Source organism: Arthrobacter antibioticus (assembly GCF_030063205.1).
GTDB lineage: Bacteria > Actinomycetota > Actinomycetes > Actinomycetales > Micrococcaceae > Specibacter.
On record NZ_JASISQ010000008.1, the window covers coordinates 1 to 57,671 of the forward strand.

General features: G+C 58.4%; 49 protein-coding genes, 1 pseudogene and 2 riboswitches (1 of these 52 running past the window's edge). Of the genes and pseudogenes, 28 read left to right on the forward strand and 22 right to left on the reverse strand.

Translation table 11 applies throughout. The features are described 5' to 3' along the window. Window positions 1-147 precede the first annotated feature (147 nt). Window positions 148-378, reverse strand: coding sequence for a DUF3073 domain-containing protein (locus tag QMG40_RS14670; RefSeq protein WP_283531855.1), 231 nt, complete (start codon window positions 376-378; stop codon window positions 148-150). Window positions 379-703: 325 nt separating this feature from the next. Between QMG40_RS14670 and QMG40_RS14675 the strand changes: the two genes are divergently transcribed. Further along, window positions 704-2,830, forward strand: a complete 2,127-nt coding sequence (locus QMG40_RS14675) for a hypothetical protein (protein ID WP_283531856.1) — start codon at window positions 704-706, stop codon at window positions 2,828-2,830. A 101-nt stretch (window positions 2,831-2,931) separates the two neighbouring features. Here the strand turns inward: QMG40_RS14675 and clpB are convergent, their stop codons facing one another. Together clpB and QMG40_RS14685 are read right to left on the reverse strand one after the other, a co-directional pair. Continuing rightward, a complete protein-coding gene (gene clpB, locus QMG40_RS14680; RefSeq protein ID WP_283531857.1) occupies window positions 2,932-5,547 on the reverse strand; it encodes an ATP-dependent chaperone ClpB in 2,616 nt (871 codons plus the stop codon). 322 nt (window positions 5,548-5,869) lie between these two features. Beyond that, entirely contained in the window at window positions 5,870-6,559 is a 690-nt protein-coding gene (locus QMG40_RS14685) for a ubiquinone/menaquinone biosynthesis methyltransferase (protein ID WP_283531858.1), read from the reverse strand. Between the two features lie 121 nt (window positions 6,560-6,680). Here QMG40_RS14685 and QMG40_RS14690 point away from each other — a divergent pair, with 121 nt between their 5' ends. The 6 genes from QMG40_RS14690 (at window position 6,681) to QMG40_RS14715 (ending at window position 12,132) form a co-directional block, all read left to right on the forward strand. Beyond that, window positions 6,681-7,568 (forward strand): DUF4031 domain-containing protein, encoded by an 888-nt coding sequence (locus QMG40_RS14690; RefSeq protein ID WP_283531859.1) that lies wholly within the window; start codon window positions 6,681-6,683, stop codon window positions 7,566-7,568. Between the two features lies 1 nt (window position 7,569). Then, a complete protein-coding gene (locus tag QMG40_RS14695) occupies window positions 7,570-7,998 on the forward strand; it encodes an ASCH domain-containing protein (protein ID WP_283531860.1) in 429 nt (142 codons plus the stop codon). 71 nt (window positions 7,999-8,069) lie between these two features. Further along, window positions 8,070-8,729, forward strand: a complete 660-nt coding sequence (locus QMG40_RS14700; RefSeq protein WP_283531861.1) for a pentapeptide repeat-containing protein — start codon at window positions 8,070-8,072, stop codon at window positions 8,727-8,729. Window positions 8,730-8,957: 228 nt separating this feature from the next. Beyond that, window positions 8,958-9,941, forward strand: a complete 984-nt coding sequence (locus QMG40_RS14705; protein WP_283531862.1) for an aldo/keto reductase — start codon at window positions 8,958-8,960, stop codon at window positions 9,939-9,941. A gap of 232 nt (window positions 9,942-10,173) precedes the next feature. Beyond that, window positions 10,174-10,467, forward strand: coding sequence for a hypothetical protein (locus QMG40_RS14710; RefSeq protein ID WP_283531863.1), 294 nt, complete (start codon window positions 10,174-10,176; stop codon window positions 10,465-10,467). A gap of 39 nt (window positions 10,468-10,506) precedes the next feature. Beyond that, window positions 10,507-12,132: a sialidase family protein gene (locus QMG40_RS14715; RefSeq protein ID WP_283531864.1), complete on the forward strand. Its 1,626-nt coding sequence runs from the start codon at window positions 10,507-10,509 to the stop codon at window positions 12,130-12,132. A 97-nt stretch (window positions 12,133-12,229) separates the two neighbouring features. Here the strand turns inward: QMG40_RS14715 and QMG40_RS14720 are convergent, their stop codons facing one another. Both QMG40_RS14720 and QMG40_RS14725 read right to left on the reverse strand, forming a co-directional pair. Beyond that, the gene (locus QMG40_RS14720) at window positions 12,230-12,751 is read right to left on the reverse strand and encodes a PspA/IM30 family protein (protein WP_283531865.1); all 522 of its coding nucleotides are present in this window, start codon (window positions 12,749-12,751) and stop codon (window positions 12,230-12,232) included. A gap of 9 nt (window positions 12,752-12,760) precedes the next feature. Continuing rightward, the gene (locus tag QMG40_RS14725) at window positions 12,761-13,336 is read right to left on the reverse strand and encodes a hypothetical protein (protein ID WP_283531866.1); all 576 of its coding nucleotides are present in this window, start codon (window positions 13,334-13,336) and stop codon (window positions 12,761-12,763) included. A gap of 169 nt (window positions 13,337-13,505) precedes the next feature. Between QMG40_RS14725 and QMG40_RS14730 the strand changes: the two genes are divergently transcribed. The 3 genes from QMG40_RS14730 (at window position 13,506) to QMG40_RS14740 (ending at window position 14,825) form a co-directional block, all read left to right on the forward strand. Further along, window positions 13,506-13,907 carry a YccF domain-containing protein gene (locus QMG40_RS14730; protein WP_283531867.1) on the forward strand — a complete coding sequence of 134 codons (402 nt, stop codon included), beginning with the start codon at window positions 13,506-13,508 and terminating at the stop codon, window positions 13,905-13,907. A gap of 82 nt (window positions 13,908-13,989) precedes the next feature. Then, window positions 13,990-14,223, forward strand: coding sequence for a hypothetical protein (locus tag QMG40_RS14735; RefSeq protein WP_283531869.1), 234 nt, complete (start codon window positions 13,990-13,992; stop codon window positions 14,221-14,223). After that, window positions 14,223-14,825 carry a HutD/Ves family protein gene (locus QMG40_RS14740; protein ID WP_283531870.1) on the forward strand — a complete coding sequence of 201 codons (603 nt, stop codon included), beginning with the start codon at window positions 14,223-14,225 and terminating at the stop codon, window positions 14,823-14,825. Before QMG40_RS14735 ends, QMG40_RS14740 begins: the two co-directional genes overlap by 1 nt. Window positions 14,826-14,966: 141 nt before the next feature. Here the strand turns inward: QMG40_RS14740 and QMG40_RS14745 are convergent, their stop codons facing one another. Next, window positions 14,967-16,661, reverse strand: a complete 1,695-nt coding sequence (locus QMG40_RS14745) for a DEAD/DEAH box helicase (RefSeq protein ID WP_283531871.1) — start codon at window positions 16,659-16,661, stop codon at window positions 14,967-14,969. 366 nt (window positions 16,662-17,027) lie between these two features. On the opposite strand from QMG40_RS14745, the gene trmB reads away from it, so the two are divergent. The 7 genes from trmB (at window position 17,028) to QMG40_RS14780 (ending at window position 29,911) form a co-directional block, all read left to right on the forward strand. Then, the gene (gene trmB / locus QMG40_RS14750) at window positions 17,028-17,939 is read left to right on the forward strand and encodes a tRNA (guanosine(46)-N7)-methyltransferase TrmB (RefSeq protein WP_283531872.1); all 912 of its coding nucleotides are present in this window, start codon (window positions 17,028-17,030) and stop codon (window positions 17,937-17,939) included. A gap of 185 nt (window positions 17,940-18,124) precedes the next feature. Next, a complete protein-coding gene (locus QMG40_RS14755; protein WP_283531873.1) occupies window positions 18,125-21,838 on the forward strand; it encodes a nitrate reductase subunit alpha in 3,714 nt (1,237 codons plus the stop codon). Further along, on the forward strand, window positions 21,838-23,559 hold the full coding sequence (gene narH / locus QMG40_RS14760; RefSeq protein ID WP_283531874.1) for a nitrate reductase subunit beta: 1,722 nt from the start codon (window positions 21,838-21,840) through the stop codon (window positions 23,557-23,559). The genes QMG40_RS14755 and narH overlap by 1 nt, the downstream gene beginning before the upstream one ends. Continuing rightward, window positions 23,556-24,176 carry a nitrate reductase molybdenum cofactor assembly chaperone gene (gene narJ, locus QMG40_RS14765; protein ID WP_283531875.1) on the forward strand — a complete coding sequence of 207 codons (621 nt, stop codon included), beginning with the start codon at window positions 23,556-23,558 and terminating at the stop codon, window positions 24,174-24,176. Before narH ends, narJ begins: the two co-directional genes overlap by 4 nt. Before the next feature lie 3 nt (window positions 24,177-24,179). Beyond that, window positions 24,180-24,926, forward strand: coding sequence for a respiratory nitrate reductase subunit gamma (gene narI / locus QMG40_RS14770; protein WP_283531876.1), 747 nt, complete (start codon window positions 24,180-24,182; stop codon window positions 24,924-24,926). Between the two features lie 82 nt (window positions 24,927-25,008). Next, the gene (locus QMG40_RS14775) at window positions 25,009-26,250 is read left to right on the forward strand and encodes an MFS transporter (RefSeq protein WP_283531877.1); all 1,242 of its coding nucleotides are present in this window, start codon (window positions 25,009-25,011) and stop codon (window positions 26,248-26,250) included. 208 nt (window positions 26,251-26,458) lie between these two features. After that, a complete protein-coding gene (locus QMG40_RS14780; protein WP_283531878.1) occupies window positions 26,459-29,911 on the forward strand; it encodes a DEAD/DEAH box helicase in 3,453 nt (1,150 codons plus the stop codon). Window positions 29,912-29,989: 78 nt separating this feature from the next. On the opposite strand, the gene QMG40_RS14785 is transcribed toward QMG40_RS14780, so the two are convergent. The 4 genes from QMG40_RS14785 to dnaK all read right to left on the reverse strand — a co-directional run bounded on the left by QMG40_RS14785 (window position 29,990) and on the right by dnaK (window position 34,206). Continuing rightward, a complete protein-coding gene (locus QMG40_RS14785; RefSeq protein ID WP_283531879.1) occupies window positions 29,990-30,430 on the reverse strand; it encodes a heat shock protein transcriptional repressor HspR in 441 nt (146 codons plus the stop codon). 110 nt (window positions 30,431-30,540) lie between these two features. Continuing rightward, complete coding sequence (locus QMG40_RS14790) at window positions 30,541-31,548, reverse strand: DnaJ C-terminal domain-containing protein (RefSeq protein ID WP_283531880.1); 1,008 nt, start codon at window positions 31,546-31,548, stop codon at window positions 30,541-30,543. A gap of 214 nt (window positions 31,549-31,762) precedes the next feature. After that, window positions 31,763-32,326, reverse strand: coding sequence for a nucleotide exchange factor GrpE (locus tag QMG40_RS14795; RefSeq protein WP_283531881.1), 564 nt, complete (start codon window positions 32,324-32,326; stop codon window positions 31,763-31,765). Between the two features lie 2 nt (window positions 32,327-32,328). Further along, window positions 32,329-34,206, reverse strand: coding sequence for a molecular chaperone DnaK (gene dnaK, locus QMG40_RS14800; protein WP_283531882.1), 1,878 nt, complete (start codon window positions 34,204-34,206; stop codon window positions 32,329-32,331). A 268-nt stretch (window positions 34,207-34,474) separates the two neighbouring features. Between dnaK and QMG40_RS14805 the strand changes: the two genes are divergently transcribed. From QMG40_RS14805 to pabB, 4 genes are all read left to right on the forward strand, one after another. Next, window positions 34,475-34,882 (forward strand): ArsR/SmtB family transcription factor, encoded by a 408-nt coding sequence (locus QMG40_RS14805; protein WP_283531883.1) that lies wholly within the window; start codon window positions 34,475-34,477, stop codon window positions 34,880-34,882. A 77-nt stretch (window positions 34,883-34,959) separates the two neighbouring features. After that, complete coding sequence (locus QMG40_RS14810; protein ID WP_283531884.1) at window positions 34,960-35,580, forward strand: LysE family transporter; 621 nt, start codon at window positions 34,960-34,962, stop codon at window positions 35,578-35,580. A 55-nt stretch (window positions 35,581-35,635) separates the two neighbouring features. Next, entirely contained in the window at window positions 35,636-36,121 is a 486-nt protein-coding gene (locus QMG40_RS14815) for a low molecular weight protein-tyrosine-phosphatase (protein ID WP_283531885.1), read from the forward strand. After that, a complete protein-coding gene (gene pabB, locus QMG40_RS14820; protein ID WP_283531886.1) occupies window positions 36,114-38,261 on the forward strand; it encodes an aminodeoxychorismate synthase component I in 2,148 nt (715 codons plus the stop codon). The genes QMG40_RS14815 and pabB overlap by 8 nt, the downstream gene beginning before the upstream one ends. A gap of 62 nt (window positions 38,262-38,323) precedes the next feature. On the opposite strand, the gene cls is transcribed toward pabB, so the two are convergent. Then, window positions 38,324-39,802, reverse strand: a complete 1,479-nt coding sequence (gene cls, locus QMG40_RS14825) for a cardiolipin synthase (RefSeq protein ID WP_283531887.1) — start codon at window positions 39,800-39,802, stop codon at window positions 38,324-38,326. 164 nt (window positions 39,803-39,966) lie between these two features. On the opposite strand from cls, the gene QMG40_RS14830 reads away from it, so the two are divergent. Together QMG40_RS14830 and QMG40_RS14835 are read left to right on the forward strand one after the other, a co-directional pair. Then, the gene (locus QMG40_RS14830) at window positions 39,967-40,578 is read left to right on the forward strand and encodes an HdeD family acid-resistance protein (protein WP_283531888.1); all 612 of its coding nucleotides are present in this window, start codon (window positions 39,967-39,969) and stop codon (window positions 40,576-40,578) included. Between the two features lie 9 nt (window positions 40,579-40,587). Beyond that, window positions 40,588-41,478: an aminodeoxychorismate lyase gene (locus tag QMG40_RS14835; protein WP_283531889.1), complete on the forward strand. Its 891-nt coding sequence runs from the start codon at window positions 40,588-40,590 to the stop codon at window positions 41,476-41,478. Here QMG40_RS14835 and QMG40_RS14840 read toward each other — a convergent pair. Beyond that, the gene (locus tag QMG40_RS14840) at window positions 41,475-42,110 is read right to left on the reverse strand and encodes a Pr6Pr family membrane protein (protein WP_283531890.1); all 636 of its coding nucleotides are present in this window, start codon (window positions 42,108-42,110) and stop codon (window positions 41,475-41,477) included. The two genes, QMG40_RS14835 and QMG40_RS14840, sit on opposite strands and share 4 nt — an antisense overlap. 112 nt (window positions 42,111-42,222) lie before the next feature. After that, window positions 42,223-42,343, forward strand: a riboswitch (SAM riboswitch). A gap of 92 nt (window positions 42,344-42,435) precedes the next feature. Here QMG40_RS14840 and QMG40_RS14845 point away from each other — a divergent pair. From QMG40_RS14845 to QMG40_RS14855, 3 genes are all read left to right on the forward strand, one after another. After that, a complete protein-coding gene (locus QMG40_RS14845) occupies window positions 42,436-42,696 on the forward strand; it encodes a DUF1737 domain-containing protein (protein ID WP_283531891.1) in 261 nt (86 codons plus the stop codon). Then, the gene (locus QMG40_RS14850; protein ID WP_283531892.1) at window positions 42,693-43,085 is read left to right on the forward strand and encodes a rhodanese-like domain-containing protein; all 393 of its coding nucleotides are present in this window, start codon (window positions 42,693-42,695) and stop codon (window positions 43,083-43,085) included. The genes QMG40_RS14845 and QMG40_RS14850 overlap by 4 nt, the downstream gene beginning before the upstream one ends. A gap of 62 nt (window positions 43,086-43,147) precedes the next feature. Beyond that, window positions 43,148-44,359 (forward strand): O-succinylhomoserine sulfhydrylase, encoded by a 1,212-nt coding sequence (locus tag QMG40_RS14855; protein ID WP_283531893.1) that lies wholly within the window; start codon window positions 43,148-43,150, stop codon window positions 44,357-44,359. 42 nt (window positions 44,360-44,401) lie between these two features. Here the strand turns inward: QMG40_RS14855 and QMG40_RS14860 are convergent, their stop codons facing one another. The 4 genes from QMG40_RS14860 to QMG40_RS14875 all read right to left on the reverse strand — a co-directional run bounded on the left by QMG40_RS14860 (window position 44,402) and on the right by QMG40_RS14875 (window position 49,198). Beyond that, a complete protein-coding gene (locus QMG40_RS14860) occupies window positions 44,402-45,934 on the reverse strand; it encodes a UDP-N-acetylglucosamine 1-carboxyvinyltransferase (protein WP_283531894.1) in 1,533 nt (510 codons plus the stop codon). A 242-nt stretch (window positions 45,935-46,176) separates the two neighbouring features. Further along, window positions 46,177-46,974 (reverse strand): energy-coupling factor transporter transmembrane component T family protein, encoded by a 798-nt coding sequence (locus tag QMG40_RS14865; protein ID WP_283531895.1) that lies wholly within the window; start codon window positions 46,972-46,974, stop codon window positions 46,177-46,179. Continuing rightward, a complete protein-coding gene (locus QMG40_RS14870) occupies window positions 46,971-48,545 on the reverse strand; it encodes an ABC transporter ATP-binding protein (RefSeq protein WP_283531896.1) in 1,575 nt (524 codons plus the stop codon). The genes QMG40_RS14865 and QMG40_RS14870 overlap by 4 nt, the downstream gene beginning before the upstream one ends. Window positions 48,546-48,547: 2 nt before the next feature. Next, window positions 48,548-49,198 (reverse strand): ECF transporter S component, encoded by a 651-nt coding sequence (locus tag QMG40_RS14875; protein ID WP_283531897.1) that lies wholly within the window; start codon window positions 49,196-49,198, stop codon window positions 48,548-48,550. 46 nt (window positions 49,199-49,244) lie between these two features. Further along, window positions 49,245-49,362: riboswitch (TPP riboswitch) on the reverse strand. A 208-nt stretch (window positions 49,363-49,570) separates the two neighbouring features. On the opposite strand from QMG40_RS14875, the gene QMG40_RS14880 reads away from it, so the two are divergent. Then, the gene (locus QMG40_RS14880) at window positions 49,571-49,831 is read left to right on the forward strand and encodes a DUF4235 domain-containing protein (protein WP_283531898.1); all 261 of its coding nucleotides are present in this window, start codon (window positions 49,571-49,573) and stop codon (window positions 49,829-49,831) included. Between the two features lie 86 nt (window positions 49,832-49,917). Here the strand turns inward: QMG40_RS14880 and mnhG are convergent, their stop codons facing one another. The 6 genes and pseudogenes from mnhG to QMG40_RS14910 all read right to left on the reverse strand — a co-directional run bounded on the left by mnhG (window position 49,918) and on the right by QMG40_RS14910 (window position 56,386). Then, entirely contained in the window at window positions 49,918-50,280 is a 363-nt protein-coding gene (mnhG, locus tag QMG40_RS14885; protein WP_283531899.1) for a monovalent cation/H(+) antiporter subunit G, read from the reverse strand. Beyond that, entirely contained in the window at window positions 50,277-50,552 is a 276-nt protein-coding gene (locus tag QMG40_RS14890) for a monovalent cation/H+ antiporter complex subunit F (protein WP_283531900.1), read from the reverse strand. The genes mnhG and QMG40_RS14890 overlap by 4 nt, the downstream gene beginning before the upstream one ends. Window positions 50,553-50,677: 125 nt before the next feature. After that, window positions 50,678-51,223 (reverse strand): annotated as a pseudogene (locus QMG40_RS14895) (Na+/H+ antiporter subunit E); the annotation flags it as partial. Then, a complete protein-coding gene (locus QMG40_RS14900; RefSeq protein WP_283531901.1) occupies window positions 51,220-52,848 on the reverse strand; it encodes a Na+/H+ antiporter subunit D in 1,629 nt (542 codons plus the stop codon). The pseudogene QMG40_RS14895 and the gene QMG40_RS14900, both read right to left, overlap by 4 nt. Then, window positions 52,845-53,411, reverse strand: a complete 567-nt coding sequence (locus QMG40_RS14905) for a Na(+)/H(+) antiporter subunit C (protein WP_283531902.1) — start codon at window positions 53,409-53,411, stop codon at window positions 52,845-52,847. Before QMG40_RS14905 ends, QMG40_RS14900 begins: the two co-directional genes overlap by 4 nt. Beyond that, the gene (locus QMG40_RS14910; RefSeq protein ID WP_283531903.1) at window positions 53,408-56,386 is read right to left on the reverse strand and encodes a Na+/H+ antiporter subunit A; all 2,979 of its coding nucleotides are present in this window, start codon (window positions 56,384-56,386) and stop codon (window positions 53,408-53,410) included. The genes QMG40_RS14905 and QMG40_RS14910 overlap by 4 nt, the downstream gene beginning before the upstream one ends. Window positions 56,387-56,607: 221 nt before the next feature. On the opposite strand from QMG40_RS14910, the gene QMG40_RS14915 reads away from it, so the two are divergent. Further along, a protein-coding gene (locus QMG40_RS14915; RefSeq protein ID WP_283531904.1) for an MFS transporter crosses the window boundary here: on the forward strand, window positions 56,608-57,671 show its 5' portion. It continues 268 nt past the right edge of the window; only the first 1,064 of its 1,332 coding nucleotides appear in the window; it begins with the start codon at window positions 56,608-56,610; its stop codon lies off the right edge, out of view.

Sequence of the window (57,671 nt, forward strand, 5' to 3'; positions counted from 1 at the left end):
ACCCGGCGCCGGGTGGCTTTATCCGCAAACGGCGGCTTTTTCAGTAAGTGGACGAATTTCCTTGAGCGCAACAAAATCCCCACACGTCGCTTCAGCTTTTCTGCTGAGCGTCGTGCAGGGTTTGTTACGTTTGGTGTCTAAGCGTCCCTAGCCAATGCGGCGGGTGTCCACTTCGTCGTCGTCCTCAAACTGATCCGCATATTTATCTTCATATGCCGAATAATCCGGCTCTGCAGGAATCTCAACGTGATGGCTCGGGGCTCGCCGAGTAGTCGCACCGAGCTCTTTTTGCAGAGCAGAATAATCAGTGTTCGGGGAGTAGTACTTAATGTCCCGAGCCTGCTTGGTTGCCTTCGCCTTTTGACGGCCGCGCCCCATGGCGTGACCCCCTTTTTACACTTGGACCAGAGGTGGTCGCTCGGGCTAAGAGCGAGGCTCCGGAATATTCGGTCAATTTGTCGTATTCCTAGATTACATTAGTTCTGCGACGGTAGTGTCCCACCATGGGGTGTTCTGCCCATAGCCAAACCGTGGGATTGGGCCGGTTGGAACGCTTTATTCGGTAGAGTCACGTGCAAGTAGAGTATTTATTCCATGAGGGCGGCGTGCCGACGGCATCCACAAAGTGTCTGTAAACACTTTCCCTCACCACACGCACAACGTTTGCCCAAAGCAAAATGCGCAGCACGGAAGGTTAGTCCCCATGAACGAGAGCAGCAACGCCAACGATCAGGGCGCCCAGAACAGCCCTCCACCGGAGCCGCTTGAGCCAACCACGGCTCCAGAGCCAGCAGCACCAGCTCAGGAAAACCTCGAGCCTGTCATTTCAGGCTCGGACTACACCTTTGACGAGCCACAGCTTGGGGCCGCGGAAATCAGCGAGGAGGTCGCCGAAAGCGTTGACCTGCAGGCTGCTGCCGCTGAGGCAGCGAAGGTAGAACACGAAGCCGAATTGGCCGCCCAGGGAGTGTCCTCAACCCTCGCCACTGACATTCCCGCGCCTACATTCAAATCCCCTGAGTCCACCCCGGAGCAACCGATCGATTGGGACGATGCGCCTACTGTTATGCGCACGGATTTCTCTAAGCCTCCTGTTGCGAGCAATCCCTGGACCCAGGGGGAGGCCGCACAGGGGGAGGCCGCACAGGGAGAGACCGCCCAGGCAGAGGCCGCCGTAGGACAGGTCGCTGACGTGGAGCCAGTTCAGCAAATGGCTACCCCCACCGAATCGGTGACACCCCCGAGGCAGGTTCCCGCAACGCCTCCAGCGCCCCCGACCATGCCACCTGCTTCCCCTCCCCGAGAGCAGCCGCAGAACGAGCAGCCCACGCAAGAGTTTGCTGCGCAGCCACAGAACCAGTCCGACGACGGCGCCCCTGCAGTTTCCGCTACTGAGGCTATTGAGGCTACTGAGGCTGCCGCGCTCACAGAGCAGGCAGCAACCGCAGACTCTGTCGGTGGAGGTGCCCCTGACGTGGCGTCTGAAGCATCCCCCGATGCATCAGGGCCCCTTGAAACTGCAGCTCCTGAAACTGCACCCCCTGCAGCTGCACCGCACTTTGGTCCTGGCGTGGCTGACGGTCACGGCTGGCGTCGTCCCGAAACCCAATGGCAGCAATCGGCTACGCCTTGGCAGCCGAAGGCCGGAGGCTGGCAATCCCCTGCCCAGCTGGCCCGCGGTGAAGCCGATGCTGCCGCCGCGGCTGCACTGGCAAGCTCGCAACAATCTGAAAATTCCGGCGCCCCTACCTCCGCAACCGGCGAAGTTCCCACTGCGGATCCAGGCTTCTCTGAGGCCACGCTGCCCCTCGAACAGCAGCAGTATCAGGCTGGGCACAGTGCACCGGCTCCGTTTGGCCAGCAGCCTGCTCCTGGCGGCCAGGCACCCTTTGGCGCAACAGGTCAGCAGGGAGCGCCCACCCAACCGGCCACACAGCAGTACGGTGCAGGTCAATACGGCGCAGGTCAGTACGGCGCACAGCAGTACGGCGCAGCCGGTGTTCCGCCGGCACCGGGAACAGGCACCCCTCCATACCAAGGCGGACCGCAAGGCCCCGGCTATCCAGGTAATCAAGGCCCCGGGTACCCCGGCGGCCCACAAGGACCAGGCTACGCCGGTGGGCCACAGGGGCCAGGGTATCCTGGCGGTCCCCAGGGCCCCGGCAGCCCCAATGGAAGTGGCTCTGGCGGAAGTGGCCCTGGTGGAAACGGTGGTGGCAAGAAGAAGCTCTTCATTATCCTCGGTATTGCCGTACTTGGTTTAGGTCTGATCATCTTCTTCGTGTGGCTTCTCCTTGGTTTGATCCTTGGAAATATCAACAAAGCAGACCCCAGCCCGGTCGCCGCTTCGCAGTCGCAGCAGCAGAGTCCAGCCACTGAGCCCAGTGACAATGCCACTGCGGCTGCGAGCGCCTCACCCACCGAAGATGCAACGTCAACTGACGGAGCTGCGGATCCTGACACGGGCCTAATGTTCCCCGCTCTATCACCGTTGGAATGGCTGGAGGGGGATTGTTTGCGAGATTTTAAGAATGCTTCCACACCGGCCGACGTTGTACTTTGCAGCACACCTCACAACGCCCAGCTCGCAGGCACTTTCAACTATGAAATCTCGGACGACTTCCCTGGGGCAGAAGCGCTTAAAGCTAAAGCTGCTGACGTGTGCAACGGCGTTGAGTTAACGTCAGCGGCCGCTAAAATCACGACCCTGAAACAAACCACCGCTTATCCTTCGGAGTCCACCTGGACTGAACGCGATGATCGTCGGGTCGACTGCATGGTTCATGACACGCGGGACGGCAATCCGCTGGAAACCTCGCTGACAAAATAGCAAGAAGTAGGCCAGCACCGAGAAATACGAGAGGGGTGGGAAACGGATTACCCGTTTCCCACCCCTCTCACCAGTTAGCCGGCCAGGATTCCCTGGGTTCTCTATTTCCGGCTGACAGTCAGTCCGGAGGTAGCACCTGAAATCGGGTCCAGTTCATCGAAGTCGGCCGAGGTATCCACCAAAACTGTGTCGCCGTCGGTAATGGCACCAGCCAAAATTTCCTTGGCCAGCCTGTCACCGATCTGTCGTTGCACCAACCTGCGCAGGGGCCGCGCACCGTAGGCAGGATCGTAACCCGTCAGAGCCAGCCATGCCTTCGCAGCCTCAGTCACCTCAAGGCTCAGGCGCCGCTGGTACAGCCGGGCTGCCAGAGACTGCACCTGCAGGTCAACAATTCGCGACAGTTCATCCACGGTGAGCGCATCAAACATGACGATCTCATCGAGCCGGTTCAGGAACTCAGGTTTGAATGAGGACTCCACAATGGACATGACTGCCTTGTGCTTTTCATCCTCTGACAGTGACTGGTCAACTAAGAACTGGGAGCCCAAATTCGAGGTCAGGACAATGATGACGTTGCGGAAATCAACTGTTCTACCCTGACCGTCGGTGAGCCGACCGTCGTCGAACACCTGCAGAAGGATGTCAAAGACTTCCGGGTGCGCCTTTTCAACTTCGTCCAAGAGCACAACGGAGTATGGCCGGCGGCGTACGGCCTCAGTCAGCTGCCCACCCTCGTCGTAACCCACGTAACCGGGGGGCGCACCAACCAGCCTCGAGACGGAGTGCTTCTCAGAGTATTCGCTCATATCGATGCGGATCATGGCGCGTTCGTCGTCGAAGAGGAAGTCAGCCAACGCCTTGGCCAGCTCAGTTTTACCAACACCCGTGGGTCCAAGGAACAGGAACGAGCCCGTGGGCCTGTCCGGATCGCTGATGCCGGCGCGTGCCCGGCGGACGGCGTCAGAGACAGCGGTGACAGCTGAGGCTTGGCCGATTAGTCGGGATCCCAAAACCTGCTCCATTTGCAGCAGCTTTTGGCTTTCACCCTGCAACATCCGTCCGGCCGGAATCCCTGTCCAGGCCGAAATGACTTCTGCTATATCATCAGCGGTGACTTCCTCTGCCACCATGAGTTCTGCCTTATCAGCGGACTCCTCCTCAGCCGCAGCAGCCTCTAATTCGTGCTGTAAAGCCGGGATTTCCCCGTACAGGACCCGAGACGCCTGCTCAAGATCGCCGTCGCGCTGTGCCTTGTCCGCAATGGAGCGCAGCTCATCAAGTTTGGCCTTCAGATCACCCACACGGTTCAGGCCGGCCTTCTCGGCTTCCCACCGGGCGTTCAATCCGGAAAGCTCTTCCTTTTTGTCAGCCATATCCGCGCGGAGGGCATCAAGGCGTTCCATGGATGCCGCATCAGTTTCCCCGCTGAGGGCCAGTTCCTCCATTGTCAGGCGGTCGACGGCGCGGCGCAGCTGGTCGATCTCCTCCGGCGCGGAGTCAATCTCCATGCGCAGCCGGGAAGCCGCCTCATCCATCAAGTCAATGGCCTTGTCAGGCAGGTGGCGGCCGCTGATGTAGCGGTTGGACAGTGTTGCGGCCGCGACCAGGGCAGAGTCTGCGATGGCCACTTTGTGGTGCGCTTCATAACGCTCCTTCAGCCCACGCAAAATACCGATGGTGTCATCAACACTGGGTTCACCAACGTAGACCTGCTGGAACCTGCGCTCCAAAGCCGGATCCTTCTCAATGTTTTCCCGGTACTCATCGAGGGTTGTGGCACCGATCAGGCGCAACTCACCGCGCGCCAGCATGGGTTTGAGCATATTGCCCGCATCCATGGAACCTTCCGAGGCACCAGCACCCACAACCGTGTGGATTTCATCGATGAACGTCACGATCTGCCCATCGGAGGCCTTGATCTCCTCAAGGACAGCTTTGAGGCGCTCCTCAAATTCGCCACGGTATTTGGCCCCGGCCACCATGGCTGAGAGGTCAAGACTGATCAACGACTTACCGCGCAGCGATTCGGGCACATCCCCTGCAACCATCCGCTGGGCCAGACCTTCAACAACGGCTGTTTTGCCAACGCCAGGCTCCCCGATCAACACCGGGTTATTCTTGGTGCGACGGCTCAGTACCTGGATGACCCGGCGAATCTCGGCATCGCGGCCAATCACCGGATCAAGCTTGCCGGAGCGGGCAATGGCTGTCATGTCAACACCAAATTTTTCCAGTGCTTCAAACGTGTTCTCGGGATCGGGGGTGGTGACCTTGCCATCGCCACGCACTGACGGAAGCGCCGCATCCAGCGCGGCTCTAGTGGCACCACTCTGGCGCAGGGCACTTCCTGTTGCTCCGGCGTCGTCCGCTAGACCCAAAAGCAGGTGCTCGGTGGAGACATAGTTATCTCCCATGCGCTCGGCGGTCTGCTGCGCGGCCTGCACCACCAACAGGGTGTTTCGGCTCAATTGTGCCTGGGCTACCGAGGTCCCGGACGACGACGGGAGGTTGCGAATGGCTGTACTGGCACCAACACTGACCTCATCCGGGTCCACTCCTGCGCCCTTCAAAAGGGCCACAGCAACGCTTTGGCGCTGATCCATGAGGGCCTTGAGCAGGTGGGCGGGCTCCACCGCAGGATTCCCGGCGGTGGAGGCGTTCATGGCGGCGGCGGAAAGAGCCTCCTGGCTCTTAGTGGTGAATTTGGCGTCCAAGAGAAGTCCTTTCATCGGCTGGGGGAGGGCGTAAAAACCCATCCCGATAAAGTTGAGTCTACTACGCTCAACTTTGAAATTGGGCGCCTTATTCCAAAGATTTTTTAGACCTCGAAAAATCCTGCGCCAAAAACGGCTCTTTAAGCACGGCTGTTGGCGGAATTATCCATCAACGCCAGGCATCAACCCATGCGGACGTCCCGGCAATCCCCGCCTGCCGGTAGCGTTCCTTTTGTCCGGGTTTTCAATGTGTGCGTTGAGGGAGAATTCCCTGAAGGGTTTCCCCTCCGTCCCACCCATCGAATAAAACATGGAAGTTTCCTCAGGTTGGCTTACGCGCCACCCAAATCATGTTGGTGCCCATGAACCTGGGCTTCACCTGGACGTGCTCAAACCCGGCCTGCTGGAACTTTTGCTCCAACGCCTTAGGGGTCAGGAAGCCCAGGGTGGAATCGACCAGGTACTGGTATGCCTCACGGTCGCGGCCAATGATTGCCCCCAACGTTGGGATGACTATGCGCATGCCAAGACGGATGAATGGGGAAAGCATGCCGCTGGGAGGGGACGATTCAAGAGCTGCCACTACTCCGCCAGGCTTGAGTACGCGGAACTGCTCGTTCAACACCGTATCCAGATCGCTGACATTGCGCAGGAGGTATCCGTGACTCACGCCGTCGAACGTATTGTCCTTGAAGGGCAGTTCATGGGCATCGGCAAACTGCCACTGGATATTTGCGTTGCCCGCTTGCTGGCGGGCCACCTCCAGCATGGACTCGGAAAAATCAGCTCCAATGATGGTAGCCGCAGGGTGCACCGCTGCGATGGCCTTGGCAATGACGCCTGTCCCCGTGGCCAGATCAAGGTAGCTGCGTCCGGGCGCGGAGGTGGCAATGGCGGCAACGTCCCTGCACCAGCGCCTATGTGAATTCAGCGTCATGAGCCGGTTCATTAGGTCATAGCGCCGGGCGATGGCGTTGAAAGTAGCCTGAACTGAAGAATCTTCTTTTCGCATTGCCATTGACCTTCATTTGATGTGTTGGACCCAAACGATTCTATGCGGGCGCAGCTCTGCGGCACATTCGCAGGGCAGTCCACTTGGAGCCAGGGCAGGAGCGAGCACCTAAGCTAAAAGCATGATCTTCATCGATCCGCCCTACTGGCCAGCGCACGGAACCGTGTTCTCGCATTTGATCTCCAACACCTCACTTGATGAGTTGCACGCCTTTGCGGCAGCCAATGGAGTCACCAGACGCGCTTTTGACCTTGATCACTACGACGTCGCGAAGCGCCGTTACGAGGGTCTGGTCGCAGCAGGAGCAATTCCGGTATCAGGCAAGGAGTTGGCCCGCACACTGATGGACTCTGGGTTGCGAATCAAAGCAAAATACCGAGTCAAATCTGTTGCCTCGGTATTGGGGTTGCGCTGGAACGCCCTCCTGCCGGGCCAGCCACACCTTGGCTCCGATTTACTCACCCGCTGGAACGAGCCGCACAGGCACTACCACTCGGGAACGCACCTACTGGCGGTACTGGAAGCACTAGAGCTGCTCACTGAGCGCTGCGTCCCCCGCACCGTGGAACTAGCCGCCTGGTTTCATGACGCCGTCTACAACGGCACCGCCACGGACGAAGAAGAGTCGGCCAAATTAGCGCAACTGTACTTAAAAGATGTAGTGACCCCCGCGGAAGTAGCAGAAGTTGCTCGGCTTGTTCGCCTCACAGCTACCCATGCCCCCGAGCCTGGCGATAGCTCCGGGCACTTGCTTTGCGACGCCGACCTAGCCATCCTTGGCGGTACGCCGGAACTCTATTCCCACTATATTGCTGGCATTCGACGCGACTATTCACACGTTACGGACTGCAATTTTACCAACGGAAGAGCTACCGTAGTACGTCAATTACTAGCCCTGAGACCGCTATTCCATACGCGCAAAGGCCAGGCGCTGTGGGCGGCGCAGGCACAGCACAACCTCAGTCGGGAACTAAAACAGTTGAACCAAATAAATGCCGTGGGCTCATAGTATGACTGACTGCAGCTCCCTGCCGATTGTTGAGTCCGCCTTCCCGGGACTGCTACGCGAACAACTGCTCGCAGCAATCTTGGACGGCTCAAAAACTTCCACTACCCCCACACTCATCGAAGATGAGGTTGAAAACGAAGAATTACCCCGCATTGGCCAGCGGGAGCTGGTGATTAATTCGGCCGGAAAAGGTGTTGCCGTCATAGAAACTACCGAGGTGCGCCAAGCCAAGCTGGCCAACGTTGATCTCCAGCACGTCATCGATGAGGGCGAGGACTACACCACCGTGGCACAGTGGCGGGCCGGACATGAAGAGTTTTGGCACTCCCCGGATATGCGCAAGGCCATGGGAGACCCAAAGTTTACGGTGGATGATGACACCATATTGGTGTTGCAGCGCTTTCGGGTCATCGCCAAACTCGAGTCCTAGCACCGGCGGCTTCCGTTCCCGCTGGTGGCTATCAGATTTTTTCGCTCACCGCGGCCGGGTACCCTGTGTGCATGGCTTCGAAGAATGAACCCCGCGCACCCCGCCTCTCTCCCCTAGAGCTGCATGACCTTGTAGTAAATGACGATGCTTTCTTTGGTCCCGGTGAGACGTATGACGGGCAACGTTTTGAGCAGACCTCCTTTGATGAAGCCGATCTGAGCTCAACGGACTTTCTGGACTGTGAGCTCAATAGACCAACTTTGAATAACACCGAGCTTCGTGGTGTGCGGTTCCGTGGCACGGTCGTCAATGACAGCTTCGCCCCGATCATGAAGGGCGCCCGAACCAGCTGGCGGGATACCGAAATCACTGCCCCACGGTGGGGCTCTGCAGAACTGTATGACAGCAGTTGGCAGTCGGTACGGATCGACGGAGGGAAGATCGACTTTTTGAACCTGCGCACCGCTAAGATCACCGACCTTCAGATCAGCGATGCCATCATTGGCGAACTCGACCTTGGCGGGGCAACAGTCACCCGCATGTCACTGAAGAACTGCCGGATTGGCACCCTCGACCTCCAGCAGGCCAAGCTCAAAGACCTCGATCTGCGCAGCACGGATTTTCGGATTCTCAACGGCATCGGTTCCATGTCCGGGGTTGTCATTGACGATTACCAACTAAGCCTGCTTGCCCCTTTCATGGCAGCGCACCTTGGCGTCACCACTGCCTAGCCCCTGGGCCATTGAGAAACCCGTGCCCAGAGATGATCGGGGCAGCGCTTAGTCCCTCACGCTTAGGTTCAGCAAAATCAACAAAGGCGAGCGCTATTTCCCCTCACCTAGCAATTTGCCAGCCATGGACCCTTGCCCCACAACCCAAAGTACGGCAGCATTTTGCTTGGCAGCCCCCACGCCGGACAATTCGGGTGGGCAGAGAGCCAAGTGAGGGCGCGAAGCAGTATGCAAACAGTGAAATTAGGCGGCCAAGGACTTGTTGTATCCGTTGAGGGACTAGGCGCCATGGGCATGAGTGCGTTTTACGGTGCCCGCGATGACGCCGAATCAACGGCCACGCTCAACCGCGCCATTGATTTGGGCATCAGCTTGATTGACACGGCGGAGGTTTACGGGCCGTTCCTCAATGAGCAACTCATAGGCCAGGCCATTGGGCACCGCCGAGGCGAGTATGCCTTGGCCACGAAGTTTGGCAGCGAAGTTAACGATGATGGTTCCCGGCGGCCCGTCAATGGCAGCCCCGCCTATGCCCGCAGGGCGCTGGAGAGGTCCTTGCTTCACCTTGGCACGGACTACGTGGACCTTTACTATCTGCATCGCGTGGACCCCAACACCCCGATCGAAGAAACTGTGGGAGCCATGGCCGAGTTCGTTGCCGAAGGCAAGGTGCGGTTTCTTGGCCTTTCAGAGGCGGCCCCGGCGACACTTCGGCGCGCACACGCCACCCATCCAATAACCGCGCTACAAACCGAGTACTCCATGTTTGAGCGCGAGCCGGAGAGCAACGGAGTCTTAGCGACAGCCCGCGAACTCGGCATCGGCTTCGTGGCGTACTCCCCGCTGGGCAGAGGTCTTTTGACAGGCGGGATCACCAGTGAAGACGATCTCGCCGCGAACGACTGGCGTCGAGGCATGCCCCGCTTCACCCGTGAGAATATGGCAACGAACTTGTCCATGGTTGAGCAGATCACCGCAATTGCCGCAGCCAAGGAGGTCACGGCCGCACAGCTGGCACTGGCATGGGTCATAGCCCAAAACACTGTTCCCATACCTGGCACCAAACAACGCAAGTATTTGGAGGAGAACGCGGCAGCGCCGGACATTGTGCTCACCACCGAAGATCTTGCCGCTATTGAAGCAGCCGTGCCTGCCGGCAGCGCGGCAGGCACCCGATACGATGAAGCCGGCCTAAAGTCCGTCTACAAGTAGTCCGGACAGCATGGACCGTGAACTGGAGGCAGTTCGGTGTAGTCATTCAGCCAACACAGCGGCACACAATACCCATGAACTCCCCGTGGCATCAGGGCTGGATATAATTCAAAGCTGGTCAGTTGGAAACCATGACGTTAGAGAGCCCAGGATTCCCCGCCAACCCGCCCATCCTGCTCTCGCTCGGGCATATCCAGGTCACCGAGCAATACGTCATAACTCCGGCCGGAACGTGGCCCTTGGCCGAAGTGACGTCACATCCGTTGATCAAACCAGGGTCACCACTTTCACCCCTACTTGGGCTATTGTCATGGTGTTTTTATTCATTTGGTTTTTCCTCATTAGCCTGCTTTTTCTCCTCGCCCGCGATACTCGCATGGAGGGTTTCATCGCCGTGAATATTCAGGCCGGTAAATACTCCTACACGGAGCAGCTTCCCGTGGGCAATGAGGTTCAAAGGATCGATGTGTTCAACAGGGTGCATTTCTTGCAAACCCAGATCGGTCGGGCCCGCTCAGTCGGTTAGCCCCACGCATCTGGGTTCCATCACGGCTAAGCTCATCATGTGACCACTCGTCCTACCTCCTCTGAGTTTGTTCTTGCCCGTCGCGGTGTTTCCGGGCACCGCCAGTACCGCATCCCGGCCCTCGCGGTATCCACTCACGGCACACTCCTGGCCGCCTACGACGGCCGGCCCAATTTGGATGACCTCCCCAACCCAATCGATCTGCTGATCCGCCGCAGCACCGATAATGGAACCTCGTGGGGTCCGCAACAAACAATCCGCACAGGCACCGGTTTGGACGGTTACGGGGATCCAAGTCTGCTTGTTGACACCGAAACCGGGCGCATTTTTTGCTTCCACGCGGCAGGGACCCACGCTGGTTTCTTTGAGGCAGTTGAAGGACTAGAGGATAAGGATGCCATCCAGCACGCGGACCTGAGCTTCTCAGACGACGACGGTCTCACGTGGCAGCACCGCAGCCTCACAACCATGCTCAAACGCCCGGGTATAACCGGTCTTTTTGCTGCTGCGGGCGCTGGCATTCAAATTCACACCGGCCCGTTCACGGGGCGTCTTGTGCAGCAGTTCGTGCTACTTCACCAGGGCAACATTAAGGCCGCCAGCGCCTATAGCGACGATCATGGCGAGACTTGGACTCTCGGCGAATTCATTTCTGGAGCCAATGAAAACAAGGTTGTTTGTTTGGCTGACGGATCACTGCTGATGCACTCCCGCGCCACACCGCACAGGCTCACTGCCCTTTCCACAGACGGCGGTCACAGCTATACAACCGCGCAACCGCACCGTGAATTGCCCGACCCCAGCGACAACGGTTCGGTGGCACGCTTCGACGGCTTACCCAATGTGGCAGCGTGGGCCACACCTGAGACTGAGAACTGGCTCATCGCCACCCACAATCATGACCCCCTGCTGCGCCGCAATACGCTCCTGAAGCTATCTGTGGACAACGGCGCAACCTGGCCGTACGCCGTCGTACTGTGTGCAGGCAGTTCACAGTATTCCACCGCTGCCCGCCTGCCCGACGGCCGGATTGGTGTGTTGTATGAGCGCCAGGGGTACCAGGAAATCGTTTTTGTTGCCTTCGATCCGCAAGAGCTCCTCACCTCCCCTGTCGGCTCACTGAAGCACGACGTCGGCACCTCCTATGCCGGAAGCGTTGGGCTGAGCGTTGTGCTGCGTTCCATCACGCCGGGACGCCCAGTGGTTTGGAACAGTGTTGGCGAGACTTTTGTATTGGCTGCGACTGAAGGTGATTGGGACCCGGCCGCTTGGAAGGAAGTCGGTCAGGGCTATTCTGATGAGGCTCCTCAGGTACTTTCAAACCGCGAATCACAGGATGGAAACTACGGTGCCATCATTCCTGGCTACAAGGCTGGAGACGTTCTGGCGTTTGCCGGGAGGGTGGAGAATTCTGCGCAAACCAATGTTCCGGTGGTGTCGGTGCTTCGTGAGAACGGCTCTACCGAGGTTGTTGCCTGCCCTGAACCGTTGCCAGCCGGGACGGCTCGTAGTTTCAATGCCACATACGAGGTGACTCAGGCCGACATTAACGCCGGCTGCCTCACCGTTGCATTCGTCATGGGTGTGCGGGACTGCGGCCAGGGTCTTGAGGCCAAACGATCCTTCACCTTCGACGTTGCCACTGGCGATATTTCCGAAAGCTGACGCTCGCGTCTTTGACTCCTGCGCACCGTGAGTTGTCATGGTGCCGCCACTTCGACGGTGGCGGCACGGGCACAACTGACCATGCGCAGAGCTCAAACTACGGGCGCTCCGCCTGCCCTCGCTCTGGCTTTTTGAATTCCTCGAGCGCTTGGGCGATGGCGTGATCGGCGTGCGCCGCAGATTGCGTGGCCTTGAGCGTTTCAACTGTGACGTTGAAGCCGCTGACGCGGGCTTGGAGCTGAGCTAGGGCGCCAATCAGCATGGTTTCCTGTTCGGCCAGGGCGTTGCGCTGGTTGACGATGTCCGCCAGCTGCCCGCCCATAATCAGGTGGCGGCCCATGGCAGTTTGGGCAGCTAGCTCATCCCCGTCAAGGCGAGATTTTTCCGCTTGCCGCACCAGTCTGTCAAGGGCCTGTTCTAGATCCGCGGCCTGGATGTCCAACCGCTGCCTACTCACCGAAACATCGGCAACTCCACGGCGCATCTTTTGCACGGCGTTCCTTTGCTTAAACTGGGCATCCCTCAAGGTGAGCGGGTCACGGCTGGAGGCTCCGCCGTCGTACTTCACCGAGAGATTTGGGCGAGAAAAAATGCCCACAATCCGCGCAAAAAAACTCATCGTTCTCAGTTAGTCTTCGCCAAGGTCCGTGTATGTTTTAGACCAATTTTTAAGCATCGAAGCCTCAATTTCAAGCGTCCGGGTGAGGTCTTTGAGGTCAACTTCGGCAGTTGGCGCGCCAGCACTGGCGAGAGCGTTGCGGACTCCCCTGGCGGTCTGGGTGATCTGCTCCACTTGCACGCTGAGTGTCTTAGCATAGAGGGCCTGAACAGCGGGTTCGGGTTCCCGTTGTGCCACAATTAACTGGTGTTCCATGACGGCGGCTGTTTGCTGCAAGGTCTTGAATATGGACTCAAGATTTCCGGTATATTGACCGGTGGACTGGGCCACACCCAACGACCTGTGCGTCGCTTCAAGGGATTCTTGCAGGGCCACACGCTGCTTGAGGATCTCCGCAACGGGGCCGGTACTGGAGCTGGCCCGAACTTTCAGGGCGCTACGCTTTGCCGACTCGATCCTGGGCTTAGAAAGTTTCGCTAAGCCAATGGCGCCCCGGGAAACTAATATCCCCAAGGTGACGGCGACGCCCAAAAAAATGGCAACGATCACCAAGAGAAGAATCAAAAAGACTGTGCCTAAGTCCATGGAATGGTAGGTTTCCTTGCCAGATTGAGGAACTGAGCCGTTGCAGATCAGCGTAACACCGCAAGGCTATCCCAGAGATTCACTCCTACAAGAGAGGTGTTATGCCGGGCGGCTCCTTCGTTTCAGTTCGAAAGCGCCCTTTGTCGGTGCCAGCGGGCAGAATGGGGTGATGAAGACAATTTTGAATGTTATTTGGTTGGTGTTCGGCGGCTTTTGGTTGGCGCTGAGCTACTTTTTTGCCGGAATTTTGTGCTGCATTCTCATCATCACCATCCCCTGGGGTATAGCCTCATTCCGCATTGCCGGGTACGCCCTGTGGCCTTTTGGCCGAACCGTTGTTGATAAGCCCGGCGGCACGGGCCTGGCCAGTACGCTGGGCAACGTCATTTGGATTTTGGTGGCGGGAATCTGGATAGTGATTGCACACGTCAGCACTGCAGTTGCCATGGCAATCACCATCATCGGTATCCCCTTGGCTATTGCCAATCTGAAGATGATCCCTGTTTCTTTGATGCCGTTAGGCAAGGAGATAGTGCCCACCAACCGGCCATTTGTGGCCAGTTACCGCTAGAACGGTCAGCCCCTGAACCATCCACGCCAAAGAGGAGGTGTCCACGAATCTGGTGAAGACGTTTGCCGCGTAAGCTTGTCTCATGCGCAATAAGACCGATTGGTTGGACGTCATCGTCAACTTCGCCAGTTTCGCGGCCATGATTTTAGTGCTGAGTTTTGCTAGATTCGGCCTGCCTGTAAAGATTGTGCTCGCCTTCGCTGTTTCCCTGGCCATCACAGGTGGTTGGTCTTATTACAAACGAAAGCTCCGCCGTCGTCCATCTGACCCGAAGCGGCTGCATGTTTACAGCGTGAAGAATGCGGACGAAAAATAATGCAAATCATCCGCTACTCCGCACTCGAAGCAACGCCTTGGCACAATGGCGGTGGGCTAAGCCGGCAAATTGCTGCCGGCCCGGCAGGATCAGAGCCGTGGCAATGGCGTGTGAGTCTGGCAGAGGTTTCCAAAGCCGGCCCCTTCTCGGAACTACCAGGGGTGGATCGCATCATCACGGTGGTAGAGGGCGAACTGATCGCACTGACAATAGATGGTGTGGAGCAGGCACTTGAAAAGTACCGTCCGTTCCGTTTTTCAGGCGATTCGCAGACCTGCGCAGCCCTACCAACAGGTGCTCTCAAGGACTTGAATCTCATGACCCGACGTGGCGCTTTCAAGGGCTACGCCGCCATCATCGAACTGTCCAAGAAGCGTCCACACCCGGTCTTTGCCGACCAGTTTGCCGTGCTGCTTCAGGGCTCGGCCAGCGTTACGCCAGCGCCCTCGACTGTTGCCCCGGACCATCCGCAGGCATCTTCGCCAGTGCCAGCCGCTGAGGCGCTTGGCAAGTTCGATACGGTGGTAGGTTCCGAGGATGCCCCGGAGGTTTCCGGCCGCGGCTTCCTTGCTGTGCTCAGCATCGACCCGGTCGGCACCTGAATAGAGATCCAGCTCCAAACGAAGTGGGACCGCCATCCGGCAGTCCATCAGATACCAGTCCATCAGATACCAGAGGGTTGCACACTGGCATTAGTTAAAAAGAATCGGGCCCGCAGGAAGCGGGCCCGATCCTTTTGGTATCTAGCGGCTGCGACGCTGGTTCGAAGCCGGTGCAGAAGCGCGGCGGGGTCCGCCGGATCGAGAGGAGCCACCACCGTTGGCGTTGTAGCTGCCACCGGAAGTACCTCCGGTGTTGGATGACCAAGCAACACTGGAGCTGCTTCGTGCACCCTCGCGGGCGCCTTCACGTGAACCACTTGAATGAGGTGCGCGCTTGCCGCGGGCGCCCTCACCATCGCGTGCCGGACGGCCAGCACCAGCTGGGCGGCCCTCGCCGGAACGTGCCGGACGCCCAGCGCCAGCTGGGCGTGAAACCTGACCATCGCGACGCTCTGAACGGTTACCCTGTCCCGCAGGAGCCGAACGCTCGCCACCTTCTGATGAGACGCGGCCACGTCCACCACGGCCACCCCGGCCACCGGCTGTGGGAGCGGCACCGGAACGAACTGAGCGCTTGCGCTGAGCATTGGCTCCGGTTGATGAACCGCCACCCTGTGCCGGCGCCTTTGCGGCAAGCAGTGCCGCGCGGGTGCGTGGATCAATCTTGTCAGCTACGTTGCCCACCAATGTAGCAATGACCGGTGAGCTGGTGGTGACGCGCTCAAAGTTCACGTCAACGCCTGCTGCACGCATGAGCTTCTTGACGTCGCTCTGCTGCTCCGGCAAGGTCAAGGTAACAACAACGCCGTCGGACCCGGCACGCGCCGTACGTCCTGAGCGGTGCAGGTATGCCTTGTGCTCTGTGGGCGGATCAACGTGGATGACCAATTCGATGTCATCGACGTGGACGCCGCGGGCAGCAACGTCGGTGGCAACCAGCACGCGGACGCCGCCGGTGGAGAATTCGGCCAGGTTCCTATCGCGTGCGTTCTGTGAGAGGTTGCCGTGCAGATCAACGGCGGGGATACCGGCGTCGGTCAAGGTTTTGGCCAGCTTGCGGGCGTGGTGCTTGGTGCGCATGAAAAGAATGCGGCGACCGGCGCCCGATGCCAGCTCAACGATGACCTGCTTCTTCACCGTCTGGTCACCAACAACGAGTACGTGGTGTTCCATGGTGGAGACAGCAGCCTTGGCCTCGTCTACCGAGTGGGTGAGCTGGTTGGAGAGGTAACGCTGGACGATCTTGTCCACGCCGTTATCCAACGTTGCGGAGAACAGCATGCGCTGGCCCTGCGTGGGAGTGGTGTCCAGCAAGCGCTTAACAACGGGCAAGAAGCCAAGGTCGGCCATGTGGTCGGCCTCGTCCAAAACGGTGATCTCAACATTTTCCAGCGACACGATGCGCTGCTTCATGAGGTCCTCTAGACGGCCGGGGCAGGCAATGACAATGTCAACGCCTGCGCGCAAAGCCTTTTCCTGACGAGCCTGTGAAACGCCACCGTAAATGACCGTGGTATTCAAGCCCATGGACTTGGCCAGCGGCTCAATGGTGTTGTTCAGCTGTGTGGCCAGTTCGCGGGTTGGTGCCAAAACCAGGCCAATGGGACGGCCCGGCTTGCGGAAGTAAGGGGCTTCGCGCTCAGCCAAACGGGCAACGAGCGGGATGGCGAAGGCAATGGTCTTGCCGGAGCCGGTGCGGCCGCGCCCCAACACGTCCCGTCCTGCCAAAGTATCTGGCAAGGTCTTGACCTGAATGGGGAATGCTTCCTCAATGCCCTGAGCGGCGAGTGAAGCAACGATTTCCTTGGGCGCACCAAGGGCAGCAAAAGTTGTCATGTAAAGAGAGAATCTTTCGTAAGGCGGTTCAACGTCCCACGAGCAGTTTTGACCGCGGGTTCGCCGATTCAATGCCAGAGCGTGTCAACCGCGATTTGCCTGAAGCAAAATCAGTGCGGGACAAGTTGAATGCGTTCATCGACGCAGAATGCACTAGACGCGCATTAAGTAATGTCAGTCTAGCAGCGGTACGACGCCGGAGCTCCCCTTAGTGCCCCAACTCACGTTCGAGTACGTGTTGAACCCCTGCGCACCGTCAGTGGCGTACGTGCCGCACAAGTGGCTGTGGCGCACGCTCCCCACGCCAACCATGCGCAGGCGTGAAAGTCGCGCTACTGCCCGTGGTCACCGGTACGCTTAAGAGTGATGAGCGAAAACCCAGTCCCCGAACCCTCCGCACGCGTTAACACCTCCACCGGGCAGCCGGCCCCCCGCACCGAAGACGGCTCGGCACGCCCTGTCACCCCGGGAAGCCAGGCCGCAGAAGGTACCTACCGCGCCCAACCGGTGTCATTTGTGCGCCGCGGAACACGTCTGCAGGGTCGCCGCCAGCAGGCGTGGGACGATCACTCAGACACTCTGGCAGTGGATGTTCCGCGCCACATTTCAGACACCTCGGTGCACCCCGAGTACGTTTTTAGCGCAGCCGAAGAGTTTGGCCGCACCGCGCCGCTCGTTGTTGAAATTGGCTCAGGTCTGGGCGATGCCGTGGTCTACGCCGCAAAAGAAAATCCCGACATGGACTTTCTGGCCGTGGAGGTTTACACACCAGGACTGGCCCAGACCATCCAAAAAATCGTTGCCAACAAGCTGACCAATGTGCGGGTCGTCCAGGCTAACGCCCCTGAAGTTCTCAGTACTATGCTGCCGGCTGGATCTGTCAGCCAGGTGTGGGTATTTTTCCCGGACCCCTGGCACAAGACCAAGCACAATAAACGTCGGATGGTGAAGGACACTTTCGCCCCATTGGTTGCCCGCGTACTCAGCCCTGGCGGCACATGGCGCTTGGCCACCGACTGGTCAACGTATGCCGAGCAAATGCGCGAGGTGGGCACTGACTCGAAGGAATTCACCAACCCGCACGACGGCGAGCGCAAGTCCGCCGAGAGCCCCCTCACCCAGGCGCGGCTCAGCGGCGTGGACTGCGAGCAAAGCAACGAACCGGATGACATTGGCGGTTGGGCGCCGCGCTTTGACGGTCGAGTTCTGACGAGTTTTGAAAACAAGGCCCACAAAGCGGGGCGTGTGATTTTCGATCTGGCCTTTCGACGGAACTAGCACGCTTGGAGCCAACACATGGGCGGAGGTAAACGTCCTACTTTCGTCATCTAGGCGCTTTGCCATGACACAAAAGTCAGCACAAAATCCTAAAGTCGCATAATTTGGGCAAGAATTAGATCAGCCTTGTGTTGACTAATCAAATGGCTATAGAAATCGGCCCAACCGCACCCTAGGGTGGGGTCATGACTGCTGAACCTTTAGTCGCTGGGGTCGATGGACCGGCGTCGGACGCCATGTTGAAATTGGGCCGCTTCTTCACCAAGTGGGACCAGACCGACGATTCCCGCGTGGTCTTCCGCGAGGGCGGACGCGCCGGTGACATCTTCTACCGTGACCGGTGGAGCCACGACAAAGTGGTGCGCTCCACGCACGGGGTGAACTGCACAGGATCGTGCTCGTGGAAGGTGTACGTCAAAGACGGCATCATCACGTGGGAATCCCAGCAGACCGACTACCCCAGCGTGGGCCCGGACAGTCCCGAATACGAGCCCCGCGGCTGCCCCCGCGGCGCCGCCTTCTCTTGGTACACCTACTCTCCCACCCGCGTGCGCTTCCCCTACGCCCGTGGCGTGCTGGTGGAAATGTACCGCGAAGCCAAATCCCGGCTGAAGGACCCCGTCCTGGCGTTCGCCGCGGTCGCCGGAGACCCCGAAAAGCGCAAACGCTACCAAAATGCTCGCGGCAAGGGCGGCCTGGTCCGCACCTCCTGGGCTGAGGCCCTGGAAATCGCCGCCGCAGCACACGTGAACACCATTAAAACGTACGGCCCCGACCGCTGCTCAGGGTTCTCCCCCATCCCGGCCATGTCCATGGTCAGCCACACCATCGGAACCCGCTTTGTCCAGCTCGTGGGCGGGGTCATGACCTCCTTCTACGACTGGTACGCGGATCTTCCCGTGGCCAGCCCGCAGGTCTTTGGCGACCAGACGGACGTCCCCGAATCCGGCGACTGGTGGGACGCCACCTACCTGATGATGTGGGGCTCCAACGTCCCCGTCACCCGCACCCCGGATGCCCACTGGATGACCGAGGTCCGGTACCGCGGCACGAAGGTCATCGCCATCAGCCCCGACTACGCGGACAACACCAAATTCGCCGACGAATGGCTTCCTGCACAGGCCGGCACCGACGCCGCGCTGGCCATGGGCATGGGGCACGTGACGCTGAAGGAATTCTTCGTTGACCGTCAGGTCCCCTTCTTCCAGGGATACGTGCGCCAGTTCACCGATCTGCCGTTCCTGGTGCGTTTGGTGAAGAACGACGACGGGACGTACTGTCCCGGGAAATTTCTCACCGCCGCCTTCGTCCCCGGCAACGAGAACGAAGAAGATGCAGCCTTCAAAACGATGCTCTTTGACAAGGTCACCGGCACGGCCATCATTCCCAATGGAACGCTGGGCCACAGGTACTCCAAGACTGGTGAGGGCAAATGGAACCTTGACCTAACAGGCATTGAACCGGCCTTGAGCTTGGATGAAATTTCCACCGAATCCGCAGAAATTCTGCTGCCATGCTTTGAGGATCCGGGCGGGGCAGGCTCTGTGTTGCGGCGCGGCGTTCCTACCACTCGAGTGGGTGAACACCTGGTCACCACGGTGTATGACCTGATGCTCGCCCAGTACGGCGTAGGCCGTGACGGTCTCCCCGGAGACTGGGCCAAAGACTACAACGACACCAGCACTCCTTACACCCCTGCGTGGCAGGAGGAGATCACCTCTGTTCCCGCACAGGCCTGCATCCGGATTGCCCGCGAGTTTGCTCGCAATGCCGAGCAGTCCAAGGGCCGCTCCATGATCATCATGGGCGCCGGTATCTGCCAGTGGTTCCATGGCGACACCACCTACCGCGCCATTTTGGCTCTCGTCATGTTGACAGGCTGCATGGGCCGCAACGGCGGTGGCTGGGCGCACTATGTGGGCCAGGAAAAGACGCGTCCACTCACCGGTTGGGTCTCTCTTGCTAACGCCCTTGACTGGTCGCGCCCGCCGCGGACCATGATTGGCACCGGCTACTGGTACATGCACACTGACCAGTGGCGTCAGGACGGGTACTCGGCGGATGCGCTGAAGTCGCCGCTATCCACCGGCAGCCTTGACGGCATGCATACCGCCGATGCCTTGGCGCAGTCCGCCCGGCTGGGCTGGATGCCCTTCTACCCGTTCTTTGATAAGAACCCGTTGGACATCGCCGATCGGGCCATTGCGGGGGTTGCCGCCGGCGAAGCCCCGGATGAAAAGACGTGGGTGGCGCAGGAACTCAAGAACCGTCATCTGGACCTGGCCATCGAGGACATCGATGCCCCGGAGAACTGGCCGCGGACCTTAATCCTGTGGCGCTCAAACCTGTTTGGCTCCTCTGCCAAGGGCAACGAGTACTTCCTGCGCAATTTATTAGGCACGCACAACAATGTGATGGGCCAAGACAGTGAGTCCTCACTGAAACCGAAAACCGTCAAATGGCATGAAAAGGGCCCGGAAGGAAAGCTTGACTTCTTAATGTCAGCGGACTTCCGCATGACCAGCACCACCTTGCTCTCCGACGTGGTATTCCCCGCGGCCACCTGGTATGAGAAGCACGATCTCTCTTCCACTGACATGCACCCGTTTGTGCACGCCTTCACCCCGGCCATCGATCCGCCGTGGGAAACCAAGACTGACTTTGAGATGTTCCACCTCCTCGCCGAGGAATTCTCCCGCCAGGCAGCCAAACATTTGGGCACCCGCAAGGACCTGGTGACGGTGCCGATGATCCACGACACCGTGGGCCAGATCGCCCAGCCCGGCGGAGTGGTTCGCGACTGGCGCGAAGACGGCATCGACGGCGTACCGGGGCAAAACATGCCGAACTTCACCATTGTTGAGCGGGACTACACAGCCATCGCACACAAGCTCTCCGCCGTCGGGCCGCTAGCTGACAAGCTGGGTTTCACCGTCAAGGACGTCAACTACAAGCTGGATAAAGCCCTCGACCATCTGGCCAAACAAAACGGTGTCATGATGGGCGGATTCGCGCACGGGCGCCCCGCGATCGACACGGACGCGAAAATGGCAGAAGCCATCCTGACATTCTCCGGTACCTGCAACGGTCAGCTGGCCGTCAGCGGCTTCAAGGAGTTGGAGAAGCGCACCGGCGTCAAGCTGGCGGACCTGGCCGAAGGGTCCGAGGAAAAGATTATTTCCTTCGCCATGACCCAGGCCGGGCCGGTCCCTGTCATTACTTCCCCGGAGTGGTCGGGTTCGGAAACTGGTGGGCGGCGCTATTCACCGTTCACGCAGAACATCGAGCGGCTCAAACCGTTCCACACGCTGACCGGGCGCATGCATTTCTTCCTGGACCACGACTGGATCATCGACATTGGCGAGGCCTTGCCGATCTACCGTCCGCCGCTGGATATGCAGCGCCTGTTTGGTGAACCGAAGTTTGGTCCCAATGGGGAGAAGGAGGTGGTGGTGCGCTACCTGACCCCGCACTCCAAGTGGTCCATCCACTCCGAATATCAGGACAACCTGCTGATGCTCTCGCTCTCCCGCGGTGGTCCCACCGTGTGGATGAGCCCGCAGGACGCCAAATCCATCAAGGTCAAGGACAACGACTGGGTGGAGGCCGTGAACATGAACGGTGTGTTCGTTGCCCGAGCCGTGGTCAGCCACCGCATGCCAGAGGGTGTGGTGTACGTCTATCACGCGCAAGAGCGCACCATCGATGTACCCAAGTCCGAGGCCACCGGCCGCCGCGGCGGTATCCACAACTCCCTGACTCGCCTGCTCGTTAAGCCGTCACACCTGATCGGCGCCTACGGGCAGCTGACCTACGCCTTCAACTATCTTGGCCCCACCGGAAACCAGCGTGACAACGTTTCCACTATCCGCCGTCGTTCCCAGGAGGTGCAGTACTAATGCGTGTAATGGCTCAAATGGGCATGGTCATGAATCTGGACAAGTGCATTGGCTGTCACACGTGTTCTGTCACGTGCAAGCAGGCATGGACCAACCGGGCTGGGGTGGAATACGTCTGGTTCAACAATGTTGAGACCCGCCCTGGGCAGGGTTACCCGCGCCGCTACGAGGATCAGGAAAAGTGGAAGGGCGGCTGGGAACTGAACAAGCGCGGCCGCCTCAAGCTCAAGGCCGGCGGACGTGTGAAGAAGCTGTTTGGGCTCTTCGCCAACCCCATCCAGCCCGAGCTCAAGGACTACTACGAGCCCTGGACCTACGATTACAAGACCCTTGTTGACGCTCCCCTGGGTGATGACTTCCCGGTGGCCAGGCCCAAGTCCCTGATCACCGGCAAGGATACGAAGATCACCTGGAGCGCCAATTGGGACGACGACCTGGGCGGCACCGAAGAAATGGGTCACCTCGACCCGATCGTGGAGAAGGTGCGCCGCGAGTCCGAGGACAAGATCAAGTTTGAGTTTGAGCAAACGTTCATGTTCTACCTGCCCCGCATCTGTGAACACTGCCTGAACCCGTCCTGCATGGCCTCCTGCCCTTCCGGCGCTATTTACAAGCGGGTGGAGGACGGCATTGTTCTGGTTGACCAGGACCAATGCCGCGGCTGGCGCCAGTGCATGACGGGTTGCCCGTACAAGAAAATTTACTTCAACCACAAGACCGGCAAGGCCGAGAAGTGTACGTTCTGCTACCCGCGGATCGAGGTGGGCCTGCCCACCGTGTGCTCGGAAACCTGTGTTGGCCGGCTGCGTTATTTGGGGCTTTTTCTGTACGACGCCGACGCCGTCACCGCAGCTGCCTCCGTCACCGACCCAAAGCACCTGTACCAGGCACAGATGGATGTGCTGCTGGACCCCAACGATCCTGCGGTCATCAAAGCTGCCCGCGAACAGGGCATCGCCGAAGACTGGATCGATGCGGCCCAGAAGTCGCCCGTCTATGCGCTGACAAAGGTGTACAAGCTGGCGCTTCCGCTGCACCCGGAATACCGCACCATGCCCATGGTTTGGTACATCCCGCCGCTGTCCCCGGTGGTTGACCTTCTGCGCGAGCAGGGGCACGACGCCGAGAACCAGGACGTTCTCTTCGGTGCCATTGACGCTTTGCGCATCCCGGTGGAATACCTGGCCGAGCTGTTTACGGCCGGAGATACCGAGCTGGTCACCGAGGTACTGCGCAAGCTGGCAGCCATGCGCTCCTACATGCGCGGTATCTCCTTGGGTAACGATCCCGATGAGTCCATTCCCGCCTCCGTGGGCATGGATGGGGAAACCATGTATGAGATGTACCGGCTCATGGCCATCGCCAAATACGAGGAACGCTATGTGATTCCCAAGGCGCACGCCGAGCAGGCCCATGACCTGGAGGAGATGGGCTGCTCCCTGGACTTCGACGGCGGACCCGGCATGGGCGCCATGGGAGACTCCCCGTTCGGGGAAGCCAGCGGACGGCCCACCCCCGTCGCCGTGGAAACCTTCAACGCCCTGCGGGACCGGCAGACTTCTGACTCGGTGGCCGGGGCTGATACCTTGCGCGGCCGGGTGAACCTGCTCAACTGGGACGGCAACGGCGCACCCGCCGGACTGTTCCCGCAACACCATCCCACGGAGCCGCCACGGGAGATTGACCGCGAAGATGCCCTCGAAGGCGGTGGGGGGGCATGAGCCGCAAAGATCAGGTAACATTTCTGGCCGCAGCCTGGTGCCTGTCCTACCCGGATGAGCAACTCCTTGAACGCATTCCGCTGATGAGGGCAGCCCTCGGTGAGTTTCCCGGCGCAACCAAGCCATTCGACGTCGTACTTTCCACATTGGAAAGCAAAGACTTAATGGCTTCGCAAACCCAATATGTCAAGGAGTTTGACCTTGGCAAGCGGCATGCGCTGCACCTCTCCTACTGGACCGATGGCGATACGCGTCGCCGCGGCGAGGTGCTGGGAGCGTTTAAGAAGGTGTATCGCGGATCGGACACCTTAGTGGATACCCGAGGCGAACTTCCCGATTATTTGCCCATGGTGCTGGAGTATGCGGCCACCGTAGACATGGGCGCGGGCAAGGATCTCCTGCAGCAGTACCGGCCCAGCCTTGAGCTGATTAAATTTGGTCTGCTTCGGGACGATCTGCCGCATACCCACATTGTGCAGGCCATTTGCAACACGCTTCCGGGAGCTTCTCCGGCGGACGAACAAGCCGTGATGCGCATGGCAGGCTACGGACCGCCCACTGAATCCGTGGGCCTTGACCCTTACGACCCGCGACTGCTGCCCATGAAAGGCGCTTGAGCAATGGACATATTTTTGTGGGGCGTGCTGCCGTACCTCATGGTGGTCATCCTGGTGGGCGGCTCCATCTGGCGGTACAAATATGACCAGTTTGGGTGGACAACCCGTTCCTCCCAACTTTATGAATCCAGGCTGCTGCGCATTGGCTCACCGGTCTTCCACTTTGGTTTGCTGGCCGTCATTGCCGGGCACTTCTTTGGTCTTGTCATCCCCAAATCGTGGACAGAAGCTGTGGGCATGAGCGAGAATATTTACCATTTCAACGCCCTTTTTGTGGGTACTGTTGCCGGGGTTGGCACGCTGGGCGGAATCATTCTCTTGATCTACCGTCGCCGCAAAACCGGGCCGGTCTTTATGGCAACCACCAAAAATGACAAGTTGATGTATGTGGTGCTGGTGGCCGCCATCGTGTTTGGCTTGTGGACAACGTTGGCCAGCGTTTTTTGGCCCGATCACGACTTGACCTACCGGGACACGGTGTCACCGTGGTTCCGTTCACTGTTTATCTTCAGCCCCGACGTTGCCGCCATGGCTGCTGCGCCGACGGCCTTCCACATACACACACTGGTAGGAATGGCATTGTTTGTCATCTGGCCGTTCACCCGTTTGGTGCACGCCTTCACAGCCCCCTTGCACTACCTGTTCCGGCCCTACATTGTGTACCGCTCACGGGACAAGGGCCCCACCGTGGCCAACCAGCATGGTTGGTCCGATGTGGGCACGCACGACCGGGACACCAAACACCGTTAATTACTGCTTTTTGAACCGCCACTAGTTGCACGGCTACTAGTTGCATCAGCCATTGCCTGCACCAGCCACTACAGGAGAAATCATGGCACGAGAAACCACAACAAGCGCGCCTGCGCTTGAAGCAGTCAAGGGCCAGGCCCTGAACCTTATTTTGGCCACAGCCGCCTCGGTGGTGGGCTTCTGGGCGTGGAACGTCATAGCCACGTTGAGCACACACTATGCAAAGAACATGGAACTCTCTGCCGGGACCATGGGTATTTTGGTGGCTATGCCCATCTTTGTGGGTTCCTTGGGGCGCATTGTGGTGGGCGCCATGACTGACAAGTACGGCGGACGGGCACTGTTCACCTTTGTTTTGCTGGCCACCATCCCCACAGTTCTGCTCGTCGCTTGGGGCGGGGCAATAAACTCCTTCCCGATGGTACTCGCCGCCGGTTTTTTGCTGGGCGTAGCCGGCACGGTCTTTGCTGTCGGCATCCCCTTTGTCAGCGCGTGGTACCCGCCGGCCAGGCGCGGATTTGCCACGGGAGTTTTTGGGGCCGGAATGGGCGGCACGGCCCTTGCCGCCTTCTTGAACCCGCGCCTTGTTAAGTCCATAGGCTACGTTCCCACCCACCTATTGATTGCCGTTCTCTTGGCTGTCATGGCAGGCCTTGTCTGGTTTTTCATGAAGAACTCCCCCGACTGGGTGCCCAGTAAGGAACCAGTACTACCTAAACTCTTGGACGCCTCAAAACTGGCTGTCACCTGGAAACTGTGCTTCTTGTACGCCGTGGTCTTTGGCGGGTTCGTTTCCTTCGCCACGTATCTGCCCACATACCTGCGTGACGTCTACGAATTTGATCCCAGCGCGGCCGGTGCCCGAACAGCCGGGTTCGCGTTGGCAGCAGTGCTGGCCCGCCCCATTGGCGGCGTGCTGGCCGATAAAATTGGTTCCAAACCTGTAGTGATTGCATCGCTTGTGGGCGTGGGCATTTTGGGCTTCATAGTAGCCCTTGAACCGGCCGCCGATGTGCAGGCCGGCCCCATTTTCATTGGCCTGGCTGCCGCGCTTGGGCTGGGTACCGGTGGTGTTTTTGCTTGGGTAGGCAAACTATCCCCTGAAGGAAAAATGGGCACAGTGGGCGGTATTGTCAGTGCCGCCGGTGGCTTGGGCGGTTACTTCCCACCACTGATTATGGGTATGACGTACAACGCCGACGCCGAAAGTTACAAGTACGCCATAGGACTTTCACTCCTGGTGGTCACGGCCGTGGTGGCTTTGCTGTTTGCATTGATTTTTGTGAAGACGCCCGCAATGGAGCCCGTACCAGCCACGAAATAGTTCCTTCTCCGTGCTGCGCCCCTTCCTCTCCTTCGTGGGTTGAGGTTGGAGGTAATGACGTCCCTGCGGGACGTCATTACCTCCAACCTCAACCTCGTGTGGCGGGCTTGTCACGCTGTCGGGTAAATGAGTCTCTCAATACTGCGTAGGATTGATAGATGTGGTTCTTGCTCTTGGACCACCCTCAACCGACAGGTGGAAAAGTTCCGTGACGCACTCCTCCGCTGATTCCCGTCTCCTAACCCGAATCGCCGAGTTCACCGAGAATTCCATTGCCGCTGGCCGGGTCTATGCTGATCAGGGCCGGGTCAGCGACATTGTTTTGGAACCTGCCACCGGACTGCTTTCGGGCAGGGTGACCGGAACCCACGAATACCGGAGCACGGCGAAACTTGTGCGTGAGCATGACGGCGTCATTGCCTGCCGAGTGGGCATCTGCAACTGCCCTGTACGCCAAAATTGCAAGCATGTTGTTGCCCTCATCTCTGCCGCCGAACACGACCAGTCATTCACGGACTTTTTTGTTCCCGATGAAGCACCCCGGGAACCAACATTCCTGGAGACCCTGCTGGCAAAAGCCAAGGACGGAAAGTCAGCAGCAGCCGCGGCGCCCATTCACAGCGAAGACGAACCGGCCGTTGATTCCTGGGAAGCTGCATTGTCAGCGCTGCTGCCTCCCGCGGCGGCCGCTCCCAGCCAGGACACGCCCGCGCTTGGACTGCAGTTTGAACTTCATCTGCCGCCACCGCGCTTTTCCTACCGCGGCCGCGGCAACACAGTGCCCTCCGAACCTGTTCTGAACGTCCGTCCCGTTGTTATGGGCACCCGCGGAAAATGGGTCAAGACAGGAGTCAGCTGGGCAACCCTGGGCTACCTTGCCTACGGTGGCGCGCATGACCGCACCCAGTTGGAATGGCTCAGCGAATTCCTGTCCTCACACAGCCCGCGCCAGTACAACCACGGAAACGCCGGTGCGTGGCTATCCATAAATGACTTCGCTGGCCGTAACCTGTGGCAGCTGCTGTCCAGTGCCCACAAGAACGGCATAGCCCTGATCCAGTCAGGCGGCGGGGACCCCATCAGAGTTGTCAGTCAGGAAGCATCACTGCAGTTGGATGTTAGCCAGGCGGACTCAGGGGGACTGGATGTTAGTCCGCTGATTGACCTTGATGGTGTCCGGATCGAGGCTGAGGTTCTTGGCCGAGTTGGGTCTCCCGTCAGTGGACTCTTTTTCAGCTCCAAAGCCGAGACCGGCGGCACCGCAGGGAGCACTGCCCAAGGCCGCGACGCCGTCGTCCGCGGAAGTATCACGCTGGCACCTCTGCCCGCAGATGTCTCTGCCCAAATGCTCGATTTTGCACTGCGGAAGGAAACAGTCCACGTCCCTGCGCAGGCGCGGGATAAGTTCCTCACCCAGATTTATCCGCAACTCAAGCAGGCTGCCGCAGTGGTTTCGGCCGATCATTCGGTGGAATTGCCCGCATACGTGGAACCTACCTTGTCGCTTCTGGCGGCGTATGGCGGTGACCACACTGTGCGTTTGCATTGGGAGTGGCATTACCCTGTGGGCTCCCGCGTGACGTCCCTGCCCTTGTGGCCTGAGCTCGGGGAGAGCGCTGTCCGGGATGCCGGGGCAGAGGCCCGCTTAATCGAGAGTGTGGGCCAGCCGTGGGAGGACATCACGGCTATGGGCGTTGCGGCTAACCATGCGTGGGGGGAGCCTTCACTTGCAGGTTCCGCTTCCTTGACAGATTTGGACACGCTCACATTTACCGAGACTGTGTTGCCTAGACTAGAGGCACTGCCCGGGGTTCAGGTTGAAACTTCCGGCAACATTGCCAGCTACCGCGAAGTTACCGAAGCACCCATCGTCACTATTTCAACCAAGGCTACCGACGAGCGCGACTGGTTTGATCTGGGCATTGTCATTACGCTCGAAGGCCAGTACGTCTCCTTTGCCGCCGTCTTCTCGGCTTTGGCTGCCGGAAATTCACGCATGCTGCTGCCTAGCGGAGCTTACTTCTCCTTGGACCGCCCCGAACTCCATCAGCTGCGTGCCTTGATAGATGAAGCTCGCAGTCTCAATGACAGCAAAGATGGCGAACTGCGCATCAGCCGGTTCCAGGCCGGGCTTTGGGATGAGCTGGCCCAGCTTGGCATCGTTGACGAGCAGGCACAGGCTTGGCGCAAGACCATCTCTGGCCTGCTCGACGGCGGACCCCCCGTTGCACTGCCTGCGCCCCCAGGGTTGAATGCAACCCTGCGCCCCTACCAGCTGGATGGCTTTAACTGGCTGCACTTTTTGTATAGCTTTGGTTTGGGCGGCGTCCTTGCAGATGACATGGGTTTGGGAAAGACAGTCCAGACCCTGGCGTTGATGTGCCAGGTCAAGGCCGATAACGATGCACGCGGTTCGAGCAACCCGCCGTTTCTTGTAGTTGCACCCACCTCCGTGGTGGGTAACTGGGCCAGTGAGAGCATTAAGTTTGCGCCTGGGCTCAAGGTCGTGACAGTCTCTGAAACCTTTGCCAAGAGCGGGCTGGACTCGGCAGAATTCTTTGGCGATGCCGACATTGTCATCACGTCCTACGCACTGTTCCGCATCGATTTTCCTGAATATGGAATGCAGGATTTTGCCGGACTGATTTTGGATGAGGCGCAGTTCGTCAAGAACCACCAGTCGAAGGCATACCAGTGCGCACGGAAATTGAAGTCCCCCTTCAAGCTGTCCGTCACAGGAACACCCATGGAAAACAACCTCATGGAGTTGTGGGCGTTGCTGTCCATTGTGGCTCCTGGACTTTTCCCCAGCCCAAAGCGATTCGCCGAATTTTACCAGCGTCCCATTGAAAAGAACGCAGACTCTGAGCTGTTGGCGAAGCTGCGTGCGCGCGTCAAGCCACTCATGCTGCGACGCACCAAGGAACAGGTGATTGCTGATCTGCCTGCCAAGCAGGAACAGATACTGGAAGTGGAGTTGAATCCACGTCACCAGAAAATCTACCAAACGCATTTGCAGCGGGAACGTGCCAAGATCCTTGGCCTGCTAGAAAATGTTAATAAGAACCGCTTCACTATTTTCCAGTCCCTGACATTGCTTCGTCAGCTCAGTCTGGACGTGTCCCTTGTTGATGAAAATCATGCCGGAGTACGCTCCTCGAAGCTGGATGTGTTGTTCGAGCAGCTAGAAGACGTGGTCAGAGAAGGCCACAGGGCACTGATATTTAGCCAGTTTACGGGTTTCTTGGGTAAGGTTCGTGAGCGTCTCATAGCTGAAGGCATTGACTTCACGTATCTTGACGGAGGCACACGCAACAGAGCCGCCGTCGTTGATGAATTCAAGACCGGGACGGCACCACTGTTCTTGATTAGTCTCAAAGCCGGTGGTTTTGGATTGAACCTGACGGAGGCGGACTACGTGTTCATTCTTGATCCGTGGTGGAACCCCGCCTCGGAGGCGCAGGCGGTGGACCGTACGCACCGCATCGGGCAGAAGAAGAACGTCATGGTGTACCGATTGGTTGCCAAAGACACGATCGAAGAAAAGGTCATGGCGTTGAAGGCGAAGAAATCCCAGCTGTTCTCAGATGTAATGAGTGGAGATTCGCTCTCCAGCGGGGCACTGACGGCAACCGACCTGGCCGGGCTCTTCCGGGACTAACGAATTTTCCACCTGAGGGCGTGCCATGCTGGCGGGGGCGTGTGAACTTTCATACGCCCCCGCCAGCATGGCACGCCCTCAGCGCTGTGGACGCCAGATGACAACTGCCTGGCTACGGGGACGCGGGCGCTGACCGCGGGCCAGCGCAACAATATCCCCGCCGGTGAGCCCACCGGCAAATACTCGGGTGTTGGCACGGGGCGGACGCGAGGCCATCTGCGCTGCGGCGTCTTCGAGTGCATCGCTGAGCTCCACGACTTTTGCGCGCAGGACATCCACCTCGTTTTGCAGCTCCATGACCCGTCGGATCCCCTCAAGGGAGATCCCTTCTTGCGACAGTCGCTGAACTTCACGCAGCATCTCAACATCGTGCTGGGAATAGCGGCGCGACCTGCCCGGGGCACGGCGGGGTTTGACGATGCCCAACCTGTCATATTGGCGCAGCGTTTGTGGGTGCATCTCTGCCAGCTCGGCCGCCACGGAAATCACAAAAATGGGTGAGTGGGGATCAACAAACATTGCAACGTCCTTTCTTTGGCGGCTCTGGTGTCTTTGGCGGCTCTGGTGCTCACGGAGCCTGCCGTCCCGCGGGCCCCGTTATGGGTCCGCGAGAGTGGTCAGGTAGCAAGCTACAGCTTTGCTTTGTCCTTGAGTGCAGCACGGACGTCCTCGTCAGCTGTTGCTGAAGCGAAAGCGCGCACGGCGGCTTCAGCTTCCTTGTTCAGCTTTTGCGGCACTGTCACGTCAATGGTGACGAGAAGGTCACCATCACCCTTCTTGGTTTTAACGCCTGCCCCCTTGACGCGTAGCGTCCGTCCGGAAGGGGTTCCGGCCGGAACGCGGACACGCACAGTTTCTCCCGTCAGCGTGGGCACGCTGATGTCTGCCCCTAGCGCGGCTTCATGGAATGCCACGGGGACATGGACACGAATGTTGTTGCCATCACGCACGAAGAAGTCGTGCGGCTTGACCTTAACAGTGACCATTAGGTCACCCGGGCCGGCAGCACCTGACTGGCCCTTGCCTCTGACCCTGACCTTCTGACCATCCTTGATACCTGCGGGAATCCGTACATCGATCACGTCGCCGTTAGGCTCACGCAGACCAATCTTGGTTCCGGTAATTGACCCGCCAAAGGAGATGGTTGTTGAGGCGCTGCGGTCAGCACCTTTCGTAGGTGTTGACTGGAAGCCGCCAAAACCGCCGCCACCGCCGCCAAAGAGGTCCGCGAACTCCGGCGGTAAGCCTGAGCCGTATCCTGGGTTCCCACGAGGTGAGCCACCAAATCCGGGATTCCCCCGGGGCGCTCCGCGGCCGCCACCAAAGAGGTCGCCAAAGACATCCTCGAAGCCACCGCCTCCGCCGTGTCCACCAGTGCCGCCTGCGCTGAAGCGGGCGCCGCCTCCCATGGCACGGATGGCGTCATATTGTTCGCGATCTTCTTTACTTGAGAGTACTGAATACGCTTCGGAGACGTCCTTGAAAGTTTTTTCCGACGCAGGATCACCAGAGTTTGTGTCCGGGTGATACTTACGGGCTAACTTCCGGTAGGCCTTCTTGATGTCGGTGTCCGATGCATCTTTGGACACTCCGAGGATTTTATAGAAGTCTTTCTCGACCCAATCCTGACTTGCCAAGACGCCTCCTTTCTAAAAGTTTGTTGGGGGTAATGCTTCGCCAAGGGTGGGGCTGACCGGGACACAAGTGCCTCGATCAACCCCACCGGTGGCTTAGGCCCACCAGGGGGCCCCGGGACGAGCTTGCGCGTCCCGGGAGGCACTGGTGGGCCCACAGTTCCGAGGCCCCCGGTCGAATCTGCGCCAGCGGATTCAACCGGGGAGGAATCGGGGACTATTCAGGTACTGCCACGATGACCTGTGCGGCGCGCAGAATTCGCTCACCGGACTTGTATCCGTTGCGTAGCACCTGACTAACAGTGTCAACCTCAATATCGGCGCCAGGCTGCTGAATGAGTGCCTCGTGAATGGTCGGATCAAATGCCACACCAGTTGTGTTGATCTTTTCCAAACCGTAGGTAGCCAAAGCTGTTTCCAGCTTTGCCGCGATGGCCGAAAAGGGGCCATCGGTGAGGTCGCCGTGCGCACGCGCCGCGTCAATGTCATCCACCACGGGCAGTAGCGAGTTCAGTACGCCAATGACGGCCATCTGTCCTGCCACTGCTCGGTCGCGTTCAACACGCTTGCGGTAGTTGACGTATTCGGCTTGTAAGCGAAGAAGGTCATTCTTCCACTCGGCAGCCTCATCGGTGAGCACACCTTGGGCAACTGACTCATCAGCCGGAACCTCAACACCGTTGAGGATATCTTCCGCCTGGGAGAGCGCATCGCCCTCGTTAGTAGCGTCTTCGGGGATTCCGTCTTCCGGAACCTCTTCAGGGTTTACTGACTCAGACATGCTTACTTCTTCTCGTCTGCGTCTTCGTCGATGATCTCGGCGTCAACGATGTCTTCTTCGGCGTCACCTTCCGGTGCGGCGCCTGTGGCACCTTCGGAAGCTCCGGCGTCGGCCGTTGCACCCTCAGCCTGCGCTGCGGCGTAAATTGCCTCGCCCAGGGTTGACTGTGAAGCCTGCAACTTCTCAAACGCAGTCTTCACTGCTTCGTCGTCGTCGCCGGCCAGGGCTGTCTTGAGCGCGGTGACATCTTCCTTCACCGGGTTCTTGACATCGTCAGCGAGCTTGTCGTCGTTATCAGCCAAGACCTTGTCCACGGAGTAGTGGAGCTGCTCTGCGGAGTTGCGCAGATCGGCTGCCTCGCGGCGGGTCTTGTCTTCAGCTGCGTGCTCTTCAGCTTCCTGAACCATGCGCTCAATGTCTTCCTTGGACAGTGAGGAGCCGCCCGTGATGGTCATTGACTGCTCAACACCGGTGCCCTTGTCCTTAGCGGAGACGTGCACAATACCGTTGGCGTCAATGTCGAAGGTGACCTCAACCTGCGGGACGCCGCGCGGAGCCGGCGCAATACCGGTCAGCTCGAACGTGCCCAGCGGCTTGTTATCGCGTGTGAACTGACGCTCCCCCTGGAAGACCTGAATGGCCACCGAGGGCTGGTTGTCATCAGCGGTTGTGAAGGTCTCGGAACGCTTGGTGGGGATGGCCGTGTTGCGTTCGATCAGGTTGGTCATCACTCCGCCCTTGGTTTCAATTCCGAGGGACAACGGGGTGACGTCAATGAGCAGAACGTCCTTGCGCTCACCCTTGAGGACACCGGCCTGCAGTGCTGCGCCAACGGCCACCACCTCATCCGGGTTGACGCCCTTGTTGGGCTCCTTGCCGCCAGCCAATTCCTTGACCAGTTCAACAACGGCAGGCATACGGGTGGAGCCACCGACCAGAACAATGTGATCAATGTCAGAAACCTTGATCCCGGCTTCCTTGATGACGTCATTGAACGGCTTCTTGGTGCGCTCGAGCAGGTCCTTGGTCAGCTCCTGGAGCTTGGCACGGGTGAGCTGCTCGTCCAGGTGCACCGGTCCGTCAGCGGTAACCGAAAGATACTGCAAGGAGATGTTGGTGCTGGATGCCGAAGAGAGTTCCTTCTTGGCCTGCTCTGCTGATTCCTTCAGACGCTGCAGGGCGATCTTGTCCTTCGACAGGTCGATGCCCTTGACCTTGAGCTGGTTCAGCAGGAAGTCAACGATCCGCTGATCCCAGTCGTCACCACCGAGGCGGTTGTCACCGTAGGTCGCGCGAACCTGAATGGTGGAGAACTCGTCTTCATCCTTGCCAACTTCAAGCAAGGAAACGTCGAACGTTCCGCCACCGAGGTCGAATACCAGGATGAGTTCGTCTTCTTTGCCTTTTTCCAAGCCGTAGGCCAGCGCTGCTGCAGTGGGCTCGTTAACAATGCGCAATACGTTCAGACCGGCAATTTCGCCGGCTTCCTTCGTTGCCTGACGCTCAGCGTCATTGAAGTAGGCCGGGACGGTGATAACAGCGTCGGTGACCTTCTCGCCCAGGTAAGCTTCGGCGTCGTTCTTGAGCTTCATCAAGGTACGAGCGGAGATTTCCTGCGCCGTGTACTTTTTGTCATCGATCGAAACTGACCAGTCGGTGCCCATGTGGCGCTTGACGGATGCGATGGTGCGATCAATGTTGTTCACTGCCTGGCGCTTGGCGATCTCGCCGACCAGGACTTCGCCGCTCTTGGAGAAGGCGACTACTGAGGGGGTGGTGCGGCCGCCTTCAGCGTTGGCGATGACTGTGGGCTCGCCACCTTCGAGGACGGATACAACAGAGTTGGTGGTTCCGAGGTCAATACCTACGGCACGTGACATAAGTGGTTCCTTTCATGAGCCGCTGCGTGAACTTATCCGCCATGATGGCGGCGGGTCGCTCAACCAGCGGTATTGAGCGTTCTGGACTCAACTTTACTCAGCCTCGCCGCCATGTCAAATGAACTTGAGCGTAGTAGGCTCAACTTTCACTTTAGGCGAACATGCGCGACGTCGGATGGCTGGCTTGGGCTGGCAGACCCGCCACCGGGCCAGAAGGCCAGCAGGTGCTGCTATATCGACAATCGTCAATCGCGGGGATAATGGGGCCATGGACACTTCGCCCTCACTCAGCCCGGGCCCTGCTCTCGCCAGCTCAGCTCTCGCCAGCTCTGCACTCGCCAGCCCAACACTCGCCAGTCCGGCAGCTGCGTGCGGCCCCGGCACTGAACCAACTCTGAGCGCAATCCAGGCCCAACAGACCGCCCGGCTACTTAAAGCTCTCGCCGATCCCAACCGTTTACGGCTGCTCTCCATCGTTAAAGCGGGCAACGGCGGTGAGGCCTGCGTATGCGACCTCACTGAGCCACTGGACCTTGGCCAGCCCACCATTTCCCACCACCTAAAAATCCTGGTGGATGCGGGCTTGCTGAGTCGCGAAAAACGCGGCACGTGGGCTTATTACTCCTTGGTGCCAGGGGCACTCGAGGCTGCCTCAACAAGTATTCTTAGCCTGTAAAATCCAGGGTTCGCAGGCTGAGGGCCCAGTGCCGACCCTGTCAGCACGAACCCGCTTCCGCACCCTAAACTGAACGGGTGCAATTCTCCCTTTGGCTAGCCCTAGCAGGCGCTGGCGCCATGATCTCCCTGACTCCCGGCGCGGGCGCCATTAACACCATGTCCAACTCGTTAACGGCAGGCTTCCGCCGCTCATTTTGGGGCATCCTGGGCCAGCAATTGGCCTTGGTAATTCATATTGTCATCGTGGCCGCAGGAGTTGGCATCATCGTTTCCAGCTCCCCGATCCTCTTCCTCCTCATCCGTTACGTGGGCGCCGCCTACCTGGTTTATCTAGGCATCAGGTCGCTGCTGGCTAAGGTTGAGAAGAACGACGGCGGGAAATCCGCTGCCGCTGTTGAGCCGGGCCTCTCGATGTTCCGTCGCGGCCTGTGGGTGAATCTCCTCAACCCCAAAGCGATCGTCTTCTTCCTAGCGTTCATGCCCCAGTTCATTCGGCCGGCGGATCCGCTGCTCCCGCAATACGTAGTCCTGACCGCGACGGTGGTGCTCATTGACATCATTGTCATGTGGTTTGTTTTTGCCGCCGGCGCAAAGCAACTCAAACACCTAACGGCCAGCGAGCACGGGCAATTACTGCTCAACAGAATTTTTGGCGTGATGTTCATTGTTGTTGGGATCCTGCTCGCGCTGGTCTAGCGTCGCGCTGGTCCGCAGGCTAATCCACCAAACTTCACGCCGATAGACTAACCCCATGACCACTCCTTATCGGATCATGACCGTTTGTACCGGCAATATCTGCCGCTCCCCTATGGCCGAATACATGTTGGTCAGCGCCGCAACAGAGGCTGGCCTGGATCTCGAGATTGATTCCTGCGGGACTACGGCATGGGAGGTTGGGAACGCGATTGACCCGCGCGCCAAAGCACTCTTGGCGCGCCACGCCATTGAGAGCAGTGACCATCGTGCTCGGGCATTTAATCCTAGTTGGTTCGCCGAACGGGACCTCATCCTGGCCCTAGACATAGACCACTTCCAAGCTCTGCGGGCGCTTGCCCCGGACGCAGCTGCAGCCGCCAAGATCCGCATGCTGCGCTCCTTCGATCCGGCGTTGTCCGGCGCCAAACCCAAACAACAGGGCATCTACGATCCTTGGTTTGGGGACGCGAAGGACTTTCAGGTCAGCTGGGATCTGATTGCGGCAGCAATTCCAGGTATTTTGGCACACACTCGTGGCTAGTACCCCACGGCCTGTCATCATCGCCATTGACGGCCGCTCCGGTGCGGGAAAAACTACCGTGGCGGTGGAGCTGGCCGCACTACTGCGCCGCCATAGGGCCGTGTCGTTGTTTCATCTGGAAGACATCTACCCGGGGTGGGATGGCTTGGCCGGCGGCGTGCAGCGCTACATCGACTCCGTTCTGCGCCCCTTGCACCAGGGCCTGCCCGCTACCTGGACCGCGTGGGATTGGGAGTCCAAGAACGACGGCGCCCCGCGCACCACCGCCGTGGCCCCGGTGGTGCTCGTGGAGGGTGTGGGTTCCTCGCATGGGAAGGCTGCCGAGTTCCTCGACGCGATCATTTGGGTTGATGCTCCCGGCTTGGTTCGCAAGCAACGCGCTTTGGCCCGTGACGGGGACATCTATGCGCCTTTCTGGGATATTTGGGCCGAGCAGGAGGAACGGCTGCTGGAGCAGGATGCAGGTGAGAGCGCGTCAGCTGCTGTGGCCGACATTATTATTGACGGCACCCACGGCGTCGCTGACGCACCTCCGGTGGTTCTTCAGGCGCTCTCAACTCTTCCCGCCATGGAGCATGTGCTGGGGCCCGAACTTGCACGCCGCCGCGGCCTGGACTTTTCAGTAGTTTGCCTTGACGGTCTGCCACCTGCCGCTATCCTCTTTGACGTACTCTATGGCAACGCACAAAACGCCGTGTGGCTGGACAGTTCCGACTCCGCCACGGATAAGCAAGCGGCCTCCCGTTCACGGTTTTCAGTCATGGCCGATGATTCCGGTTGCTTCGGCCAGCTCGCCCGCCATGAGCATGGTGTGACAACTGTGTTGGCCAGTCAGGTTACAACCCGTATTGGCGGCCCCTTCTTCCAGTGGCTGGATTCTGTCTGGGGGAGAAAAGCTGTGCGGGCCCCATCGCATTACCCCGGTGATTTCACCCTGGGCTGGCTAGGTTATCTGGGCTACGACCTCAAAGCTGAAACCGGCGGTTGCGCGTCCCCCACCCCAAGGAGCGCCACGCCCTCTGATGACATGCCCTCTGATGACACTGCCCCTGGCGTGACTGTCCCCGCAGCGGCTTTGCTCTTTGCCGGCCGCGCCGTGGTTCTTGACCATCTACAAGACTGCCTTTACGTTTTGACGCTGACAAGCCCCCACCAGCCTGGCTCCACCCAAGAATCAGCGGACTTTTGCGCCAGGGTCCGTACGGCCCTTGCCGCCGCAAGGGCCGCCGCACCCAACGAACCTGGCCAGTCGGCGTCGTCCGTCTGTGGAGCCGCGCCGCAGTTCACAATCCGTGACGGGGAACTGCGCTACAAGTCGATGATCGCCGCCGCGAAAGCTGAAATTCACGACGGCAACAGCTATGAAATTTGCCTGACCACCCAGTTGGAGGCCCGCTTACCGCTCAGAATGGCGCCCTTGAGCACCTATGCAGCGTTGCGAAAGCGGAACCCAACACCGTTTTCGGCCTTTCTGCGCCTCGGCACAATGAGTGTTTGCAGCACCTCCCCCGAACGTTTTCTGCGCATTGACTCTGAGGGACTCATGCGCGCCGAACCCATCAAGGGCACGCGCCGCCGCGATGCAGATCCGGAGCTGGACGCCGCGCTCAAGGAAGATCTGGGCGTCTCGGAGAAAGACAGGGCGGAGAACATCATGATCGTGGATCTGCTCCGGAACGACCTCTCCCGCTTCGCCATCCCGCAATCCCTGACAGTCCCGCGCCTGTGCCAGATCGAAACTTACGCCACCGTGCACCAGATGGTCAGCACCATCGAAGCCCGGCTGGCCCCCGGAAGTTCGCGGGCACAAGCCGTTGCCGCAGCATTCCCGGCCGGTTCAATGACGGGCGCCCCCAAAATCAGCACCATGGCCATCCTTGACGCGCTCGAGGCCGGGACCCGCGGGATCTATTCGGGCGCCATTGGCTACTTTTCGCTTAACGCGGCCACCGATCTCTCTGTTGTGATCCGTACGCTAATCTTGCAGGACACGCACGACGGCGGCACGCACCTTTCCCTGGGTATCGGCGGCGCCATTACGGCTGACTCCCAGGACGAGGCAGAGTGGCAGGAGATCCAGGCCAAAGCCCATGGCGTCCTGTCTACGTTGGGCTCAACCTTTCCTGCGCACCATTGTTGACCAATAGTGCGCCACGGGCACTGTGGCGCACTATTCGTTAACAATGGCGCGCAGAAGCGACGCTACTGCAGGGTGGCCGTCAGCCTGGCCACGTTATCCACATACCGGGCAAGAATAGGTCGGTTGAGCCACTCCTCCAGTTTGAGCTCACGCGACATGGCGCGGTAATTATCTTCCACCAAGTGCATTTGTTTGACCACGTCGCGATCAATCATCATCACAGTCACTTCAAGGTTCAACGAGAAGCTGCGCATGTCCATATTCGAGGATCCAATCACCGCAACGTCGTAGTCAACTGTGAAGTGCTTGGCATGCAGAACCAATGGCTTGGGATACAAGAAAATGTGCACCCCAGCCTTCAGTAAAGCCTCATAGTAAGAACGCTGGGCGTGGTGGACAAGAAACTGATCTCCCACCTCAGAGACAAATAGCTCCACGAGCACCCCGCGCTGGGCGGCCGTTGTGATGGCGTAGAGCAGCGAGTCATCGGGCACAAAATAGGGGCTGGAGATGGTGATGCACTCCTCCGCGGAATACAGCAGCGTGTTGAATAAGCGCAGGTTATTCTCCGTAACGAATCCCGGACCACTGGGTACCACCTGACACAACGAACCACCCGAGAACGAGTCCCAGTGGTAGGCCGCGAGCTGCGATTCAAGAGTCTCTTCAGTCTCCGCAGACCAGTCGGTGGCGAACATGACGTTCAGCGTTCCCACAATGGGGCCTTCTAGACGAGACATCAATTCCACCCATTGGCGGCCAACCCTGTGGTTTTTCCTTTTATGATAAGAAGGCTCAATAATATTTTGGGATCCCGTAAACCCGATTCGACCATCCACCACCAGTATTTTGCGGTGGTTGCGAAGATCTGGTCTACGCCACTGCCGCTTGACGGGCATCAGGGGAAGCATTCGTCGCCACTGAATCTGGCTGGCATTTAAACGCCGAATCATGGTCCTATATCCGGGCACCCGTAAAGAACCGATGTGATCAAAGAGAACCCTGACTCTGACCCCACGCTCCGCTGCCGCCTCAAGTTCGCAAAACAACCTATTGGTGCAGCTGTCCGAGCTCATAATATAAAACTCGGCGTTGACGTACTCGGTGGCCTTGCTCACCTCATCAGCCATAGCATCAAGTGAGGCTTGGTATCCATCTATGAGCTGTACCGAATTTCCACCCAACGCCGGGAAGAAACCAAGGTTCTGGTTCAGTTCCATAGCCGATCTCACCCAGGCGGGTCCCTCATATGTCCCCACTTGAGAGGCCACCTCCCGGGTGCCCTCAACGATGCGTTTGTTAACCGCATCCTGGGCCTCGCGTCGGCGCCTGGAAAGCCGGAAGTTTCCAAACATCAGGAACAAGATCAACCCAATATAAGGCAAGAAAAAAATGCACAAAAGCCACGCCATGGCAGTTGTGGGACGGCGGTTTCCAGGGATGATGCCAAGCACAACGATTCGAATCGCTAGATCCACCACGATAATGAGCACCGAAAACCAAGAACCAGCTGTGGGCAGACTAAACGCCGTCCAGATCATGCAGGTGACTCCTAGTTTGTTTCCAAGCAATCCACACAGCGTATGCCACCGCTAGTGACAATAGCCTAGCCGCATGAGGCATCTGCGTAGCCTGTGCCGCTCCGGACACTGTCGCGGCTATGCTGTGCATAAAGTGCAGGTCAACAGCAGAAAGAAGCGCCGTCATGAGTAGCACGGACAGCCCCCACAGCAACACCGACGTCTTTGCTCTTGATCCGCACAGGCTTACCCAAACAGCGGTCAAGGGACTGCGTATTGCGTTTGCCATCAGCGGCGCAGTGGCCCTGGTCCTGGGTCTGCTGCTTTTGCTCTGGCCCACCAAGACGTTGGCTGTCGTGGCCATTTTCCTTGGCATCAACTTTCTCATCACCGGAGGCGTGAAAGTAGCGCTCGGAATTTTCAGCCACAGCCTCTCCGCAGGCATGCGCGTCTTAGATATCCTGCTCGGTCTATTCGTTATGGTTGCAGGCATCATCGCCCTGCGGAACTCTGCCGCCACCGGCGAAGCCCTTTTGGTGTTCACTGTCATCTTGATCGGCATCGGCTGGATCTTCGAGGGCATCATCGCTATGGCCGAAGCTGGCAAGGGCCCCACCCGTCTCTGGGCCATAGTCTTTGCCGTCATCAGTGTCCTAGCGGGAATCATGGTGCTGGCGGTTCCCGCTTGGACGGCCATGTGGTTGCTGCTGATGACTGCCATCATGTTGATCATTCTGGGCATAGTTGGTCTGGTTAGGGCGCTAACGTTCGGCAAGAAAATCACCCACACCCGCTAAACTCCGAACATGACAGTTTTGGTATTTTTGGACCCCGCCCATCCGGCAGGACGGTTGGCCGACGCCGCCTCGCCCACCATTTTGGCCACGGATCAGGGCGTCACCAGGGGAGATGGAATCTTCGAATCCCTCCTAGCCATTGACGGTGTCCCGCTCAAAATTCAGGCGCACCTTGACCGTTTTGCCGTATCCGCGAACACCATGAGCTTAGAGATACCCGCGGCAAAGGTATGGCAGGCGGCAATTACGACGGCGTTGCAGGCCTATGCTGGCGCCACCGACCAAGCCGTTGTGAAACTGGTAGCCACGCGTGGCCCCGAGGGAGCCAACACCGCCTCCGCTTGGGTGCAAGTCTCGGAAATTTCGCCAAAGCTGGCGCAACAACGGGCCCAAGGTTTGGACGTTATTTTCTTGGAGCGTGGCTACGACAGCCAGATTGCCGCCCGCGCACCGTGGCTGCTGATGGGCGCTAAAACACTCTCCTACGCGCTCAACATGGCAGCCCTGCGGTATGCGCACCAGCAAGGTGCTGATGACGTGATCTTCACCAGCTCAGACGGATTGGTGCTGGAAGGCCCAACATCGTCGGTGCTTTTGGCCCACATTACAGATGAATTCGGTGCGCCCATCAAACGACTCATCACACCCCACTTAGACACGGGTATTTTGCCCGGCACCACCCAAGGGGCACTTTTTGCTGCTGCAAAGTCCGCCGGATGGGAGTTGGGATACGGCCCCGTTGCCCCAGCGGATTTGCTCGATGCAGACGCGGTGTGGCTCATCTCCAGCCTGCGCTTGTTGGCGCCGGTGAATACGATCGATGGCACGGAAATTGGTACCCCCAAGATCCGGGCAGAACTGAGCACCGAACTTGGGGAGCTATTGGCAAAAACCCTTTAGGTGGCACTAGCGACGGGCGCAATAGCGGGACGCAGCTTGTTTCCCAGCGCAATCATCAACACACTCATGATCACAAAAGCAACCGCGATGATCAGGCAGGTCAACAAAACTGCACCGTAGCCGCCGTCGTCCGGGTTCAGGAACGGGTAGGCATACCAGTTGGTAGCCGCCCCACGAATCAGCGAATACGCCAGGTACACGAGCGGGAACACCATGGCGATCCCAACTCTCTTCAAGGGAATCCGCTGGCGAGGCGGTTGGATCAGCCAGTCTGCCACCACAACCACGGGCATCACATAGTGCAGCCATGTGTTGATCCATGGAAGTAACGCACCCAAATCCACATCGCGCAGCAGCGCCTGAAAAACGATACCAACCAACGCCATGCACACCACCGAAATACAGCGCAACAGCTGCCACACCGGGCCTAATTCTTTCCCGCGCCACGTCAGCACGGACTCTACAACGAGGACGACGGCGGCGAAGATGTTTGAGAGGTTGGTGAAGTAGCTGAAGAAGTTCAGCACACTGAAGCCGTGGCCGGCATGGATGCCCAGTTGGATTCCTACGGCGGTGAGGGCCACCGCTCCAAACAGGAAGCGGATAGCAGCAAATGTGCGGTGCGAAGTCATGGTTTCATAGTGCCAGTACAGTGGGCCGCGTGTCTGTAGCGCAGCCGTCATGTTCCGCCACACTTCCCAGTTTTTAGTATTGGCAAGGGATCGGTGTGTTAGCTTCAAAGTGAGTAATGAGTGCCAGTGTCAAGCCCTGACTTGCTGGCCGGCAACCCTCTTTCCGGCGGGGTGCCTCAGGTGAATACTCGGCAAATCAAGCTATCAACGGCTTAAGTTTGCAAGCGTGGACGTAACTTGCAGTGTGTATTTAGGAGCTCAGTTTCTAAATACCTGCACAGCTCCCCCCTTGCAGCCCTCCGGCCATTTGCAATGAGGAGAAATTATGTCCACTGACCCATCCAGCTTGGCCTACAGGCTCATTACAGGTCCCGATGACCGTTCCTTCTGCGAGTGCATCTCAACGGCCCTGGATGAGGGCTATGTTTTGCACGGGGGTCCTGCGCTCACCTTCGATGGCAGCTCCGTGATCTGCGCCCAAGCTCTCATCCTTCCGCAGGCCGTTGCCACCAGTGACGCCGCAGTGGCCACGGCAATAGACGAGCTGGATACAGAGTTGGCACTTCATGGAGAGGTCATCAAATGAGCTACGCAGGGGATTTGCCGCCGGTAACAGCATGGGAGCATGTGGCGGCCGGCGCTGTTCTGTTGGATGTGCGCACCCGCAGTGAATGGGAGCATATTGGTGTTCCCGATACTTCCGCCCTTAATACCGAGCCGCTTTTTATCCAATGGAACCTTGCCGACGGCAGCCACAACCCCGAATTTTTGGCGCAGCTACAGGCCGCGGTACCCCGTCAGGCACCCCTTGTGGTGCTGTGCCGTTCGGGCGCCCGCTCCATTGCCGCTGCCGAGGCTGCTACGGCCGTCGGCTACACGGCGTACAACGTCTTGGAAGGCTTCGAAGGCGTCCCCGACCCCTACGGCGACAGGGTGATCAACGGCTGGAAGAACCAACAACTACCCTGGCGCTGAACCGCCGTCGCACCTTATGACACGCCACTGAGAGACCACCAGCGAAAGCCAAGGATACGTAATTGAGCAACTTCAACCAGCACGCAGCCACCTGGGCAGAGGACACCCAAGCCGTACGGGGCGGCCTTGACCGCAGCAATTTTCAAGAAACCTCCGAAGCCCTCTTTTTAAACTCCGGCTTTGTGTATGAATCGGCGGAAGCCGCAGAAGCCGCTTTCACCGGCGAAACGGAGAGGTTTGTGTACTCCCGGTATGGGAACCCCTCAGTGGCCACCTTTCAGGAACGGCTGCGACTGTTGGAAGGTAAAGAAGCTTGCTTTGCGACGGCGTCGGGAATGTCTGCTGTATTTACCGCCTTGGGTGCATTACTGGCGGCCGGGGACCGCGTGGTTGCCTCACGCTCGCTCTTTGGCTCCTGCTTTGTCATCCTTAACGAACTGCTGCCGCGTTGGGGAGTGGAGACCGTGTTTGTTGACGGACCCGATTTGGATCAGTGGCGAACCGCCCTCTCGGTTCCCACAACAGCTGTGTTCTTTGAATCCCCCTCAAACCCCATGCAAGAAATCATCGATGTAGCGGCTGTGTGCGATCTTGCCCATGCAGCCGGTGCGCAGGTGGTGGCCGATAACGTGTTCGCCACTCCTCTCCTACAACGCTGCGGGGACTTTGGTGCTGACATTATTGTGTACTCGGGCACCAAACATATTGATGGCCAGGGCCGGGTATTGGGTGGCGCCATCTTGGGTACCAAGGAATTCATCCAGGGCCCCGTCAAAAACCTGATGCGCCACACCGGACCGGCATTATCTGCCTTCAACGCCTGGGTGTTGACGAAGGGGCTGGAGACTATGAGTTTGCGCGTTTCACATTCATGCAGGAGCGCGCTGGCATTGGGTGAGTTCTTGGAGTCTGCGCCAGCTGTCAGCCGTGTCCTCTACCCGCACCTGCCATCGCACCCACAGTTTGAACTAGCTAAAAAACAGATGAAAGCCGGCGGAACTGTCCTGACGTTTGAGCTGGCAGAACCTACTGTAGGCACCGCAAAAGATGCGGCCTTTTCGTTTTTGAATGCGTTGAAGATTATCGATATCTCCAACAATCTTGGCGACGCAAAGTCCCTGATTACCCATCCAGCAACAACCACTCACCGTGCCATGGGGCCCGATGCCCGCGCCGCTATCGGACTCAGCGATGGCCTTTTGCGCCTCTCCATTGGCCTGGAGGACGTTGACGATTTGCGCGCCGACGTGGCTCAGGCCCTGGCCGCCATTTGAACGCTTAGGCCCTGGGCCACCACCAGCCGTGCAGAGCGCGGGCTAGTCCTGGAAGTACTCGATCTCAGCACCCACTGTGTTCAGCCGCTCGGCTAGGTCTTCATAGCCGCGTTCAATGACGTATATGTTGCGTAACTCGGAGGTGCCCTTCGCAGCGAGCATAGCCAGTAATATGCAGGCCGCAGGGCGCAGGGCCGGGGGACAGCCGATTTCTGCGGCGCGCCATGCGGTGGGTCCGGTGATGTCAATCCGGTGTGGATCCAGCAGGCGGACACCTGCCCCCAAACGGTTCAACTCCGTCAAATAGATGGCCCGGCCCTCGTAGACCCAGTCATGGATCAAGGTGGTGCCCTCTGCGCAGGAAGCAATGACGGCAAAGAACGGTAGATTATCTATGTTCAGGCCGGGGAAGGGCATGGGGTGGATCTTATCCGGGGCGGCCACCAGATCAGAGGGCAAAGTGGTGATGTCTACTAGACGTGTTTTGCCGTTGCGAGCCATGTACTCGGCAGATTTCAGGTAGTGGAACCCCATCTGCTCCAGCACCTTCAGTTCGATTTCCATGAATTCGATGGGTACGCGCGTTACCGTCACCTTTGACTTTGTCACGATGCCGGCAGTAATCAGGCTCATGGCCTCGATGGGGTCCTCAGAAGGTGCGTATTCAATATCAATATCAATCCGGGCCTTGCCGGTGATGGTCAACGTGGTGGAGCCAACGCCCTCAACTTGCACTCCCAAACCCTGGAGATAAAAGCATAGATCCTGCACCATATAGTTGGGGCTGGCATTGCGGATGACTGTTTTGCTTTCCCGGTGGGCAGCCGCCATGATGGCATTTTCCGTCACTGTGTCACCCCGCTCGGTTAACACAAAGGTCCTGTCCTCGCTGTCACTGAACGGGGCCTGTACTTGGTAGAACCCGTCGTGGGCATTGACCGTGAGCCCAAACTCTCGAAGTGCCTGCATATGCGGTTCAACCGTGCGCGTGCCAAGGTCGCAGCCTCCGGCGTACGGGATACGGTAAGAGTTTTCTTCATCCAACAGCGGGCCCAGGAGCATGATGACACTGCGGGTGCGCTTCGCTGCTGCGATGTCCATAGAAGCCAAGTCCAGCATGGCGGGACGGCGGATTCGCAGGTCGTTGTCTTCCAGCCACGTGCATTCAACGCCGATGGAGGTCAGCAACTCAACAATACGGTTGACTTCTTCAATGCGTGCCAGGCGCCGCAACGTGGTGGTTCCTCGGTTGATTAGACTGGCACAGAGCAGGGCCACACCTGCATTCTTGCTGGTATTAACCTCAACACTGCCAGAGAGTTCACGTCCACCATGAACCCGCAGGTGTGTCACGGCGTTCTTGCTTGCCGCACCAACGTTAAAGAGATTTGCTTCCAGCAGCGTCTCCATTCGCTGGATCATTTTTAGACTCAAGTTCTGCTTGCCTTGTTCCATCCGGGCTACAGCACTTTGGCTAGTTCCCAGCTGGGTGGCCAGTTCCCCTTGGGTCCAGCCTTTTTCGGCTCGCGCATCTCGGAGCAATACGCCAACGGTTTCTGCAGCCATTTGAGTCATTATACTTTTATATCATAGGGTGCATATTTCCAAGGAATCAGATGACCTTTGGGGCAGTTTCGGGACAATTCTGGACGATTTTGGACGATTCACGCCAAATTATTCGTCAAATAACCGTTTCATGCGATAATTTCCATGGCCGGATCAGCCAGCCTCGCAGCATTCCTCCACGTTACCCCCTCTGGAGATTTTTAGCTGAAACGGCAGGCTTGCCCACGGCGAGGCTGCACCGTGTTGACGCTTTAGCCCAGTACCGGATTCCATGTTCCCAGAACAAGTGCGGCACCCATCGACAGTGCCGCAATCGCTACTCCGCCGGCGGCCACCACCAGGTCCCTGCGGACGAAGACGGATTCCCGCGCCCAAGTCCGCGGTCCCGCTCCGAAGCCCTTTGCTTCCATGGTGACGGCAAGTCGCGAGGCACGCCGCACGGCCTGCACCAACAAGGCCATGGCCTGGCCCAGCTGTGATTCGATCCCGCGGAAGAAACCGGGCTCTCCGCCGACACCTCGTGCGCGCCTGGCCATACCGAGTGTTTGCCACTCAGCAACAAGCAGTCCGACCAGGCGCATGGCTGCCAATGCCCCCAGTACAAAGCGGTGCGGAAGGCGCAGCTTCTGCGCCAAGGCGTCGGCCAGATCCGTGGGATCGGTGGAGAAAAGGACAATGATGCCAGGCAAAGCTACCGCCAAACCACGCAAGGCAATTGCCACACCGGCTTCCAAGGATCCGGAGGTAAAAGTGACTGGGCCGAAGGCGAGCAGCAGTTCCCCGGTTTTGGGCGCCAGCAACGCCGTGCCATACCCGCCCACAACGGCCGCAATGAGAATGGGCCAGCCGCGCAGCAAGAGCAGCCGGGCGCTCACACCGGCCAGCGGCAGCAAAGCACATTCGATCACCAGCGCAACCGTGGCCGAGACCCAGTCCACACTGATCAGCAGCACCACGGTCAGGAACATCCCCGCCCCCAGCTTCGCCAACGGGTTGATTTGCGCCAGCCAGGCCGCTGAGCGCTGGGTCTGGATAATCTGCGCGCTCATCGCCGCACCGGCTTCGTTAGCTCGTCTTTTGTGGCAGCAGGAGGGGCACTTTCAAACGGCTCAACGCCGGCCCCCAGTACCAGGCGGTCCCCGCCCAGGACGGCACTAAATGCGGCATCATGTGTCACAGACACCACGGCAGTTCCTGCATCAAGTAATTCGCGCAGCAACGATGCCAGCTCCGCCCACGTGTTCGCATCCTGACCAAAAGTGGGCTCATCCAGCACCAGGACTTGCGGACTGGCGGCCAGAACCGTCGCCACGGACAGTCGCCGTTTCTCGCCTCCAGAAAGAGTAAACGGATTCGCCTCCGCTAGATGCTCTAACCGCAGCCGCACCAGTAGCTCGTCCACGGAATCTCCACCACGGCCCAGTAGTTTCGGGGCAAAAAGCAGCTCGTCCCGGACGCTGCCAGTAACGAACTGGTGCTCTGGTTCCTGAAAAACGGTGCCAATCCTGCTAATCAGTTCCTTGCCCCGCCACTTCACTGGGGATATTCCGGCCCCTCGTGCCAGCTCAGGTAAGGCTGTTAGCTCGCCACCAACAGCCGGCAGCAGTCCCGCCAACGTCAGTGCCAGAGTAGATTTTCCCGAACCGTTGGGTCCTGTCACGCTCAGGGCTTCCCCTGCCCGCACCAGCACGGATGGCACCACAGCGGCCGGCACCACAGGATGTTTGCGTCGACTTTTGGTGCGGGAAACAGCCAAATTGTGCGCTTCAAGGAGAAGTGGGGAGCCGCCGTCGTCCAGGGAATGCTGGAACTGCGGACGCGCGCGCGGCCGAACCGCTGGGATATGCCCAGGTACCCAAATCCCTGCACCGGCCAAAAGCTCCTTACTTTGCGCAAGAACCGTGGCGGGCGGGCCGTCAAAAAGGACGCCGCCAGGTTCACCGAGCCGTGTTGGGGCCAGCACCACGATCCGATCCACAACATCCAACCAGACCGACACCCGGTGCTCCACAACCACTAAGGTTGCCCCGGTTTCAGCCAAACTACGACTAACGGCGTCGCGCACCTCCACAACTCCCGCGGGATCCAAATTGGCTGTGGGCTCATCAAGTAACAACAAACCGGGGCGCATAGCCAGCATTCCGGCCAACCCCAGGCGCTGCTTTTGCCCACCGGAGAGGGCGGAACTGGAATGATCCAACGGTAGATCAAGACCAACAGATTCCAGCGCTGCATTGACCCGGCGCCAGATTTCATCCCGTGGGACTGCCAAGTTTTCCGCTCCAAAGGCAACGTCGTCACCAATACGCGAAAGGACCACCTGCGCATCCGGGTCCTGCTGCATGAGCCCTGCCCGGCCGCGGGATTCCACTGCGGGACGGCCATCTATGAGCAGTTCACCGATCTCATTCGCGTCCTCGTTCTCTCCCAGGACACCAGCCAAGGCGTGCAGCAAAGTGGACTTTCCGGCCCCGGAAGGCCCCAACAACAGGACCCGCTCACCCGGCTCGATCACCAGATCCAGTCCGTGCACGGCCCGGGCAGCGCGGCCGGAATGCTGCCAGCCCCAGCCCTTGGCATTCACTCGCGCCGGTGCTCCGCGGTTCTGCACACCAGCCATGACTAAACGGCCCGCTCTGTGGCAGCGCCCCGGGATGGCAGATTCGCCAGTGCACCCGTGCGGGCTAGTCCGCGCACAGCCAGCCACGGCACCAGTCCGGCAATGAGCGCACCGGAGATCATGGAGAACAGAACGTAGACCAGCTTCCATTCAATTGCCCAGGCGACGTTATAAATAAAGGCTCCGTTGACGCCCATGGCCAACCCAGCCAGCACCCCTGCCAATGCTGCTACGGGGAGGTTGAACTTGCGGTAGCGGAACAGTGCAAAGCCCAACTCGGCACCCAGGCCCTGGACCAGTCCGGAGATCAGTATAGTGAATCCAAAGTGTGTGCCCAGCAAACCCTCGACGGCTGCGGCAATGAGTTCGCAATACAAGGCGGCGCCCGGTTTGCGGATCACAAGCCCACCCAGGATGCCAGCGATCAACCAGCCGCCGCCGTACAGGGCCCCGGCGGGTGGAAAGGCAATCGAGAGTGCGCTGATCAACCCGTAGCCGGCGGACCAGAGCCAGAAAATAACACCCACGGCCACGCCCAGCACTGAGAGGACAACAATATCCACTACACGCCACGTGCTCTTTTTGGCTGGTGCAGCGTTGTTAGGTGTGTTTTGATTTTGCCTGGCGTTTTCGCCCGCTAATGACTTGCTCATGTTTCCTCCTTTTCAGGAGGGGCGGTTGCGGCGGTATTTCCGCGCAGCCGAAGAGAACTCGACTTCCTTCGCCGGTACTAGCCGGGGCAGGTTCGAGGGTCTGCGGCGAACCGCACTCTCAGCGTCGATACCCGGGTCGGGTAGACGCTCCCCTGTCGTGTTTGAATTGCGGCTTCATCATACCTCGCTCATGTAGAGAGGGACAATGCGTGAACCACGATGAAGTCACACGGCAGAAGCTCTGCGCATCGTAGTTGTGCGAACACGGATTCGCACAAACATGCAGCGGGCCCCTGTGGAGGGAAGGGAGCGGCTAGGCTAACATTAAGGTTTTGCCCGCCACGGGGCCCGAAAAGACTAAAGGAGTCCTTCATGAACATCGTCTTCAAATTGCTTGGAACCGGAGTGAGCCTGGGTGCCGGGTTTGTGGCCAGCAAACTCGTTGATAAGGCTTGGGAAAAGAGCACTGGCAATAAGCCGCCCAAGGACGGAGCTGATCTAGAGAATAGTCTCCGTTCAGCGCTGACGTTTGCGCTGGTTTCTTCGGTTGTTGCAGCCATAATCCAGACACTGGCCAGCCGGACCACTCAAAAAGCGATAGCACGGTTCAACAAACACCCAGAAGAGGTCTAGGCGCCCGCGGCTCTCACCCCACGACCGCGAGTTGCCACTTGTGGTGTCCAAAACCCAATTGTGGACACCACAAGTGGCAACTCGCGTTAGTTGGGTGAGGCGTCCTCGATCACGGCAGCCACAACCTCATCGAGTTCATCAACGCTGAGCAGTTCTGGACGTCGATACTTGGTACGGTATCCGGCGCGTCCCACCATGTGCGCTGATACCGGAACGGTAAGAAGTTGAAAGAGCCACGCGACAAGCAGGATCGGCGCCAGCACCCATAAACGCAGTTGCAATCCCATGGCTGCAAGCATCAACAATAAACCTAAAACCTGTGGTTTCGTGGCAGCGTGCATGCGGCTCATCAGATCCGGGAATCTCAACAGCCCGATGGCCGCTGCCAGACTCATGAGCGCACCAAGGAGCAGGCAGATGGCCGTGAGCACATCTAGAAAAGTGTTCATGCATCCTCCTTTTTATGTCCCACGAATCGAGCCACAGTAACTGACCCTAAGAAGCCGATCACTGTTAGCACCACCAAGAGTGCCAGGTTGTCCATGTGCTTGTTCACAGCCATTTCCGTAGCCAGCGCAGCTCCAAAAATGGCCAGTAGAACATCTGCGGCAATGACCCTATCAAGCAGAGACGGCCCCTTGGCAATACGGTAGATAGTCCCAGCGCCAGCCAATGAGAGCACCACAGCGACGATTATTGCAATAATTTCCAGGACCGTCATTATCCCTCACCTTCAGGTTTTTTCGTAGCCGTTGTGGCCTCTCGTCCGTGGGAATGGGCTTCGGCATCGGAGTGCTTCGCTAGTGCCCGGACGCGATCCGCGTGCGTAAGCATTAACTCCCCTGCCTTCTCCGATTTCAAGGCCGCGAGTTCAGCTTGGGTCCCCATGACACGGATTAGCCGGGCCTCGATATCCTGAATACCTGCACGGACCTGTTCAACACTTTCCGCCGTTGGTGCGTTCATCGCATGAACATAAAGCGTCGCCGAACCTCTATCCACCTCAACCACCAATGAACCCGGAATCAGCGACAACACGTGCCCTACTGCCGTCATGAGCAGGTCCGAGGGGCTGCGCAAAGGCACCGCAATGACCGCATTGCGTATGCGTGGGCCCTTCATAACGGCCCAATACAGGACCTGAAAGCTGGCAATGGTGACCTGCTTGAGGAACCACAGCAAGAAAGTCACGGCACGCAGGACATTGAATCGGCCGCTCAATTCAATGGGTGGGAGATAGAACGCTTGGAAAACGACGAGCGATATCAGCGCACCAAAAAGAAGGTTCCCCGCACTGAAATCCTGCCACAGAGCACCCCACACCAGTACTAGCCAGATCAGCAGCGGCAGTTTTTGCACAAGATTCCACTTCGGAGTCTTAGAGAGGTTCATCGCGTTCCCGCCCCTAGACCCAGCACAGCTTCGATATAGGGAGTGCGTTCAAGCATGCCTGTAGCTGCTGTCTGGCACAGCTCAAAGAGCGGTCCCGCAAAGACTGTCATGGCCACCCCAAGAACTACCAAGCCCATCGTGGAATACACCATTGCACTGGGCAGGATCGGAATCTCATTGTCTCCGGCAAAACGCCCCTTGGTGGCATCAACATGTTTACTGGTGCGAAGTGCCCGCATACTTGGCGTACCCGAAGCGTCGGGGGCAGTTGCCAGCAGCACTGGATCCGGGTCCTGTGCATCTGCGGTACTACGCCAAAATACACGGTTCCACACTCTGGCCATGACTAGCAGTGTGAGCAAACTGGCCACCACTGCGCCCACCACAAGGGCGTAAGCGAGCGGCGTACCGTCAGCCACACCTGCCTGCAGCAAGCCCAGTTTGCCCAGGAATCCGGAGAACGGCGGGATTCCGGCCAGGTTCATGGCGGGGACAAAGTACAGCACCGCCAGTATGGGAGAGAGCTTCGCCAGACCCCCCAGACGCGCAATCGAGGAGGTCCCGCCACGCCGTTCGATCAGCCCCGTCACCATGAACAGACTGGTTTGGACGGTGATGTGGTGAATGACGTAGAAGATTGTTGCGGCCAAACCCAGCACCGATGAAAGTGCGACGCCGAAGATCATGTACCCGATGTGGCTCACCAGGGTGAAGGAGAGCATGCGCTTGATATCAGTTTGTGCCACGGCCCCCAGGACACCCACGATCATGGTCAGCAGGGCCACAACCAGAAGCGCAGAGTTAAAATCATTCGAGGGGAAGAGTAGTGTTTCGGTTCGGATGATGGCATAGACGCCAACTTTGGTGAGCAGCCCCGCAAATACTGCTGTGACCGGTGCTGGAGCTGTTGGATAGGAGTCCGGGAGCCAAAAGGACAACGGGAAAACGGCTGCCTTGATCCCAAAGGCTACCAGCAACAACACATGCAATAGGTTCTGCGTGCCTTGGTCCAGTTCGCCAAGCTTCACCGCCAGATCAGCCAAGTTCACTGTTCCCGTTGCACCATAAACCATCCCAATGGCAATCAGAAACAGCAATGAGGAAACCACGCTGACAACTACATAGGTGATGCCAGCCCTGATCCGGGAGCCGGTGCCGCCGAACGTCATGAGGACGTAACTGGCAGTCAACAGGATCTCAAAGCCCACATAAAGATTGAATAAATCTCCTGCTAGGAACGCATTGGAAACCCCTGCCACCAGAATCAAATAGGTGGGGTGGAAAACCGAAACGGGTCCACCTTCTTCACCGTCCGCGGCACCCTGACCTGTGGCATAAGCAAGGACCGCCAAACTTACAGCAGAGGAGACAACTAACAGTAATGAAGAGAACTGGTCGGCAACCATCACAATGCCGAAAGGAGGGGACCAGCCACCAAGCTGAACGGCAATGGGTCCGCTTGTCCAGACGCTGGCCAACACCCAGATTTCTAGTGCCAAGGTGGCGCTGATGGTTGTGAGACTGACCCGGCGCTGCGCTCCGGGGCGCCTGATCAGCACGAATGCTAAAGCCGCACCCAGGAAAGGCAGGACTACGGCCAGTGGCGCAAAGCTAGCGACATTCATTCCTGCTCCTTCCCTGGCTTCTTAGGTGCTGGCTTCTTAGATGCTGACTTCTTCGGTGCCGGCCTACTGGGTGCTGGCTTCTTCGGATCAATTACCTTGCGATAATGCATGCCAGGGACTGTCTCACGTTTGTTCGCTGGCTGGTTGTTCTCGTGAAAATCGGAGATCTCAATGGCAATCTCGGAGTCCTCCTCGTTGTCATACAGGTCTTGTTTGGCGACCCGGAGATCCTCCGTATCAACTTGAATATCATCTGCGCGGCTCAACAACCATGAGCGGTATATCAGGCTCAACATGAATGCTGTGACCGCAAAAGAAATCACAATCGAGGTCAGGATGAACGCTTGAGGCAAGGGATCATTGAACTCTGTGGGGGAAATATCCTTATCAAAGATCGGTGCCAAACCTGCGTATCCACCAGTTGTTAGCAGGAGCAGGTTTGTGGCATTGGCCAGCAGCATCAGGCCCAGCAGCACACGGGTGAGGCTTCGTTCCAACAATAGGTAAATGCCCACGGCAAACAGGACACCCATCACCAGGAGCAGGGTCAGGTTTACACTCATCGACCCACCTCCATTGGTTCGTCGTCTTCAATTAGTTCAAACCCATCCATGCCGTTTTCTTCATGCTGGTCAATTTCTGAACCAAGGCTGCGCAGCACATCAATGACCAAGCCCACCACCACTAAATACACGCCAATGTCGAAGAGAGTGGAGGTCACGAATTTCACGTGTCCAAAAATGGGTAGATCGAAAGCGAAAATGGCACTTTGGAAGATTTCTCCACCAAAGAATAGCGGTACCAGTCCTGTCAGCGCGGCCATGGCCAGTCCGAGGCCCAACAACGTACCAGCTGAAATCCGGGTAGCTTCTTCCAGCTCAAAACGGCCGCCAGCCAAGTAACGGGCGGTGAGCGCCAGCCCGGCTACCAGGCCACCGGCAAAGCCGCCCCCTGTGCCGTTGTGCCCAGCCAAAAGCAGGTAAATGGAAATGATGATAATGCTGTGGAACACCAGCCGGGTGACCACTTCAATAATGATTGAACGCCGTTCCGGGGCTAGTGTGCGGCCCGCTACGAGCCAGGGATTCTCAGACGATGCCGTGAACTTTCTAGCGACTTGAATGGCTGGGTGGAACCCCGGCTGCGCCAACTTGCCAATGCTGCCCGTCTCCACGGTCTCAGCACGCGGCAACCGTTGGCCACGGCCCCTAACAAAGATCAAGCTCGCCACCCCTGTGGCGGCCATGGCCAGAACAGAGATCTCGCCAAAGGTATCCCAGGCGCGAATATCCACCAGGGTCACATTGACAACGTTGAGTCCACCACCGCCTTCATACGCCAGTTTCGGCAAACTCAAGCTGACGGGGTCGTGAATGCGCGCGCCCATGGCGACGATGGCTACCACCACCATGGTTGCACCAAAACCAACCCCAATAATCAACCGCACAATACGGTGCGTACCGGTTGCCGTGCGCTCACGCAGACGCGGCGGCAGAGAACGCATGGCCAAGACAAACGCCACCAAAATTATTGTTTCCACAAGCATCTGGGTTAACGCCAGGTCGGGGGCACCTTGTAACGCGAAGAGCAGTGCGACGCCGTAGCCGGTGACTGACACAAGCAAAACAGCCATGAACCTTTTATTCGCTCTAGCGGCTGCAACGGCGCCAATGACTATCACTGCACCGGCGATCATTTGGAACGGGGATGAAGGATCTATGAAATAAATATTCGTAGTCCACTGCTGTTCGTTCAGGAACAGTACCGCCAACACCGCAGAAATCGCTGTTGATAAAATTACCGCAAGGTAAAAGAACAAGGAACCACGCTGAGTGCGTCCGGTAACCCAAATGGCCACGGCATCCAAGGCCACAACTGATTGGCGGTATCCCCGTTCAAAGTCAATGACGCCTTGGACTCGACGCTGCCAGCTTTCCAGCGTGCCGCGCATCAGGAACAGGCCGATTCCTCCCGCAACCACGATGGCACTGAGTCCCAGCGCCGGGGTGAAACCATGCCACAACAGCAGATGCATCCCTTCGGTGTCATACGCGGGAAACTGTGCGCTGTAGGGTGCAATCCAGCGTTCAACCACATGGGGTAGGAAACCAAAAATAAGCGTCAACGCACTTAGTGTGGCTGGGGCGGCAAGGAACAACCAGTCCACTCGCTTAAAAGCGGTAGCCATACCCTTGGCCTTGGTACCGAAACCACCCCAGAAGAACCGTGCACTGTAGGCAAATGTCAGCACCGATCCCACCACCATGCCTACCAAAACTAGCCAGCCAACTAACGGACCAGCAGGGCCGTTAACGGCCGAGGCGATGAACGCCGTAAAGATAGCTTCCTTGGCAACAAACCCAGCCAGAGGCGGCAACCCGGCCATTGATGCCGCACCTATCAGTGCCACAACCCCTAATTTTGGTGCGGATTTAAAAACGCCGGAGAGCTGGCGTATATCGCGGGTTCCGCTTTGGTGGTCAATAATACCGACGACCAAGAATAGGGATGCCTTGAATAGGCCGTGCGCCAACACCATCGCCATACCTGCCATGGCCGCTTCTTGACCCCCCAACCCGACAACTAGGGTGATAAAACCCAGTTGACTGACAGTTCCGTAGGCCAAAATTAATTTCAGGTCATGCTGCCGAAGTGCACGCCAACCGCCCAGCAGCATGGTGCTTAGACCCAGCACTACAATTATTGTCTGCCAATACTGGGTCTGGGAAAAACCTGGTGCCAGGCGTGCAATGAGGTAAATTCCAGCCTTCACCATCGCGGCAGCATGTAGATACGCGCTGACGGGGGTGGGCGCAGCCATAGCGCCCGGAAGCCAGAAGTGGAAGGGCAGCAGAGCCGATTTTGTCACGGCCCCCACGAGGATCAACGCGATGGCAATATCGATGATTGTGCCAGAACTTCCGACGGCGCTCATCAGCTCCGGTGCTTTGTCCAAAACCCCGGAAATACTGTACGTTCCGGCACTTTCGCCCAGCACGATCAAGCCCACCAGCATGGCCAGCCCACCAAAGGTTGTCACCATCAGCGCCTGCAACGCTGCACGCCTTGCGGCAACGCGTGTCCGGGCATAGCCGATCAGCAGGTAGGAAAGTACTGTGGTTAGTTCCCAAAAAACAAACAACAAGATCAAGTTGTCTGCGGTTACCAGCCCAAACATGACTCCGGCAAAGGCCAGGAGTTGCGCGCCGAACCCGCCCAATCCGGCGTCGTTGGATTTAAAGTACCTGGCACAGTAGGCGAGCACCAGAGCACCAACACCCAGGACCAGCAGAGACAGCAGCCAAGATAGTTGATCCATGTGAAAGGAGAGTTCCAGGCCCAACGCGTGAACCCAGGAGATCTCTAACGAAGGGTTAGCGTGTGTGAGTGAATACACATTTTGGTATTGCGACACGAGCCAGATGAAGCTGATTCCAGGAACCGCAGCAAGAAAATAAAATGCTGCTCTGCCGAATCGAGAAAATAATATGGGCGCGAAAATGGCGACGATGAAGTGCGCGCAAAGGACAAACAACACTGAAGACTCCGCATGTTTCGGGCTGAAGATGAGCGAATCACGGGGGTTAAAGTCGGTTCCCGACCCCTGTAGTCTACCAACTCGCACCCCGGAATTTACCCTCCCGCTGCGTGGCCGGCCCCAATTGTGGCACCGCAAAAACTGGCCAGAGGAAGCGGTCCGCCCAAAACGTTCATCCGAGGTTACCTCCTTGATCGTTTTCCCCGGATAACATGTGCCCTATGACTGACTACCCTTCCGTAGCCGCCTCGCCGCCATCGGGCACGAGCAAAACGACCGGCACAACATGGCAAATTGTTGCGTGGTCGTTGTGGGATTGGGGTGGTGCAGCATTCAACGCCGTCATGACCACTTTCATCTTCACAGCTTTGTATCTCACAGGGGATGCTTTCGGAGGTGCTGACCGCGCCTCGGCGCTACTTGGTCTAACCATGTCCATAGGTGGCTTAGCCATCGCGCTACTTGCCCCAGTCTCGGGACAACGCACCGACCATAGCGGACGGCGCAAGATGTGGCTAGGCATCAACACTTTAGTGGTGGCATTGTTGACCGCGGCCTGCTTTTTTGTCCAACCGCAGGAGTCCTATCTACTCCTGGGATGCCTGCTCATCGCGGCTGGGCATGTTTTCTTTGAGATCGCGGGCGTCAATTACAACGCCATGTTGCTGCAAATCTCCACCAAGTCAACGATTGGCAAGGTCAGCGGCTTTGGCTGGGCGACCGGATATCTTGGCGGCATCGTGGCCTTGCTGTTCGTTTATTTCACCTTGATCCAGCCGGATGTCGGGATCTTCGGGATCACCAGCGAGAACGGCATGACCTACCGTGTGGTGGCATTATTCTCCGCCGTGTGGATAATTATTTTCGCCATCCCACTCATGTTCGCCATCCCCGAAGCGCCGCGCAACCCAAACATGCCCAAAGTGGGCTTCTTTGCGGCCTACCTAGAGTTGTGGCACACAATCGTCAGGCTTTTCCGCACCTCCCGTCACACCCTGTTTTTTCTGATTGCCAGCGCAGTTTTCCGCGACGGTCTGGCCGCGATCTTCACTTTTGGTGCCGTCATCGCAGTGGGAACATTCGGCTTCAAGACGGCCGATGTGCTCATCTTCGCCATTGCCGGCAATGTTGTGGCTGCTGCGGGAGCCCTCTCCGCCGGATTCTTCGATGACAAATTTGGTCCCAAGGCAGTCATTGTGACGTCCCTGTTGGGCCTAATCATCAGTGCCACTTTCTTGTTTTTCCTCCACGGCCAAACAGCATTCTGGGTCTTCGGACTGTTACT

Excerpts from the sequence above, each read along its gene's own strand:
- QMG40_RS14670 (WP_283531855.1), bottom strand. The coding sequence starts at position 378 with ATGGGGCGCGGCCGTCAAAAGGCGAAGGCAACCAAGCAGGCTCGGGAC.
- QMG40_RS14675 (WP_283531856.1), top strand. The coding sequence starts at position 704 with ATGAACGAGAGCAGCAACGCCAACGATCAGGGCGCCCAGAACAGCCCT.
- QMG40_RS14685 (WP_283531858.1), bottom strand. The coding sequence starts at position 6,559 with ATGCGAAAAGAAGATTCTTCAGTTCAGGCTACTTTCAACGCCATCGCC.
- QMG40_RS14690 (WP_283531859.1), top strand. The coding sequence starts at position 6,681 with ATGATCTTCATCGATCCGCCCTACTGGCCAGCGCACGGAACCGTGTTC.
- QMG40_RS14695 (WP_283531860.1), top strand. The coding sequence starts at position 7,570 with ATGACTGACTGCAGCTCCCTGCCGATTGTTGAGTCCGCCTTCCCGGGA.
- QMG40_RS14700 (WP_283531861.1), top strand. The coding sequence starts at position 8,070 with ATGGCTTCGAAGAATGAACCCCGCGCACCCCGCCTCTCTCCCCTAGAG.
- QMG40_RS14705 (WP_283531862.1), top strand. The coding sequence starts at position 8,958 with ATGCAAACAGTGAAATTAGGCGGCCAAGGACTTGTTGTATCCGTTGAG.
- QMG40_RS14720 (WP_283531865.1), bottom strand. The coding sequence starts at position 12,751 with ATGAGTTTTTTTGCGCGGATTGTGGGCATTTTTTCTCGCCCAAATCTC.
- QMG40_RS14725 (WP_283531866.1), bottom strand. The coding sequence starts at position 13,336 with ATGGACTTAGGCACAGTCTTTTTGATTCTTCTCTTGGTGATCGTTGCC.
- QMG40_RS14730 (WP_283531867.1), top strand. The coding sequence starts at position 13,506 with ATGAAGACAATTTTGAATGTTATTTGGTTGGTGTTCGGCGGCTTTTGG.
- QMG40_RS14735 (WP_283531869.1), top strand. The coding sequence starts at position 13,990 with ATGCGCAATAAGACCGATTGGTTGGACGTCATCGTCAACTTCGCCAGT.
- QMG40_RS14740 (WP_283531870.1), top strand. The coding sequence starts at position 14,223 with ATGCAAATCATCCGCTACTCCGCACTCGAAGCAACGCCTTGGCACAAT.
- QMG40_RS14745 (WP_283531871.1), bottom strand. The coding sequence starts at position 16,661 with ATGACAACTTTTGCTGCCCTTGGTGCGCCCAAGGAAATCGTTGCTTCA.
- trmB (WP_283531872.1), top strand. The coding sequence starts at position 17,028 with ATGAGCGAAAACCCAGTCCCCGAACCCTCCGCACGCGTTAACACCTCC.
- QMG40_RS14755 (WP_283531873.1), top strand. The coding sequence starts at position 18,125 with ATGACTGCTGAACCTTTAGTCGCTGGGGTCGATGGACCGGCGTCGGAC.
- narH (WP_283531874.1), top strand. The coding sequence starts at position 21,838 with ATGCGTGTAATGGCTCAAATGGGCATGGTCATGAATCTGGACAAGTGC.
- narJ (WP_283531875.1), top strand. The coding sequence starts at position 23,556 with ATGAGCCGCAAAGATCAGGTAACATTTCTGGCCGCAGCCTGGTGCCTG.
- narI (WP_283531876.1), top strand. The coding sequence starts at position 24,180 with ATGGACATATTTTTGTGGGGCGTGCTGCCGTACCTCATGGTGGTCATC.
- QMG40_RS14775 (WP_283531877.1), top strand. The coding sequence starts at position 25,009 with ATGGCACGAGAAACCACAACAAGCGCGCCTGCGCTTGAAGCAGTCAAG.
- QMG40_RS14785 (WP_283531879.1), bottom strand. The coding sequence starts at position 30,430 with ATGTTTGTTGATCCCCACTCACCCATTTTTGTGATTTCCGTGGCGGCC.
- QMG40_RS14795 (WP_283531881.1), bottom strand. The coding sequence starts at position 32,326 with ATGTCTGAGTCAGTAAACCCTGAAGAGGTTCCGGAAGACGGAATCCCC.
- dnaK (WP_283531882.1), bottom strand. The coding sequence starts at position 34,206 with ATGTCACGTGCCGTAGGTATTGACCTCGGAACCACCAACTCTGTTGTA.
- QMG40_RS14805 (WP_283531883.1), top strand. The coding sequence starts at position 34,475 with ATGGACACTTCGCCCTCACTCAGCCCGGGCCCTGCTCTCGCCAGCTCA.
- QMG40_RS14815 (WP_283531885.1), top strand. The coding sequence starts at position 35,636 with ATGACCACTCCTTATCGGATCATGACCGTTTGTACCGGCAATATCTGC.
- cls (WP_283531887.1), bottom strand. The coding sequence starts at position 39,802 with ATGATCTGGACGGCGTTTAGTCTGCCCACAGCTGGTTCTTGGTTTTCG.
- QMG40_RS14830 (WP_283531888.1), top strand. The coding sequence starts at position 39,967 with ATGAGTAGCACGGACAGCCCCCACAGCAACACCGACGTCTTTGCTCTT.
- QMG40_RS14835 (WP_283531889.1), top strand. The coding sequence starts at position 40,588 with ATGACAGTTTTGGTATTTTTGGACCCCGCCCATCCGGCAGGACGGTTG.
- QMG40_RS14840 (WP_283531890.1), bottom strand. The coding sequence starts at position 42,110 with ATGACTTCGCACCGCACATTTGCTGCTATCCGCTTCCTGTTTGGAGCG.
- QMG40_RS14845 (WP_283531891.1), top strand. The coding sequence starts at position 42,436 with ATGTCCACTGACCCATCCAGCTTGGCCTACAGGCTCATTACAGGTCCC.
- QMG40_RS14850 (WP_283531892.1), top strand. The coding sequence starts at position 42,693 with ATGAGCTACGCAGGGGATTTGCCGCCGGTAACAGCATGGGAGCATGTG.
- QMG40_RS14860 (WP_283531894.1), bottom strand. The coding sequence starts at position 45,934 with ATGACTCAAATGGCTGCAGAAACCGTTGGCGTATTGCTCCGAGATGCG.
- QMG40_RS14865 (WP_283531895.1), bottom strand. The coding sequence starts at position 46,974 with ATGAGCGCGCAGATTATCCAGACCCAGCGCTCAGCGGCCTGGCTGGCG.
- QMG40_RS14870 (WP_283531896.1), bottom strand. The coding sequence starts at position 48,545 with ATGGCTGGTGTGCAGAACCGCGGAGCACCGGCGCGAGTGAATGCCAAG.
- QMG40_RS14875 (WP_283531897.1), bottom strand. The coding sequence starts at position 49,198 with ATGAGCAAGTCATTAGCGGGCGAAAACGCCAGGCAAAATCAAAACACA.
- QMG40_RS14880 (WP_283531898.1), top strand. The coding sequence starts at position 49,571 with ATGAACATCGTCTTCAAATTGCTTGGAACCGGAGTGAGCCTGGGTGCC.
- mnhG (WP_283531899.1), bottom strand. The coding sequence starts at position 50,280 with ATGAACACTTTTCTAGATGTGCTCACGGCCATCTGCCTGCTCCTTGGT.
- QMG40_RS14890 (WP_283531900.1), bottom strand. The coding sequence starts at position 50,552 with ATGACGGTCCTGGAAATTATTGCAATAATCGTCGCTGTGGTGCTCTCA.
- QMG40_RS14900 (WP_283531901.1), bottom strand. The coding sequence starts at position 52,848 with ATGAATGTCGCTAGCTTTGCGCCACTGGCCGTAGTCCTGCCTTTCCTG.
- QMG40_RS14905 (WP_283531902.1), bottom strand. The coding sequence starts at position 53,411 with ATGAGTGTAAACCTGACCCTGCTCCTGGTGATGGGTGTCCTGTTTGCC.